Annotated in this window: 46 protein-coding genes; 6 read left to right on the forward strand and 40 right to left on the reverse strand. The window is 66.7% G+C overall.

The annotated features are described in order from the left end of the window. Positions 1-80 precede the first annotated feature (80 nt). From CVA01_RS13420 to CVA01_RS13450, 7 genes are all read right to left on the reverse strand, one after another. Positions 81-425 (reverse strand): hypothetical protein, encoded by a 345-nt coding sequence (locus tag CVA01_RS13420; protein ID WP_014011249.1) that lies wholly within the window; start codon positions 423-425, stop codon positions 81-83. Between the two features lie 122 nt (positions 426-547). Continuing rightward, positions 548-1,297: a succinate dehydrogenase/fumarate reductase iron-sulfur subunit gene (locus CVA01_RS13425; RefSeq protein WP_141331419.1), complete on the reverse strand. Its 750-nt coding sequence runs from the start codon at positions 1,295-1,297 to the stop codon at positions 548-550. Next, complete coding sequence (locus tag CVA01_RS13430; protein ID WP_141331421.1) at positions 1,297-3,330, reverse strand: fumarate reductase/succinate dehydrogenase flavoprotein subunit; 2,034 nt, start codon at positions 3,328-3,330, stop codon at positions 1,297-1,299. Before CVA01_RS13430 ends, CVA01_RS13425 begins: the two co-directional genes overlap by 1 nt. 28 nt (positions 3,331-3,358) lie before the next feature. Continuing rightward, on the reverse strand, positions 3,359-4,099 hold the full coding sequence (locus CVA01_RS13435) for a succinate dehydrogenase cytochrome b subunit (protein ID WP_141331423.1): 741 nt from the start codon (positions 4,097-4,099) through the stop codon (positions 3,359-3,361). Between the two features lie 228 nt (positions 4,100-4,327). Then, entirely contained in the window at positions 4,328-7,042 is a 2,715-nt protein-coding gene (locus CVA01_RS13440) for a glycoside hydrolase family 65 protein (protein ID WP_141331424.1), read from the reverse strand. A 51-nt stretch (positions 7,043-7,093) separates the two neighbouring features. After that, complete coding sequence (locus tag CVA01_RS13445; RefSeq protein WP_141331426.1) at positions 7,094-7,897, reverse strand: HAD family hydrolase; 804 nt, start codon at positions 7,895-7,897, stop codon at positions 7,094-7,096. 238 nt (positions 7,898-8,135) lie between these two features. Then, positions 8,136-10,340, reverse strand: a complete 2,205-nt coding sequence (locus CVA01_RS13450) for a malate synthase G (RefSeq protein ID WP_141331428.1) — start codon at positions 10,338-10,340, stop codon at positions 8,136-8,138. Positions 10,341-10,775: 435 nt separating this feature from the next. Here CVA01_RS13450 and aceA point away from each other — a divergent pair, with 435 nt between their 5' ends. Then, the gene (gene aceA, locus CVA01_RS13455; protein WP_141331430.1) at positions 10,776-12,065 is read left to right on the forward strand and encodes an isocitrate lyase; all 1,290 of its coding nucleotides are present in this window, start codon (positions 10,776-10,778) and stop codon (positions 12,063-12,065) included. Positions 12,066-12,186: 121 nt separating this feature from the next. Here aceA and CVA01_RS13460 read toward each other — a convergent pair whose 3' ends face one another. Together CVA01_RS13460 and lpdA are read right to left on the reverse strand one after the other, a co-directional pair. Then, on the reverse strand, positions 12,187-13,362 hold the full coding sequence (locus CVA01_RS13460; protein ID WP_141331432.1) for a hypothetical protein: 1,176 nt from the start codon (positions 13,360-13,362) through the stop codon (positions 12,187-12,189). A 125-nt stretch (positions 13,363-13,487) separates the two neighbouring features. After that, positions 13,488-14,912: a dihydrolipoyl dehydrogenase gene (lpdA, locus tag CVA01_RS13465; RefSeq protein WP_141331434.1), complete on the reverse strand. Its 1,425-nt coding sequence runs from the start codon at positions 14,910-14,912 to the stop codon at positions 13,488-13,490. Positions 14,913-15,288: 376 nt separating this feature from the next. Between lpdA and CVA01_RS13470 the strand changes: the two genes are divergently transcribed. The 3 genes from CVA01_RS13470 to CVA01_RS13480 all read left to right on the forward strand — a co-directional run bounded on the left by CVA01_RS13470 (position 15,289) and on the right by CVA01_RS13480 (position 19,396). Further along, complete coding sequence (locus CVA01_RS13470; RefSeq protein WP_141331436.1) at positions 15,289-16,668, forward strand: alpha/beta hydrolase; 1,380 nt, start codon at positions 15,289-15,291, stop codon at positions 16,666-16,668. Between the two features lie 307 nt (positions 16,669-16,975). Next, positions 16,976-18,070: an alpha/beta hydrolase gene (locus CVA01_RS13475; protein ID WP_141331438.1), complete on the forward strand. Its 1,095-nt coding sequence runs from the start codon at positions 16,976-16,978 to the stop codon at positions 18,068-18,070. 24 nt (positions 18,071-18,094) lie between these two features. Next, positions 18,095-19,396, forward strand: a complete 1,302-nt coding sequence (locus CVA01_RS13480) for a polysaccharide biosynthesis protein (RefSeq protein WP_141331440.1) — start codon at positions 18,095-18,097, stop codon at positions 19,394-19,396. Here CVA01_RS13480 and CVA01_RS13485 read toward each other — a convergent pair. Continuing rightward, positions 19,332-20,612, reverse strand: coding sequence for an MFS transporter (locus CVA01_RS13485; protein WP_141331442.1), 1,281 nt, complete (start codon positions 20,610-20,612; stop codon positions 19,332-19,334). The two genes, CVA01_RS13480 and CVA01_RS13485, sit on opposite strands and share 65 nt — an antisense overlap. An 86-nt stretch (positions 20,613-20,698) precedes the next feature. Between CVA01_RS13485 and CVA01_RS13490 the strand changes: the two genes are divergently transcribed. Beyond that, a complete protein-coding gene (locus CVA01_RS13490; protein WP_244938315.1) occupies positions 20,699-22,810 on the forward strand; it encodes an acyl-CoA dehydrogenase family protein in 2,112 nt (703 codons plus the stop codon). Positions 22,811-22,823: 13 nt separating this feature from the next. Continuing rightward, positions 22,824-23,240: a YccF domain-containing protein gene (locus CVA01_RS13495; protein WP_014011264.1), complete on the forward strand. Its 417-nt coding sequence runs from the start codon at positions 22,824-22,826 to the stop codon at positions 23,238-23,240. 5 nt (positions 23,241-23,245) lie between these two features. Here the strand turns inward: CVA01_RS13495 and CVA01_RS13500 are convergent, their stop codons facing one another. The 30 genes from CVA01_RS13500 to CVA01_RS13645 all read right to left on the reverse strand — a co-directional run bounded on the left by CVA01_RS13500 (position 23,246) and on the right by CVA01_RS13645 (position 49,159). After that, positions 23,246-23,467: a hypothetical protein gene (locus CVA01_RS13500; RefSeq protein WP_014011265.1), complete on the reverse strand. Its 222-nt coding sequence runs from the start codon at positions 23,465-23,467 to the stop codon at positions 23,246-23,248. Between the two features lie 340 nt (positions 23,468-23,807). Next, positions 23,808-24,383 carry a TIGR03086 family metal-binding protein gene (locus CVA01_RS13505; protein WP_141331446.1) on the reverse strand — a complete coding sequence of 192 codons (576 nt, stop codon included), beginning with the start codon at positions 24,381-24,383 and terminating at the stop codon, positions 23,808-23,810. Between the two features lie 96 nt (positions 24,384-24,479). Beyond that, positions 24,480-24,731 (reverse strand): hypothetical protein, encoded by a 252-nt coding sequence (locus CVA01_RS13510; RefSeq protein ID WP_014011268.1) that lies wholly within the window; start codon positions 24,729-24,731, stop codon positions 24,480-24,482. Between the two features lie 475 nt (positions 24,732-25,206). Continuing rightward, entirely contained in the window at positions 25,207-25,521 is a 315-nt protein-coding gene (locus tag CVA01_RS13515) for a hypothetical protein (RefSeq protein ID WP_141331448.1), read from the reverse strand. Beyond that, complete coding sequence (locus tag CVA01_RS13520; protein WP_141331450.1) at positions 25,514-25,966, reverse strand: hypothetical protein; 453 nt, start codon at positions 25,964-25,966, stop codon at positions 25,514-25,516. The genes CVA01_RS13515 and CVA01_RS13520 overlap by 8 nt, the downstream gene beginning before the upstream one ends. 2 nt (positions 25,967-25,968) lie before the next feature. Continuing rightward, complete coding sequence (locus CVA01_RS13525) at positions 25,969-26,391, reverse strand: hypothetical protein (RefSeq protein WP_141331452.1); 423 nt, start codon at positions 26,389-26,391, stop codon at positions 25,969-25,971. 1 nt (position 26,392) lies between these two features. Further along, positions 26,393-27,721, reverse strand: a complete 1,329-nt coding sequence (locus CVA01_RS13530; protein WP_141331454.1) for a peptidoglycan DD-metalloendopeptidase family protein — start codon at positions 27,719-27,721, stop codon at positions 26,393-26,395. Positions 27,722-27,997: 276 nt separating this feature from the next. Beyond that, complete coding sequence (locus CVA01_RS15655; protein ID WP_444979569.1) at positions 27,998-28,603, reverse strand: glycine-rich domain-containing protein; 606 nt, start codon at positions 28,601-28,603, stop codon at positions 27,998-28,000. Between the two features lies 1 nt (position 28,604). Next, positions 28,605-30,014, reverse strand: coding sequence for a hypothetical protein (locus tag CVA01_RS14990; protein ID WP_170209802.1), 1,410 nt, complete (start codon positions 30,012-30,014; stop codon positions 28,605-28,607). A 10-nt stretch (positions 30,015-30,024) separates the two neighbouring features. Next, the gene (locus CVA01_RS13540; protein WP_141331458.1) at positions 30,025-30,747 is read right to left on the reverse strand and encodes a hypothetical protein; all 723 of its coding nucleotides are present in this window, start codon (positions 30,745-30,747) and stop codon (positions 30,025-30,027) included. Then, a complete protein-coding gene (locus CVA01_RS13545) occupies positions 30,744-31,091 on the reverse strand; it encodes a phage gene 29 protein family protein (RefSeq protein ID WP_141331460.1) in 348 nt (115 codons plus the stop codon). Before CVA01_RS13545 ends, CVA01_RS13540 begins: the two co-directional genes overlap by 4 nt. Continuing rightward, on the reverse strand, positions 31,088-32,755 hold the full coding sequence (locus CVA01_RS13550) for a Gp37-like protein (protein ID WP_141331462.1): 1,668 nt from the start codon (positions 32,753-32,755) through the stop codon (positions 31,088-31,090). The genes CVA01_RS13545 and CVA01_RS13550 overlap by 4 nt, the downstream gene beginning before the upstream one ends. Then, positions 32,752-33,573, reverse strand: a complete 822-nt coding sequence (locus CVA01_RS13555) for a hypothetical protein (protein ID WP_141331464.1) — start codon at positions 33,571-33,573, stop codon at positions 32,752-32,754. Before CVA01_RS13555 ends, CVA01_RS13550 begins: the two co-directional genes overlap by 4 nt. Before the next feature lie 23 nt (positions 33,574-33,596). Beyond that, entirely contained in the window at positions 33,597-38,408 is a 4,812-nt protein-coding gene (locus tag CVA01_RS15130; RefSeq protein WP_218024591.1) for an aggregation-promoting factor C-terminal-like domain-containing protein, read from the reverse strand. A 25-nt stretch (positions 38,409-38,433) separates the two neighbouring features. Continuing rightward, entirely contained in the window at positions 38,434-38,913 is a 480-nt protein-coding gene (locus CVA01_RS13570) for a hypothetical protein (RefSeq protein ID WP_141331466.1), read from the reverse strand. Next, complete coding sequence (locus CVA01_RS13575; protein ID WP_141331468.1) at positions 38,859-39,128, reverse strand: hypothetical protein; 270 nt, start codon at positions 39,126-39,128, stop codon at positions 38,859-38,861. Before CVA01_RS13575 ends, CVA01_RS13570 begins: the two co-directional genes overlap by 55 nt. Positions 39,129-39,240: 112 nt before the next feature. After that, positions 39,241-39,672, reverse strand: a complete 432-nt coding sequence (locus CVA01_RS14995; protein WP_170209801.1) for a hypothetical protein — start codon at positions 39,670-39,672, stop codon at positions 39,241-39,243. Positions 39,673-39,754: 82 nt separating this feature from the next. Further along, complete coding sequence (locus tag CVA01_RS13585; protein WP_141331470.1) at positions 39,755-40,408, reverse strand: phage tail tube protein; 654 nt, start codon at positions 40,406-40,408, stop codon at positions 39,755-39,757. A 59-nt stretch (positions 40,409-40,467) separates the two neighbouring features. Beyond that, positions 40,468-40,827, reverse strand: coding sequence for a hypothetical protein (locus CVA01_RS13590; protein WP_141331481.1), 360 nt, complete (start codon positions 40,825-40,827; stop codon positions 40,468-40,470). 32 nt (positions 40,828-40,859) lie between these two features. Next, complete coding sequence (locus tag CVA01_RS13595; protein ID WP_141331483.1) at positions 40,860-41,108, reverse strand: hypothetical protein; 249 nt, start codon at positions 41,106-41,108, stop codon at positions 40,860-40,862. A gap of 12 nt (positions 41,109-41,120) precedes the next feature. Beyond that, positions 41,121-41,309: a hypothetical protein gene (locus CVA01_RS13600; RefSeq protein ID WP_141331485.1), complete on the reverse strand. Its 189-nt coding sequence runs from the start codon at positions 41,307-41,309 to the stop codon at positions 41,121-41,123. Further along, positions 41,309-41,653: a hypothetical protein gene (locus CVA01_RS13605; protein WP_141331487.1), complete on the reverse strand. Its 345-nt coding sequence runs from the start codon at positions 41,651-41,653 to the stop codon at positions 41,309-41,311. The genes CVA01_RS13600 and CVA01_RS13605 overlap by 1 nt, the downstream gene beginning before the upstream one ends. Further along, entirely contained in the window at positions 41,653-42,114 is a 462-nt protein-coding gene (locus CVA01_RS13610) for a hypothetical protein (RefSeq protein ID WP_141331489.1), read from the reverse strand. The genes CVA01_RS13605 and CVA01_RS13610 overlap by 1 nt, the downstream gene beginning before the upstream one ends. Before the next feature lie 74 nt (positions 42,115-42,188). After that, positions 42,189-43,151: a phage major capsid protein gene (locus CVA01_RS13615; RefSeq protein WP_141331491.1), complete on the reverse strand. Its 963-nt coding sequence runs from the start codon at positions 43,149-43,151 to the stop codon at positions 42,189-42,191. A 38-nt stretch (positions 43,152-43,189) separates the two neighbouring features. Further along, a complete protein-coding gene (locus CVA01_RS13620) occupies positions 43,190-43,759 on the reverse strand; it encodes a DUF4355 domain-containing protein (RefSeq protein ID WP_141331493.1) in 570 nt (189 codons plus the stop codon). A 176-nt stretch (positions 43,760-43,935) separates the two neighbouring features. Further along, positions 43,936-44,730: a VG15 protein gene (locus CVA01_RS13625; protein WP_141331495.1), complete on the reverse strand. Its 795-nt coding sequence runs from the start codon at positions 44,728-44,730 to the stop codon at positions 43,936-43,938. A 152-nt stretch (positions 44,731-44,882) separates the two neighbouring features. Continuing rightward, positions 44,883-46,382, reverse strand: a complete 1,500-nt coding sequence (locus CVA01_RS13630; protein WP_141331498.1) for a phage portal protein — start codon at positions 46,380-46,382, stop codon at positions 44,883-44,885. After that, the gene (locus CVA01_RS13635; RefSeq protein ID WP_141331500.1) at positions 46,382-48,139 is read right to left on the reverse strand and encodes a terminase large subunit domain-containing protein; all 1,758 of its coding nucleotides are present in this window, start codon (positions 48,137-48,139) and stop codon (positions 46,382-46,384) included. Before CVA01_RS13635 ends, CVA01_RS13630 begins: the two co-directional genes overlap by 1 nt. Next, entirely contained in the window at positions 48,136-48,561 is a 426-nt protein-coding gene (locus CVA01_RS13640; protein WP_141331502.1) for a phage terminase small subunit, read from the reverse strand. The genes CVA01_RS13635 and CVA01_RS13640 overlap by 4 nt, the downstream gene beginning before the upstream one ends. A 19-nt stretch (positions 48,562-48,580) precedes the next feature. Next, complete coding sequence (locus CVA01_RS13645; protein WP_141331506.1) at positions 48,581-49,159, reverse strand: DNA primase; 579 nt, start codon at positions 49,157-49,159, stop codon at positions 48,581-48,583. Positions 49,160-49,566 lie beyond the last annotated feature (407 nt).

Genomic DNA, 49,566 nt, shown 5'->3' on the forward strand with positions numbered 1-49,566 from the left:
CCCGCACCACCCGAAAGGGTGGTGCGGGCCTCTGGACAGGAGGTGCCTGACCCCCTGGAGGAGGGTCGGGCTGCCCGGGGTTACTGGACCCGGCCGCTGGCCTTCTTGTAGGCGCGGTAGTTCTTACGGCCGGCATGCACGAGGAAGAAACCGGCGAACAGGAGGCCGAGGCCGGCGATCAGGCCGATGATGCCGATCATGGAGCCGTCGTCCGCCATCGGGGAGGTCGTGTCGGAGTTGACGCCGAAACCGTAGACGAAGGTACCGAAACCGGCCAGGGAGACCAGGATTAGGCCCATGCCGATCCAGGTGGCGCTGCGGTGCAGCGACGAGTGGGGAGCATCGAACGTCGACGGCACGAACCCGTCGAGGTAGGCGAGCTCATTCGTGGGCGTCCGGGTCTCCAGCGCGGTGTTGGCAGACATTCTTTCCTCTTTCATCGGTGTGGATGCCGGTAATTCTAGATCACCGGGTGCCGCACCACCGAAGCAACGGGAGCACGCCGCGGCGTCCTTCCCCCTTCACGGGTGTGGCAGTGCCGTCAGAACTAGTCGTCCTTGCCCTTGAAGGCGGCGCGGGCGCGCTCCTTGGTGATCGCGGCGACCGCGGTCAGCGGGATGCCGGCCGGGCAGACGTCGGCGCACTCGCCGTAGAGGGAGCAGGGACCGAAGGTGCCCTCGACCTCGTCGACCATGGCCTTGGCACGACGGCCACGCTCCATGCGGCCCAGCGGGGACAGCGTGAGGTGGACCAGCTTCGCGCCAGTGAACAGGTGCGCGGCACCGTTCGGGCAGGCGGCCACACAGGCACCGCAGCCGATGCAGGCGGCGTGGTCGAGCGCGAGCTCGGCGTCGTGGTGGTTCACCAGGAGGTGGTCGGCGTCCGGAGCGGTACCGGCGACGATCGAGACGAAGCCGCCCTTCTCCATGACACGGTCCAGCGCGGACCGGTCGACGACCATGTCCTTGATGACCGGGTAGGCGGCGGAGCGCATCGGCTCGATCTTCAGGGCGTCGCCGTCAGAGTAGCTGAACAGGCGCTGCTGGCAGGCAGGCTTGTTCTGGTCCGGGCCGTGCGGGCGACCGTTGACCAGGAGGCCACAGGTACCGCAGATACCCTCGCGGCAGTCGGAGGCGAAGGCGAAGGGTTCCTTGCCCGCCTCGACGTAGCTGGAGTTCACGTGGTCGAGAAGCTCCAGGATGGACATGGACTCGACGGCGTCGGGCACGTCCACGGACTCGAAGTGTCCCTGGGCATTGCGGTCCGCCTGCCGCCAGATTTCAAGATGCAGTTTCATTACTTGTAGTTCCTTGTCATCAGCGGGATGCGGTCGAAGTACAGCGGCTCAGAGTGCCGGATGAACTTCTCGTCGCCCGCGGGCTCCCAGGCGGAGACGAAGCACCAGTTGTCGTCGTCGCGCTTCGCCTCGCCTTCCTCGTCAAGGTGGTCCTCACGGTAGTGGGCGCCACAGGACTCGTCACGGTCCAGGGCGTCGACACACATGAGCTCACCGAGGTCCAGGTAGTCGGCCACGCGGATCGCGTACTCGAGCTGCTGGTTCATCTCGGCGGTGCCGCCGGGGACGAAGACGTTCTCCCAGAAGTCCTTGCGGACCGCGCGGATCTCGTCGATGCCCTCCTGCATGTCTTTGACGTTGCGGGCCACACCACAGCAGCGGTAGAGGATCTCACCGAGCTGGCGGTGGTAGTACTCCGCACCGTGCGGGTTCGGGCCACGGATGTTGAGGATGTTGTTGAGACGGTCCTCGGTGCGCTTGAGCGCTGCCTTCGCGGCGGCGGAGTCCTCGTCCGGGATGTCCGTACCCAGCAGCGGAGCCAGGTAGTTCGGGATGGTGAAGGGCAGGGTGAACCAGCCTTCGACCGAGGAGGACAGCAGGGAGTTCGCACCCAGTCGGTTCGCACCGTGGTACATCCAGGAAGACTCACCGGAGCAGAACAGACCCGGGATCGAGGTCATCTCGTGGAAGTCGGTCCACAGACCACCCATGGTGTAGTGGCAGGTCGGGGCGATGCGCATCGGGGTCTTGTAGGCGTCGTCTCCGATGGCCTCCTCGTACATCTGGATGAGGTTGGAGTACCGCTCGCGGATGACGTCCTCGCCGAGGTTCTTGATGGCGTGGGTCAGGTCGAGGTAGACCGAGTTCTTCTTCGGGCCCACACCGTAGCCGGCGTTGATCTGCTGCGCGTTCGCACGGGAGGCGATGTCACGCGGGACCAGGTTGCCGAAGGCCGGGTAGCGACGCTCGAGGAAGTAGTCGCGCTCGTCCTCGGGGATCGTCATCGGATCCCGCTGGTCGTCCTTCTTCTTCGGGGTCCAGATGCGGCCGTCGTTACGCAGAGACTCGGACATCAGGATCGTCTTGGACTGCCAGTCCGAGTTGACCGGGAGACCGGTCGGGTGGAACTGCACGAAGGACGGGGACGCCATGTAGGCACCCTGCTCGTAGGCACGCATGATCGCGCTGGCGTTGGAGTTCTTGGCCAGCGTGGACATGTGGTACACGTTGCCGTAACCGCCGGTGGCGAAGACGGTGACGTGACCGGTGTGGATGCTGAGCTCACCGGTGATGATGTTGCGGGTGACGATGCCCTTGCAGACGCCGTCCTCCACGATGACGTCCTGGACGTCGGAGTGGGTGAAGATCTCCACGTTGCCGGCACCGATCTGGCGGTACAGGGCAGAGGTGGTGGCCAGCTGCAGCTGCTGACCGGTCTGACCACGGGTGTAGAAGGTGCGGGACACCTGCACACCACCGAAGGAACGGTTGGCCAGGGTTCCGCCGTACTCACGGGAGAACGGGGCGCCGATGGCGTTCATGTGGTCGATGACGCGACCGGACTCCATGGCGAGACGCCAGCAGTCATTCTCCCGGCACCGGTAGTCGCCGCCCTTGACGGTGTCCTTGGTGTGGTTGTAGGTCGAGTCGTTGTCCAGGCGCTTGGCGCGCGAGGAGTTGACGCCACCCTGCGCGGCGATGGAGTGCGCGCGGCGGGGGCTGTCGTGGTAAGTGAAGACCTTCACGTTGTAGCCGAGCTCACCGAGGGCGGCTGCGGCTGCGCCACCGGCGAGGCCGGTGCCGACGATGAGGACCTTGAACTTCGCACGGTTCAGCGGGGAGACCAGCTTGAAGTGCTCCTTGTCGAACTGCCACTGCTGCTGCTGTGACACCTCGTGCGGGGCGTTGTCACCGATGACCTTGCCGACGGTCACGCCGTCGACCTGGGACTCCGGGGCCTGGAATGCTGCCAGTGCCTCGTCGTAGTTGAAGTCAGCGGTCTGGTTGTGCGGGTGGGGCTTGCTCATACCCATTGTTGTCTCTTCTCCTTTTCCAGATCCGCTAGCTACCGAAGCCGCACAGGACGGCCACCGGGATCGAGATGTTGCCGATCATGACGATGGCCGGGAGCAGGTACGCGATCCACAGGATGACCTGGCGGGTGCGGTGACCCGTGATTCCGAGGTCGGAGGACGCCAGCCAGATTCCGTGCGAGGCGTGCAGGAAGAGCACGACCATGCAGAGGATGTAGATGATGGCGACCCAGGGGCGGTTGAAGGACTCGACCAGGTTGCCGTAGGCCTCACCGTGCTCGAAGGCGTCGGTGGCGACGCCCTTGCCGATGGTCAGGTCGAGGATGTGGAAGATGATGAAGAGCAGCAGCACCGCACCGGTGCCCAGCATGGAGCTGGCGGTGAAGGTGTTGAAGTTCTTCACCTTGCCGAAGCGCTTCTCGGAACCACGGGACTGCTTCGACCGAGCCTCCAGAGCGAAGGCGCAGTACACGTGCAGCACGAGGCAGATAATGAGGACGACGCGCAGGATCCACAGCACCGTCTCATGGGGGAAGACAGGCTCACCCATGCGACGCAGGAAATCTGCGTAGTCGTTGAAGTGTCCCTCACCGGTGTAAACCTTCAGGTTTCCCACCATGTGGAACAGGACGAAAAGAACGAAGATGATGCCAGTCACGGCCATCGTCAGCTTCATCGCCCAGGACGGGAAATCGGGCCTTTCCCGCAGCGGTTTAATGTTCAGTTTCCCGTGCTCCAGTGCGACGGGATCATCGTATTTAACAGTCATGGCACCTCCAGTGTCAGTGACACTGTACGACTGCCAGAGTGGCAAACACTAACTGACCCCCCTCACCGTGAAAAAGATCACAGCGCTGCAGTACGCCCGTAATGTGAACACCTCGTTATGCAGGTCAAACACAGATTCTGCGCGTTTTATAAGTGAGGTTCGCCTGTCCTGACCCGCCTCGCAGAATCTGCGCAGTCGCTCACGACGCGCAATATCGTTATATCCGAATCATTTTTCAACGAAGACGACATCGGCGGACGGTACAGACTCCGACAGGCCGTCCTCCTCGGACACCAGCGTGGTCGTCCCCTCGACCCGCACCGGGGCCGAACCGATGACCACGTCCTGTCCGAGAACGGTCACCGGACCGACGAGACCCTCGCCGCCGTCGACGATCTGGAGCTCCACGGCGTCCTTCTCCACGGACACCCGGATCTGGTAGCCCTGCAGGGTCACGTTGTACTCGAGCTCGTCCCAGCCCTCCGGCAGACGCGGGTCGATGCTGAACCGGCCGTAGTCGTCACGGAAGCCGCCGAACCCGAAGACCAGCGCACTCCACACACCACCGCAGGACGCGATGTGCGCGCCGTCGGCACTGTTGCCGTGCAGGTTCTCCAGGTCGAGGAAGAGACCGCGCAGGAAGAATCTCATCGCGGTGTCCCGGAAGCCGAGCTCCGCGGCCATGATGGACTGCACCACCGCCGAGAGGGAGGAGTCGCCCGTCGTCAGCCGGTCGTAGTAGGCGTAGTCGCGCTTCTTCACCTCGGTCGGCATGTCGCGTCCCTGGAGGAACAGGGCGAGCACCACGTCGGCCTGCTTGAGTACCTGGTACCGGTAGATCGTCAGCGGGTGGTAGTGCAGCAGCAGCGGACGCTTCGCCCCCACCGCCGGGTCGTCGAGGTTCCACAGCTGCCGGTTGAGGAACTGGTCGTCCTGCGGGTGGATCTGCATCCGCTCGTCGAAGGGGATGTACATCGCCTCGGCGGCGCGGTCCCAGAGGTCCAGTTCGTCCTCGGACAGGCCGGTGCGGTCGGCGAGGTTCTGGAAGGCCTCCGGACGCTCACTGCGCATCTGCCGGGCGACATCGGCGGCGACCCGGAGGTTGTACTGCGCCATGACGTTTGTGTACAGGTTGTTGTTCACCACTGTGGTGTACTCGTCGGGGCCGGTCACCGAGTGGATCTGGAACTTCTCCCCCGTCGTTTCGAAGAACCCCAGGGACATGAAGAACCGTGCCGTGCCGACGAGGATGTCGATGCCCTCGTCCAGCAGGAATTCCGCGTCCCCGGTGGCGTAGACGTACTTCATCAGGGCGTAGGTGATGTCCGCGTCGATGTGGTACTGCGCCGTGCCGGCCGCGTAGTAGGCACTGGACTCATGCCCGTTGATCGTGCGCCACGGGAACAGGACACCGTCATGGGAGAGCTCTCGGGCACGCTCCTTCGCCTGCGGCAGCATGAGGTAGCGGAACCGCAGGGCGTTCCGGGAGAACTGCGGGTTCGTGTAGGTGAGGAACGGCAGGGCGTAGACCTCGGTATCCCAGAAGTAGTGGCCACCGTAGCCCGACCCGGTCAGCCCTTTGGCCGGCACACCCTGGGTCTCCGCACGGGCGGACGCCTGGATCAGCTGGAAGAGATTCCACCGCACCGCCTGCTGCAGTTCGGGGTGGCCCGGGATCCGGACGTCGGACCGCCGCCAGAACTTCCCCAGCCACTCCGCCTGGTTGGCCTGCAGGGTGCGGTAGCCGACCTGACGGGCGCGGTTGATCGTCCGGGCGCAGCGGAAGGCCAGTTCCTCGGCGGAGACGTGGCGCGAGGAGTGGTAGGAGACGAACTTCTCGAGCCGCAGTCGCAACCCGCGGGTGCCGTCGACGTGGTAGACCACGCGGGCCACATCGTCGCGCATCTCGGTGTGCATCTCCACACCGCCGACCGCGTCAGAGGATGCCGGAGCACCCGAGCCGCCGGTCCCCTGTGCCTGGGTCACGTCGAGGACATGGTCCATGCTCACCGCGACCGTCATGCCGGAGTTCGTCACCCGGTAGCCGAGCGTCACCCGCTGGTCCTCGGAACTGGCGCGGTAGGTCGGCTGGAACACCCGGCCGGCGATCTTCTCTGCCTTGCGGGGGTCGCCACCGCCGTTGACGTCCGCGGCGTGGGCGTAGGCGCGGTCCGCTGCCCCGGAGGACGCCGCGTAGGTGTCGAGGATCGAGGAGAACTCGTCCTCCCCGTCCTGGCGGTTGAGTATCTGCGAGGAGATGACGACCGCGGCGTCCGAGTCGAGGAGCTCGACCTCGAGGCTCATCAGCGCGAGATGCCGCTCCTGGAAGGAGACCATCCGGTCGGTGACGACGCGGACGCGCTTGCCGGACTGGGTACGCCAGATGAAACTCCGGCGCTCCACCCCCTCACGGAAGTCGAGGGTGCGGCCGTAGTCCTCGACCTCCGCGACACCGAGGCGCAGCGGTTCATCGTCGATGTACAGCCGGATCGGCTTGGCGTCCGGTACCTGGACGATGGTCTGGCCCTCGCGGGCGAAACCGTAGGCGTCCTCGGCATGCTCGATGTTCCACGTCTCATGGACACCGTTGATGAAGGTGCCGTGCTCGTGGGAGTCGCGACCCTCCGGCGGGTTACCGCGCAGACCCATGTATCCGTTGGAGAGGGCGAAGACGGTCTCCGACAGGCCGAGTTCGGCGTCCGACCGGACGGGACGGCGCTCATGCCAGCCCCACTCGTCGACCGGGTGGTTGGTCCGGTCCACCAGTTCCAGCGGGTCGACGTCGTCGAGGTGCACGTCGGTGCGGTAGCCCGGGGGAAAGTAGTCGGTGGGATCGGCCGGTCCGCCACCGTCACCGACGGGGCGGTTCACGACGGACGCCACCCGGCGACGCTGCGCCAGGAACTCCTCGAGGTGGTCGGTCCGGTCGTTAGAGTCGGTCACGGAATGTCCCTTCGGTCGGCTTCAGTGTTGTCTTCAGGATTGATCAGTGGTTCAGCGTACGGCAGAGGAGCCGTCGGAGGTGCCGAGCCGGTCGACGAGGTCGGCGAGGTCGGCGACGACGACGTCCGCCCCGGCGTCCTTCAGTGCCTGTGCCCCGGCACCGCGGTCGACGCCCAGGACCAGTCCGAAGTCGCCGGCGGCACCCGCGGCGACGCCGGAGGTGGCGTCCTCCACGACAACCGCCCCGGTCGACGGAACACCGAGCAGTTCCGCACCGTAGCTGTAGGTGTCCGGGGCCGGCTTGCCGGGCAGCCCCTCGGCGGCGGCGACATTGCCGTCGATGATGACCTCGAAGCGGTCGATGAGACCGGCGGCGGTGAGGACCGGGCGGGCGTTCTTCGACGAGCTCACCACGGCGACCCGCGTGGTGGTGCCCGGGGCGGTGAGCGCGTCGAGCAGGGCGACGGACCCGGGATAGGCCGTGATGCCCCGGTCGAGCAGGGCCAGGAAATCGGAGTTCTTCAGCAGGCCGAGACCGAGGACGGTCTCGTCGGTGGGGGCGTCCTCCCCCTTCTCCCCCTCCCACGCCGGATCGGACCGGTCGGCGGGCAGCGTGATCCCGCGGGACGCCAGCACCGCGGCCACCCCCTCACTGCGCGGACGTCCGTCGATGTGGTCGAAGTAGTCCTGCTCGGTGTACGGGGCGACACCACGTTCGACGAAGTACCTGGTGAACACCACGGACCAGGCCTGTCGGTGGAGATCGGCGGTCGGGGTGATGACGCCGTCGAGGTCGAAGAGCACGGCGTCGAAGGCGGCGAGGTCAGGCAGGGCGTCAGGCAGGTCTGCTGTCATTCCACCATCGTAGGTGGCCCGCGGACGCCGCGCGCGGTGTAGCAGCATCATGAAAACCGCCCGGGTGTCATGAGAAACTCGCGCATAAGGCCGTTGAACCGGGATTTTCGCATGACGGCGGGGCAGAACTCATGGCGGTCACCCGGGACAGGGCCGCGGAAAGCCGGAAACGGCCCGCCCCGGGGAGGGACGGGCCGTCACGGTGATGAAAGGTGCGCGGCGGTGTCAGGCGATCGCCTTAGGCGATACCGTGCAGCTCCTTGAACTCCAGGCGGCGGGCGTGGAGGATCGGCTCGGTGTAGCCGGAGGGCTGGGTGGTACCGAGCAGGACGAGGTCACGGGCGGCCTTCCAGGCGACCGAGTTCTCGAAGTCGGGGGCCATGTCGCGGTAGGTGTCGTCGCCGGCGTTCTGACGGTCGACCACGGCGGCCATGCGCTGCAGGGCCTCGATGACCTGCTCCTCGGTGACGACACCGTGCTTGAGCCAGTTGGCCAGCAGCTGGGAGTTGATGCGGCAGGTGGCCCGGTCCTCCATGAGGTCGATGTCGTGGATGTCCGGCACCTTGGAGCAACCGACACCCTGCTCGACCCAGCGGACCACGTAGCCCAGGATGGACTGGCAGTTGTCGTCCAGCTCCTCCTGGATCTCCTCGGCGGTCCAGGTGGCGTCGCTCTCGCCGACCTTGGCGGCGGCGACCGGGACGGTGAGGATACCCGGGATGGAGTCGCGGCGACCGTCGGTGATCAGCTTCTCCTGGACGGCGTAGACGTCGACCATGTGGTAATGGGTGGCGTGCAGGGTCGCACCGGTCGGGGACGGGACCCACGCGGTGGAGGCGCCCTGACGCAGCTGGCCGATCTTCTGCTCCACCATCTCGGCGAGAAGGTCGGTCTTGGCCCACATGCCCTTACCGATCTGGGCCTTGCCCGAGAGACCGTGGGCCAGGCCGGCGTCGACGTTGTTGTTCTCGTAGGACTCCATGAACAGGGAGGCCTTGAGCTTCGGCTTACGGAACATCGGGCCGGCCAGCAGCGAGGTGTGGATCTCGTCGCCGGTACGGTCCATGAAGCCGGTGTTGATGAAGGCCACGCGGTCGGCGATGGCCTCGATGCAGGCGTCCAGGTTGACGGAGGTGCGGCGCTCTTCGTCCATCAGGCCGACCTTGAGTGTGAAGCGCGGGAGGTTGAGGAGGTCCTCGACGTCGGCGAACAGGTCGTTGGTGAAGGCGGACTCCTCCGGACCGTGCTGCTTCGGCTTGACGATGTAGATCGAGCCCTCGCGGGAGTTGCGGCGGGCGTTGTCCAGGTCCGTGCCGGGGATGGCGCAGGCGGCGGTGATGACGGCGTCCATGATGCCCTCGAAGACCTCGTTGCCCTCGGCGTCGAGGATGGCGGGGTTGGTCATCAGGTGACCGACGTTGCGGCACAGCATGGTGGAGCGGCCGTGCAGGCGGAGCTCGGAGCCGTCACGTGCGGTGAAGTAGCGGTCGTCGTTCTGCTCACGGGTGAAGGTCTTTCCGCCCTTGGAGACCTCCTCGGCCAGCGTGCCCTGGTTCAGGCCGAGCCAGTTGTGGTAGCCGAGGACCTTGTCGGTGGCGTCCACCGCGGCGATGGAATCCTCGAAGTCCATGATGGCGGTCACGGCGGCCTCCAGGACGATGTCCTTGACACCGGCCTTGTCGGTGCTGCCGATCGGGGACTCCGCGTCGATCTGGATGTCGATGTGCAGACCGTTGTGCTTCAGCACGATGTCGGTCGGGGCGTCCTTCTCACCGGCGTAGCCGACGAAGACCTCGGGCTGCTGCAGGTGGACCTCGTTGCCGTCGATGACGGCGGCGAGCTGGCCGGAGGTGATGTCGTACTTCTCGACGTCGGCGTGGGAGCCGGACTCCAGCGGCACAGCCTCGTCAAGGAAGTCACGGCCCCAGGCGATGACCTTGTCGCCGCGGACCTTGTTGTAGCCCTTGCCCTTCTCGGCGCCGTTCTCCTCGGAGATGACGTCGGTGCCGTACAGGGCGTCGTAGAGGGAACCCCAGCGGGCGTTCGCGGCGTTGATCGCGAAGCGGGCGTTGAGGATCGGCACGACCAGCTGCGGGCCGGCGGTGGTGGCGAACTCGGCGTCCACGTTCTCGGTGCGGATCTCGAAGTCCTCGGGCTGGTCGACGAGGTAGCCGATCTCCTTGAGGAAGGCGGTGTACTTCTCGGCGTCCTGCGTGCCCGGGTTCTGCGTGTACCACTCGTCCAGCTTCGCCTGCAGGTCATCCCGCTTGGCGAGCAGCTCACGGTTGCGCGGGGTGTGCTTGGCGACGATGGCTCCGAAGCCCTCCCAGAACTTCTCCTGGTCCACCCCGGTGCCGGGCAGGACCTCGCCGTTGACGAAATCGTAGAGGGTCTTGGCGACCTCGAGACCACCGGCGGTGATGCGCTGCGTCTGCTGTGTCATGGAAACTCCTTCAGTTCACATATCGACTTGTCCGCAATACGGACACCAGACTAGGTGAGCCATGTCACCGAGGGGAGTCATCCGTGCTCCAGGGAACGACCCACCACCCCCGGCACCACCCCGTTCCAGACTGGCGAACCCGGGTTCACTTGTGTACTGGAGCGTGCCCTTACGTGATGCACGTCGCACGTCACCGCTGGACCACGCGTTTTTTGACCATTAGGTGAGATGAACAATGTCAGTATCTGAGACCCAAGAAAACGGTACGATCGTACTACCCCCGCCGTGGGCTGGATCACGTATTTGCTTTGACGTGCCGTTTTCCCCCTGTATTCTCGAGCCCAGCAGATCCGGCCGGGGAGCAGCCGCCCCCGGGGTAGCCGGAATCAGCGTTGTAACCGCCATCTCCACCACTTAAGGGAGTGTGTTTAACACATGTCGAACGTCGGACAGCCGCGTACCGCCGCCGAAATCCAGAAGGACTGGGACGAGAACCCCCGTTGGGCCAACGTCACCCGCGACTACACCGCCGAGCAGGTTGCCGAGCTCCAGGGCAACGTCGTCGAGGAGCACACCCTCGCCACCCGCGGTGCCGAGATCCTCTGGGACGCCGTGAACGAGCCGGGCGACGGCTACATCAACGCCCTCGGTGCCCTGACCGGTAACCAGGCCGTCCAGCAGGTCCGCGCCGGCCTGAAGGCCGTCTACCTCTCCGGTTGGCAGGTCGCCGGTGACGCCAACCTCTCCGGCCACACCTACCCGGACCAGTCCCTGTACCCGGCGAACTCCGTTCCGTCCGTGGTCCAGCGCATCAACAACGCCCTCTCCCGCGCCGACGAGATCGCCCGCGTCGAGGGCGACACCTCCATCGACAACTGGCTCGTCCCGATCGTCGCCGACGGTGAGGCCGGCTTCGGTGGCGCCCTGAACGTCTACGAGCTGCAGAAGGCCATGATCAAGGCCGGCGCCTCCGGAACCCACTGGGAGGACCAGCTGGCCTCCGAGAAGAAGTGCGGCCACCTGGGCGGCAAGGTCCTCATCCCGACCAAGCAGCACGTCCGTACCCTGAACTCCGCCCGCCTCGCCGCCGACGTCGCCAACACCCCGACCGTCGTCATCGCCCGCACCGACGCCGAGGCCGCCACGCTGCTGACCTCCGACGTCGACGAGCGCGACCACGAGTTCCTCACCGGTGAGCGTTCCGCCGAGGGCTACTACTACGTCAAGAACGGCATCGAGCCCTGCATCTCCCGTGCGAAGTCCTTCGCTCCGTACGCCGACATGATCTGGATGGAGACCGGTACCCCGGATCTCGAGCTCGCCAAGAAGTTCGCCGAGGGCGTCCGCTCCGAATTCCCGGACCAGCTCCTGTCCTACAACTGCTCCCCGTCCTTCAAGTGGTCCGCCCACCTGGACGACGACGAGATCGCCAAGTTCCAGAACGAGCTGGGCGCCATGGGCTTCAAGTTCCAGTTCATCACCCTGGCCGGCTTCCACGCCCTCAACTACTCCATGTTCGATCTGGCCCACGGCTACGCCCGCAACCAGATGTCCGCCTTCGTGGACCTGCAGAACCGCGAGTTCGAGGCCGAGTCCCGCGGCTTCACCGCTGTCAAGCACCAGCGCGAGGTCGGCGCCGGTTACTTCGACCGCATCGCCACCACCGTGGACCCGAACTCCTCCACCACCGCCCTCAAGGGCTCCACCGAGGAGGCCCAGTTCTAGGAACCTCCGGGCCTGCGCCTGACGTTCTGAACTGACTGACCACCGCCCGTCCTGCTTCGTGCAGGACGGGCGGTGGTTTTCTGTGTGGCAGGCGGCACTCCCCCGTGCCCCGTCACCCCCTCTACCGCGGACGCTGCTGAGGACGCAGCCGTGACGGTGGCTTGTCCTCGTAGAGTCCCGTGATCTGACGACGCAGGTGCTCACGCCGGTTGTACGTGGCCTCGCGGATGGCGTCATCGCTGTCGAAACTGGAGCCGATCGCCCCCGCCATCGTGCCCAGCGACGCCGTCATCCAGGCGAGCTTCGCGTAGCCCCACGGGAAGGGGTCGTCATGGACCTGGGACCGGAAGTAGTTCGTGTCCACGATCACCACCGAGAGGACGAGCAGCGACAGGAAGACGGTCGAGTAGATCATCACCGCGGCGATGGCCACCGTGCCGAGTGTGGCGCGGTTGTCCATCCTGGCACGCCAGGTCGCCACCGAGTCGCTCTCCCGGTCAGGCCACCGATTCCACAGTCCGTTGTGGTAGATCAACCAGAAGGACAGCGCCCCCACCGCGAACAGGCTGATCACCGCCATACGCGGTACAGACACCGTGTGCGACATCTGCCACATCGAGCCGTAGAAGATGCCGTAGGCGCCGGTCGCCACCGCGATGGCCAGGCAGCCGGTGAGGACCTTGAACAGCTGCTCAGGCTGGTTGCCGGCGATCATCCCGAGCAGCAGTCGGATGCCGCGTCCCCGTCCCTCGATGACGCGGGTGACGTCCGCATCGGCGTCACCACCCTCGATGTCCTCACTTTCGGTGAACTTTTCGCGGATACCCGCCCCGGCGGGTTTGCCGCGCAGCAGACGACTGAGTTCCTGACGCAGCGCCTCACTGGCCCGCAGCAGACCGAACGCGGGCAGACACAGCATGGTCACCGTGCCTCGGTGCACCGTCTGGCTGATGACCGGCCGGCGCGTCGTCAACGGCAGGTCGGTCACGTAGATCATCCGGTCCCAGCCGTAGGACCTCATGATGTCCGGGGTGGTGTCCGCCAGGCGCACACTGCCGTCGAGGCGCATGGGCAGGGACGCGGTGCGGACCTGCACCCGCGGATGACCGCTGAAGCGCAGGCTCTCGTCGGTGATGTCCGAGTCGTCGGGACGGATTCCCAGCTTCGCCAGGGCATTGATGACGCGCTTCTCGGGCAGCCCGCGGTCGACCATCACGCCGACGACGGTGACATGCTCCTCTGCATACTCGTCGGCATGATCCTCAGCGGGGACCCCGTTCTCCGGCACCTCTGACATGGCCAGAATCGTACCCTCACCACGGCGAAGGACGCATCAACGCCGCGCACGGCAGAACACATATCCGGGCACATAACAGAGCCCCGGACACAGGGACTGTGACCGGGGCGGTGGTGCAGGGGAACCTACAGGTTGATCATGTGACCCGCGATGCCCTCGGCCGCTTCCTTAATGGCCTCCGACAGGGTCGGGTGGGTGTGGACGTTGCGTCCGATCTCCTCGGTGGTGAGGTCGAAACGCTGCGCCAGAGTGAGCTCCGGCAGCAGCTCGGAGACATCCGGGCCGACCATGTGGGCACCGATAAGCTCGCCGTACTCGGCGTCCGCGATGATCTTCACGAAACCGACGCCCTCGTTGAGGCCCTGGGCCTTACCGTTGGCGGAGTAGGGGAAGGTCGCGACCTTGATATCGCGGCCGGACTCCTCAGCACGCTTGCGGGCGGCGTCCTCGGTGTAACCGAAGGACGCGACCTGCGGGGTACAGAAGGTGGCCCGCGGCATGTTCATGTAGTCGCCGAGCTCCTGGGTCTCGACGCCGGCGATGGTCTCCGCGGCGACGACACCCTGCGCCTCGGCGACGTGCGCGAGCTGGAGCTTCGCGGTGACGTCACCAATGGAGTAGATGTGCGGCACGTTGGTGCGCATGCGGTCGTCGATGTCGATGGCACCACGCTCGGTGAGCTTGACGCCGGTGTTCTCCAGGCCGAAGCCCTCGACACGCGGTGCGAAACCGATGGAGACCATGACGCGGTCGGCCTTGATGGTCTCGGCCTTGGAACCGTCGGCGGCCTCGATGTCGACCTCGACACCGGCGGCGCCGCCGAGGTCGCGGACGGCGGTGGTCTTGTGACCGGTCTTCAGCGTGACGCCGAGCTTCTTGTACTGCTTGGCGATCTCCTTGGAGACGTCCTTGTCCTCGTTCGGCAGGACGCGGTCCATGAACTCGACGATGGTGATGTCCACGCCGAAGTTCGCCAGCACGTAGGCGAACTCCATGCCGATGGCGCCGGCGCCGATGATGACCATGGACTTCGGGGCGTCCTCGTCGAGGATCTGCTCCTCGTAGGAGACGATGTTGCCGCCGATGTGCACACCCGGCAGGGACTTCACGACGGAACCGGTCGCGATGATCGCGTTGTCGAAGGTGACGGTCTTGCCCGCGTCCTTCCCCTCCGAGATCTCGACCGTGTTCGCGTCGGTGAAGGTACCGAGACCGTCGATCTCGGTGATCCCGTTCTTCTTCATCAGGAAGTGGACACCCTTGACGATGCCCGCAGAGACCTTGCGGGAGCGCTTGTGTGCGACCCCGTAGTCCATGCTGATGTTGTCACCGCTGATGCCGAAGGTCTTGGCATCGTGGGTGAGGATGTGAGCGATGTCCGCGTTACGGATCAGCGCCTTGGACGGGATGCAGCCCACGTTGAGGCAGACACCGCCCCAGTACTGCTTCTCGACAACGGCGGTCTTCAGACCCAGCTGGGCCGCCCGGATGGCAGCGACGTACCCGCCGGGACCCGCGCCGATAATAACTACGTCATAATGTTCAGCCACGGAACCAATGGTACGCGCCCGGAGCCGAAACGTCGCGTCGGGGGTCCAGAACCCCTGGGGACGCTCCGCTCCCGTTCGACGACAAGGCCCTCTAGACGAAGAACTTGGTGATGAACGCCAGTGCGTTGTTGAGCGCACCGCCGATGATCTCGTTGGCGTTGACGAGGATCTGGTCGAAGAAGCTGAGGTTCACGGAATACTCCTGGAATCGAGGCGGTGTGGGAAACAATCGGCATAATCGTACAGGGCACCGGCATGTTACTGTGTGCAACGTTGCATCTCGCCGCGTGACGGTGTTAACACCACTCCCCCTCCGGACGATCACCCTGGCGAGATCTCTCCACTACCAGTGACGTCGAAGAATCACGAGGCCTGAATGTCCACGCACGCCGCCCGCCGTGTCGCCCCCCGCTCCGTCCGTGTCGCCGCAGCCGCCCTGGTTGCCGCGCTGCCGCTGACCGCCGTGGCGGTGAACTACGGCGGGACGACGCCGGTTGCGTCCGCCGACGAGGCCGCCGTGGCCCCTGCAGAAGTGAACCCTGCGTTCGCCACCCGGGCAGACGCCGAAGCCAACACCTACGTTCCCGAGGACGAGGCCGGCTGGCGTCAGTGGGTCTACCGTCAGGCGGACGAGACGAATGAGGACGGCACCCCCAAGCCCGACGGAGGCAAGGCGGGCGAACGCTACGGACGTATGGAGGAGTTGGCCGTTACCTCCCCCTCGATGGGCGACCGACAGATCCCGGTCGTCACCATCAGGGCGAAGGAAAACCCGGACAACGCGCCGACGGTGTACCTGCTCAACGGCGCCGACGGTGGCACCGGTCGAGCCAACTGGCTGCAGCAGACCAGTGCCATCGAGTTCTACGGCAACGAGATCGGCAACGTGAACGTCGTCATCCCGATGGCCGGCGCCTTCTCCTACTACACCGACTGGGAGCAGTCCCACCCCACGCTGGACAAGGACGGCAACGATGTCGGCGGCAAGCAGATGTGGGAGACCTTCCTCACCAAGGAGCTTCCCCAGGCTATGGAGGGCTCCAACGGCCACTTCGGGTCCTCCAGTGACAAGCGCGCCATCATCGGAATGTCGATGTCCGCCTCCTCCGTACTGGTCTACGGCGAGCAGAACCCGGGCTTCTACAACGCCATCGCGTCCTACTCCGGCTGCCCCGCCACCACCGGCGTCGCCGAGATCGGTGTCGACCAGGTCGTCCAGCGCGGCAACGCCACCTACGAGCAGATGTGGGGCGCCCGCGGCGGTGCGACCGCCCTGCGCAACGATGCCCAGGTCAACGTCGGCAAGCTGAAGGACCAGCAGAACATCTACATCTCCGCCGGTACCGGTCTGATGGGTGAGCACGACGTTCCCTCCGGTGACCGTCTGCGCGGCAACCCGGTCGGCTCGATCACCCCAGCGGTCGAAGGTGGCGTCATCGAGGGTGCGACCAACGTCTGCACCCACACCTTCAAGGCCGCCGCCGAGAAGGCCGGCGTGAACCACATCGAGTACAACTTCCGGAACACCGGCACCCACCAGTGGGGTTACTGGCAGGACGACATGTTCGGCTCCTGGCCGACCATCGCCCGTGGCCTCGGCTTCGATGAGACCCAGGCCGTCGCCACCCGCGACAAGGCTGCCGCCACCTACCTGGACAACAACCAGGGCATCGGCAACGCCGGTTCCCTGCCGCTGCTGACCGACGCTTTCCAGCAGGCCCAGGAAGAGCAGGCCGCAGCGAACGGCGAGCAGTAGCGTCTCCCCCGACTGAGCCTCAAGGCCCGCCGCGCACCGACGATCGGTGCGCGGCGGGCCTTATTCTCTACCTGCGGGATGGTCGGCCTGCCACACAGGATGCCGGAGTGGCAGACAAGAATGCCGCGATCGTCCGGCAGGGGCGACATTCTTGTCTGACACCGTGCGCTCTCGTCTGCCAGGATCGTTCCCTTTGACCCACTGTCGTCACACATCCACCGATAACACCCAAACTGAGTGGTCCGCCCACGTAAAGTCACAGTCGTCACGTCGTTATACGACGATCACCATTGACGACAGGAACCCCATGCTTCTTTCCCCGGTCACCCGGCGCACCGCCTCGCTGCTCAGCTCGCTGAGCGTCCTGCTGGCCGGCGGCATCCTGACCACCGCCCCTGCCACGGCTGAACCTGTCGCCACCGCCACCGTCCACCGGGACGCCACCACTCCCGGCCTCACCGAGGACGAATCCACCTGGCGCGAGGTCCTCGACGACCACCCCGACATCGAGGAGGTGTGGACGCACTCCCCCTCAATGAACCGCGACATCCCGCTGCTCGTGCGCCCCGCCTCCGAGCCCGGCGCGCCGACGCTCTACCTGCTCAACGGTGTCGACGGCGGACGCGAAGACCACCAGTGGTTCGGACAGGGCCTCGCCACCGAGTTCTTCGCCGACAAGAACGTCAACGTCGTCGTCCCGGTGGACGGGAAGAACTCCTACTACTCCGACTGGCTGTCGACCTCGTCGCTGGACCGGGCGGACCGCGGCGGGCAGCGTCAGCAGTGGGGCACGTACCTGGCGGAGGAGCTGCCCGGGCCACTGGAGGCGTCCCTGCACGCCAACGGCACCCGCGCGGTGGCCGGGGTCTCCATGGCGGCGACTTCGGCGGTGCAGCTCGTCCAGGACAATCCCGGCCTCTACTCCGCCGCCGCGGGCCTCTCCGGCTGCTACGACACCACGTCCCCGCAGGGTCGCGGCATGGTGGACGCTGTCGTCTCCAACGACGATTCCGGAGCCACCACCGACCAGTTGTGGGGCCCGGTCACCGGCGACGTCGCCCGGGCCCACGACCCGGCGGCCAACGTCGGGAAACTGCGTCCCGAGGTGCAGGGGTCCCGGCTGCCGCTGTACCTCTCCGCGGCGCGCGGCAATCCCTCCGGGGCGGAAGCCCGGGGTCTTCGCGAGATGCCCGACATCGCCGAACGGGCGGGGAATCTCGCCGCGGGAACCGGACTGGAGGCCGGTGCCTTCTACTGCACCATGAACTTCGAGCGGCAGCTCGCCGACGCCGGTGTCCCGGCCACCGTCCACTACGCGCCCGCCGGCCTGCACAGCTGGCACTACTTCTCGTTGGCCCTGCAGGACGCCTGGCCCACCCTGTCCCGCGGTCTCGGTGTATGAGCCCCGGCGTATAGCCTGTAGCCCGTGAGGCGAGCCGGACGTTCCCTGACCGTGGCGACACTTGTCGTCGCGGTCTCCGGCTATGCCGTCACGGTGCTCGCCGGTCACGCCCTGACACCGGCGGACTATGAACGTTTCACCGTCTACTGGGGACTGTTCTTCGCCTGTACCGGCGTACTCGACGGACTACTGCAGGAGACGACACGGGCGGTGTCGACGCAGCGCCACCGCGGGCATGCGGACGAGGACGCAGACCCGGGTCACGGCAGCACCGCGGCCGCACCCCACGCCCGCCCACTCACTGTCGCCGCCGGTGTCAGTCTGGGTACCGGAGGGCTGGTCGTCGCGTCCTCCCCGCTGTGGGCCGACGGGCTGCTGCCGGACACCGGCGGGGTCACGTTGCTGGCTGCCGGCCTGGCCTGTTACGCCGTACAGGCCACGGTGTGCGGGATGCTGTCGGCCGCCGGACGGTGGCGGACCTATGCCTGGCTGATCAGCGTGGACAGTGCGGTCCGGGTACTGCTCGCCGCGGTGGCCTGGGCGGCCGGTTGGCACCTGACCGCGTTCCTTCTCGTCACCGTGCTCGGCGCGGCGACATGGACCGGTCTGGCACTGCTGTCGCTGCGTCCTTCTGCCGGACCGGTACGTGGCGTCCTGCGGGCCGTCGCCGATGTGCCGACCGGGGAGTTCCTGCGCCGCTGTGGTGCGGCGATGGTGGCGTCCGGCGCGAATGCCCTGCTCATCACCGGCTTCCCGGTGCTGATCACGGTCACCTCGACCGACGCCGCCCCCGGTGCGCTGGCCGCGGTGATCACCGCCGTCACGTTGACCCGTGCTCCGCTGCTCGTGCCGCTGCAGCGTTTCCTCCCCGCCCTCATCGTCCATCTCACCGGACACCGCGCTGCCCCGCTCCCCACGGTGCTGCGGCTGCTCGGGTGGTGCGTCGCGGCGTCACTGGCCGGAGGTGCGCTGGCGTGGTTGTTCGCCGTGCCTGTGGCGTCCCTCTTCTTCCCCACGGAACTGGTGGCGGACGCCGCGACGTTCGCCGTGCTCACCGTGGCGTCCGGCGCCCTGGCGGTACTCATGGTCACCGGGGCGGCGGTGCTGGCCGCCGAGCGGCACGCGGTCTACGTCGCCGGGTGGCTCGTGGCGACCGTCATGGCGGTCGCCCTGCTGTTGACCGGAGTCGACCCGGCCGTGCGCGCCGCCCTCGCTGTCGGCGTGGCCCCCCTGGTCGGCGCGGCGGTGCACCTGGTGGCGGTCAGGCCTTCGAGAGTGTCGCGGCCGGCTTCTCGACCGGCAGGTTCTTCGTCGAGAAGGCCGTGACGACGGCCAGGCAGAGGACCGCCATGACGATGCCGAAGCCCAGCATCTCGGTGTAGTCGAAGGTGTCGGACAGTTCGGTGAGGATCATCGGGAAGAAGAAGCCGATGTAGGTCAGGGCGTAGTAGACGGCGGTGAGGCCGCCGAGGTCGTCCGGGCCGGCGATGCGCTGCACCTCGGTGAGGCCGGAGACCATGCACAGGCCGTAACCGGCACCGAGGACGACCGCGACGATGATCGTGTTCCAGATGGCGATCTCGCCGGCGGAGACTGTGGCGATGAACATGCCCACGAGCACCAGGCACAGGCCGAGGATCGGACCACGGGCGTTGTGGGTGGTGTTGATCCGCGAGCCGAACTGCTGGATGGTGAAGCCGCAGCCCAGGCAGACCACGGTGAGCAGTGCCGAGAAGGCGATCGGGGTGGAGACCTGGTCCTGGACCAGCCGCGGCATGATCGCGTAGGAGACACCGGCCGCACCGAAGACCCAGGGGGCCATCGGGGCGACGACCGTGAGGAAGCGACGGTCCTTGACCGAGGGGATCTTCAGGTCGCTCCACAGCGAACCGTGGACCTTGAGGTGCGCGGACTGGCGGGTCTCCGGGATGGAGAGGATGCCGGCCAGGGCGATGGCCGAGAGGATCGCATGGACGATGTACGGCAGCTGCCCGGGGATCGGCCCCCACTCGGCGAGCACACCGGCGACGCCTGCACCGAGACCGAAGCCGGCGGTGTTCGACATCGCGGCACGCTGGGCGCCGGTGCCGGGCCGGGAGTGCGGGTCGAAGGGTGCGACGGAGAGTTCCTTGATCCAGGAACCGCCGGCGGACATGACGATGCCGACACCGACACCGGCGAGGACGCGACCGACGAGGATCGCCCACTCGGTGGTCTCACCGGCGGCGATGAAGATGCTGCCGAGCAGGGCGATCAGCGGGGCCGGGAGCATGATGAGTTTGCGTCCGTAGCGGTCGGACAGCGGGCCGGCGAGGAGCAGTGCGGCGACGATGCCGACAGCGTAGGAGACCAGGAGGGAGTCGATGAAGACGTCGCTGAAGACCGCTTCCTCGCGGTAGAAGACGAGCATCGGGGTGGCTTCGTTGCCGCCCCAGGCGACGGTGAAGACGGCGAAAGCGACGATGAGCCACGCGCGGCCGCCCCTGGCGCGTGTGGTTCCCCTGTGTTGTGCCGGATTGTCCGGCTGCTCCTGTTCAGTCATGAGTTACATCGTAGACCCCCTCCCCACCTGTGATGCAATGTGGTCCTACCTTTAAGGCTCGGCCGGCTTACGTATCATCAGGGGGTATGACCAACACCGACACCACCGGACTCACCCGCCGGGACGGCGACACCCCTGAAAAGCTCCGCGCCCTCGCCGATGACGCCCAGCGCGCCGCTGTCGCCGCCGAGCTCAAGGCGGCACTCGACGGTCCGTACGCCGAGGCCCGCGACGCCGCCCGGGCCCTCATCGACGCCAAGGGACTGCGCGCCGACGACACCCTCCCGCTCGACGAGGCCCGCGAGCGCACCATGTCCCAGCTCTTCGACGTCCTGTCGACCGGCTCACCCCGCGGTTCCTTCCGTAAGGACCACGGCGGCACAGAGGACATCGGCGCCACCCTGGCCTCCCTGGAGACCGTCGGCGGCGCCGACCTCTCCCTGATGGTCAAGGCCGGCGTCCAGTGGGGCCTGTGGGGAGGTGCCGTGGAGAACCTCGGCACCGACCGCCACATCCCGCTGATCAAGGACATCATGGAGCTGCGCGTCCCCGGCTCCTTCGGCATGACCGAGCGCGGCCACGGCTCCGACGTCCAGTCCCTTGAGACCACCGCCGTCTACGACCGCGCCACCGGCGAATTCGTCATCCACACCCCGACCCCCATGGCCGAGAAGTGGTACATCGGCAATGCCGCGAAGGACGCCACCAAGGCGGCCGTGTTCTGCCAGCTCTACACCCCCGCCGGCGACTACGAGGAGCCGGCCGACGCGTCCGTGCCCGGGTCCTGGGGCGAGACCCATGGCGTCCACTGCCTCGTCGTCGATCTGCGGGACGCCGAGGGCAGGGTCCTGCCCGACGTCCATATCGGCGACCACATGTACAAGGGCGGACTGAAGGGTGTGGACAACGGCACCCTGCGCTTCGACCATGTCCGCGTCCCGCGCGAGAACCTGCTCAACCGCTTCGCCGACGTCTCCGAGGCCGGCGAGTACTCCTCCCCCATCGAGTCCGACGGTGCCCGCTTCTTCACCATGCTGGGTGCGCTGATCCGCGGCCGCATCACCGTCGGCGCGTCCGCCGGTTCCGCCGCCCGGACCTCTCTGGCCATCGCCACGAAGTACGCGAACAAGCGTCGGCAGTTCGCCGCGGACGATTCCCTGCCGGAGTCGAAGCTCATCGAGCACCGGAAGCACCGGCTGCGTCTCATCCCGCTCATCGCGAAGTCCTATGCGCTGCAGACCGCATCCAACAAGCTGATCAGCCGGCTCAACGAGCTGGAGACCAGCATCCCGGACCGCACGAACATGACCAAGGAGCAGTCCGCCGACCAGCGTGAGCTCGAGGCGCACGCCGCCGCACTCAAGGCGGCGAACACCACCCACGCCAGCCGGACCATCCAGGAATGCCGCGAGGCCTGCGGCGGTGCCGGATACATGGCCGAGAACCTGCTCACCACCTTCAAGGACGACTCCGACGTCTTCACCACCTTCGAGGGCGACAACGTCGTGATGATCCAGCTCGCCGCCAAGGAGCTGCTCACCGGCTTCTCCCGCGAGATGGGCAATCTCGGTCCACTGGAGATCGTCCGCTTCGGTCTGGACAACTTCGGCACGCTGCTCAAGCGCCGGACCGCTGCCGAGAAGATCATCCAGAACCTCGTCGACTCGGTCACCGACCGGGAGACCACCTCCCTGTTCGACCCTGCCTACCAGGTCGAACTGCTCACCGAGCGCGAGGACCGACTGTTGATGAGCCTCATCCGCCGCATCCGACCCGCCCAGAAGATGTCCACCGAGGACGCGGCCGCGCTCGTCGACAGCTGCCAGGACCACATGCTCTCCTGCGCGTGGGCCCACGTCGACCGCATCGTGCTGGAGACGCTGCTGGAGACCGAGTCCGCCCTGCCGGACTCCCAGGCGAAGAAGATCATGGAACAGATCCGTGACGTCTACGTCCTCGACATCATCAACGGGAACTCCGGCTGGTACCAGGAGCAGAACCTGCTCAACGGGGCCCGCACCAAGGCCGCCCGCGCCGCGCTCAACGACCTCGTCGACTCCCTCGGCCCCTGGTCCGAGACCCTGGTGGACGCCTTCGCGGTGCCTGCCTCCGTGCTCGACGTCCCGCTGCTGGAGGATGTCAGCGACCCGACGGCACTGACCTTCCGCTCCGTGACGAACCCCGCCGCGGGAATGTGACGGGACGCCACCGATGAGACTGCTGCTCAATATCATCTGGCTGGTGCTGTCCGGGTTCTGGCTGTTCTGCGGCTACGTGCTCGCCGGCATCATCGCCTGCATCTTCATCGTCACGATTCCGTTCGGGGTGGCGTCCTTCCGGGTCGCCGGCTACGTGCTCTGGCCGTTCGGCCGGGAGGTCGTGGCCGCCCCGGGCGCCGGTGTGGGTTCCGGCATCGGCAACGTGATCTGGTTCCTGGTCGCCGGCCTGTGGCTGGCGCTGGGACATATCGCCACGGCGTTCCTGCTGGCGATCACCGTCATCGGACTGCCGCTGGCCTGGGCGAACCTCAAGCTCATCCCGGTGACCTGCTTCCCCTTCGGCAAGCGGGTCGTGACTTCCCGCGACCTGGCGCATGCGCCGGTGCACTACCCGGGGTACGCGCAGTAGGCCCCTCAGCCGGTGATGTCCCACCAGTACCGGCCCTTGACGTCGCGGGTGACGTGCACCGGGACCGGGTCGGGCAGGTTCATGCGGTACCCGCCCCGGTACATCGCCCGGCGCGCCGCCTTCCGCTCCTGACGCGTCGGCAGATCGAAGTCTGAGATGGCGCCGTCACCGGACCGGAGCGGGCCCGCCTGCCAGAGGTAGATACCCTCGAACGACTGCGCCGCCACCCGGTCAGGCAGCCCCTCCGGCTCCCCCCCGTCCAGATCACCACCTCCCTCGGTGCCACGTGGTTCGCCGCGGCACCGGACGCCGCCCGGCCCTCAGTCTGCTGCCGGAACGCCTGCGCCTGCGCCGGACGCACCACCACCCGGGCTTTCTGCCCGCTGGAGTACTCGCTCTTGATGTGCCGCGCGGTGAGGACCACCGCGACGATCCACCCGTCCCATTCCTCGGCCGTCGGCGTCGTGTCGCGCTGACGCCGACGCACCCGTCGGGTCACCTCGTTGATCACCGCGACGAGGACGCAGATGACCACGACGGCCACTATGAAGCCGACGGGGGCACGGGTCAGCCCAGGCCGAAGAGCGGATCGCGGCCGACGTAGGCCATCAGCCGGATGGTCGGGGTCGCGTCCGCCGGGGCCTCGACCGGGGCACCGAAAGAGCCGCCGACGCGCAGCTTGTCGCCGAGCGACATGAAGCCGGCGAGGTTCTTCTCCGCGAAGTCCGTGTCCAGTTCCACGTCACGGCCCTGCGACCTCGCCAGATCCCAGGTGTGCATGAAGATGTCAGGGATGAGGAAGCCGGAGATGTTGCGGCTCAGCGACTGGCCTGGGATGGGGCCACGGGTGACCGGGGTGTCTGCGATCGCGGGGTCTTCGAGAGCGGCCTGCGTGACCGTGACAAACTGCCGCCACGCCTCGGCCGGGTCGGAGTTCTTGTCCTCGGTGAACGTGACGTCCACCCCGGCGTCCTCCAGCGCCGGTCCCGCCCAGCTGACGATGTGCCCGACGAGGTCGCGGGCCTTCCACTCCGTGCAGGGTGTCTGCGCGTCCCAGCTGTCGGCGGCCACCGCCTCAACCTGTGCGGTGAAACCGGCGGCGACCTCGCGGAACCGGTCGGCGGTGGTGCTGGGCAGTGCCATGTGGGCCTCCTGGGCAGGGGTGTCTGATCCCCTCCGAGGGTACCCCTGCACCGTGGCCGTGTCCGGTGCCCCGTCCGGTGGCCCGCCCGCCGGGTTCTACTCGGCGGCGGGCTCCGGGGCGAGGTCGACGATGGTGAACTCGTCGTCCTCACGCTGTGCGGACAGGTGCTCGATGGAGAGCTCGGCGGTGCGCTTCTGCTGGTGGGCACCGCTGAACTTCCAGGCGTCCTCCGCGTCCCCGCGGTACAGGACAGCGAACTTGTCGTGGTGCTGTTCTTCGCCGGCGACGATGACCTTGTCCCCCGTCATGGGATCGGTGTAGCTGTACTGGTTTCCGTTGTCGGACATACCGTGGCTCCTGTTTCTCTGTGGTGAATGGCGGTTACATGCCGTCCGACACGAGGGTACCGAGAAACGGTGACCGAAACGGCCGGTTCCGCCGGTTCTGCCGGGAAGCGTCTGGCGGCTCCCCCTGCAGCGTGGCATCTGTCCGTCTCGCCTGAGCCCGCCAAGGCGACATGACCAGACGCCGCTGCGCACTTACCGCTTCCGGATGACGGAGGTACGCGCGAGATACACGAAGCCCCAGGCGAACCGGGGTTCTACCTGGGGCTTCGGATGGAGCCGCTTGCGAGAATCGAACTCGCGACCTTTTCATTACGAGTGAAAGGGGAATACGCTTTGACCTGCGCTTATTCTCTCCGTGTTCGGGATCTGTTCGAACTTGACACGCGAAGAAGCCCCCACCGACGTGTGCCGGTGGGGGCTGGGGAGCACCAGGGTCAGGGGTGGGGGACGCCCCGCGCTCGACCCGAGGACGGGCCTACAGGTCCGCCTCGATCTCGGTGGGGATGTCTTCCCGGTGCTGGGGGTGAGCACCGAGGAGGTGTCGGATGAACGCCAATGCTGAGCGGTACTTTCTCTCGAGGGCGTCGAGGCGGTTTTCGAGGGTTCGGACCTCCTCCCGAACCTCCCGCATCTCCCCCTTCAACCCCTCGAGCTCCGATGCCTGCCGGTCCGCATATGCTTGCCAGTCGGGGCTCCTCGCCGTCTCCTTGTCACCGGACAGCTTCACCCGTGCCACGAGGATCAGGGCGAGAGCAGAGATGACACCGGTGATGATCGTCGTGTCAGTCACGGGGCGGCTCCTCGGTGACCCGTACTTCATCTCGGGACCCTCGCCATACAGCCCAGGATATGAGGGCGACGATCATCAGGTAGCTGATAGCCGAGACCCATCCGCGGGGCATGTCGCCGTGGACTGTGGCCCACAGGAATGACAACCCCCACAGGAGGTGGAGGGCGACACCGGCGGCGACCGCGAGAGCGGCCGACACTGACTGGTGCCACGGGCTGACCCCGATGCACAGGACGCCGAGGGCGATCCAGATGCTGGACCACACGCCGATGGGAAACCACGCTTCCGCGGGGTGCGATGGGACGGTGGAAAGGCCACTGTAGGAGATGCCGCGGGCGATGCACCCCAGGCCGAGGATGAGTAGGACAGTAGCATCGGTCAGCAGGAATCGGCGGGCACGCCGTGCCGGCCGCTGCATCCATGAGGGAAGACGATCGATCGGCATGACTACCTGCCGTACACGAAATCGGGTGCAGGTGTGGAGGTGGTGGTGTCGTGCTCGCCCTTCTCCTCTGCACGGATCGCGGAGACGACGGCCTGCCCGATCCGTGAGGGGTCCAGGCTGGTGACACTGGACAGCGCATCCCGCACCGCGTCCTGCACGCGGTTGGTCACGTCAGCGGCAACCACCCCCGCCACGTCCTGGTCGGTGGCAGTCGAGTCACTTCCCTCATGGGTCTTCGTCGCGGCGAGGGCGGGGGCGAGGACACCCAGCAGGATCGGGAGCCACTGGTCTACCTGGTCGAGGACATGGTCGGCCTTGATGTCGGACAGGACACCGACCCAGCCGAGGACACCGACAATCACGGCGGCGAGGCCGTACGCGATCTTCCGGACCTGCCAGGCGGCGGGCTTCTTCTTGATGCTCATGTCAGTTCTCCTTGGTGTCGGTGGTGCCGGGGACGCCGAGCTTCGCAGCGATCGCGGCGAGAGTGTCGGTGCGGGTGCGGCCGCCTGTCTGCGGCCACCCGCCGTAGGGGCCGGTGATGTTGGCGTCGCCCATGTCCTGGGCGCACAGGGTCTGCAGCATCGCACGGCAATCCAGCAGTGCGGCGCGGTCAGAATCAGTGAACATGTCATCCTCCTCGGATGTCGTGGCGGACTCGCCGCCGGTGAATAGGGCGCGCAGACTTTCCACGCTGCCCCGGTATGCGTTGGCATCCACTCCGGATGTCCAGCCGGGCACGGTCGCCCGGTCGGTCCACTGCCAGAGGTCCGGCTTCCGGTCCCCAAGCGGGTACGACCACTGAGACGCCGTGTCGCCCGGGTAGATCGACCGGATCGGGCCGTACGGCTGCTGGCCGTAGTGCGACACCCAGATAGCGCCACCACCTTCGGCAGCAGTCGGCTCACCGCCGGGCAGTGACTCCCAGAAGTTCGCCCGGGAGTACGCGCCGATGACCGTCACGCCGCGGGATCGCAGAGCGTCGCGGAATGCGACGACCTGAGCCCGGGTGATGCCGGGCTCTTCCACATCAATCCACACGCCGCCGCCGCGCCCGCAGGCGTCCCACTGACGCTTCACCAGATCCGCCTGCGCCGCGATAGCGTCCCACGGCGTCAGATAGTGGTAGTACGAGACCGGCTTCCCGGTCGTCTTCCAGTCCTTCGCATGAGACGCCGCGCACCGGTCAGCCTTCGACGCGCCGAAGGCGAGCCGGATCACGCAAAAGTCCACGCCGGTACCGGCGAGGTACAGGCCGTCTTGCCATTCGGAAACGTCGATGCCATAGAGCGTGCTCACGGTTGCTCCTGTCTTAGTGGTGGTGCCGCCCGGTGCGGTGGCGCCGGTGAAGTACGGTGCGGGGTCCTGGTGTCTTCCGCCGGTGCGGCCGGGTGATCCCCACACTTCGGCGTGGACGTGGGGGCCGGTGGTTTTCCCCTCGTTACCGGACACGCCGATCTGCTGGCCTGCCTTCACCCGGTCTCCTGCCTTGACGAGGATGCCGGGGTGGTGGACGTGTCCGAAGATGAAGTCCTTGCCGACGGATGCCTGGCAGTCGAGCCAGATCCACGAGCCGAAGCCCGACACGCTGCCTTGTGCGCGGTCCTTGCCCTGGACCACGACGCCGTCGGCGGGAGCGTAGATCGGGGTGCCGACCGGGCAGGCGAAGTCGAGGCCTGCGTGGAATGCACCCCACCGGCTGCCATAGCCGGAGCTCACCGTGTAGGTGCCTGGCTTCATAGGGTGAGTGACCATGTGTGCCTCCTTTGGGTATGGGAAACCCCCGTCACCGGTGTGGTGCGGGGGGATGATGTCCTAGTGGTCAGTAGGAGCGGAAGCGGTACCAGACCTGACCGCGACCACCGCAGCCCCCCCGGACTCGTGCCAGAGCTGTGAGCACCAGTGTGCTGCACGGAGTGGTGTCGTGATCCCTGCCGCGACCATCGCCGCATTAAACGCGGGAATCAACGCCTCATGCCGTGCGAGGCTTAGTGCCCCGCCCATTGTTTTAGATAGTGTCGCTGCGTCCATCTATGCCGACCCGTAAACAATCTTATTGCCACTATAAACAGCGGTGACTTCCTTACTTCCAACATATACGGCTTGGACTTTTTTGCCCCCGACGTATAGGTTCTGAATCTTCGGATTAGTCCACCAGCGGTACCAGACCCTGCCCCGAGCACCAGCCTTAGCCGCGCTGCCAGGACCACCACCGCCACCAGGAACAATACCAGCAGTATTGTATGAAGTAGCACCACCGCCAGTAAACGTCTCCCCGAATGCCGTATAAGTGCCAGCTGCACTATTGGCTTGAGTAGTAGCGCCATTCACATTACTACCCGCACGACCACCAAGGGCAGTCACACTACCAGCAGACGAAGTGCCACCAGGTAGAGGAATAGGCCTATCATCCACCCCACCCGGCGTGCCACCATCGCCAACAGTTATACTCAGCGACGAAGAAGTTTCAATGGTTCCACTAGCCCACGAACCGCCTATTCCGAAATAGTTGTATCCGCCACCGCCACCGCCACCTAGGACAACAACGTCGCACGAAACCGCGTTGTCGGGAGGATTCACCGTCACCGCCGATGTGGATGTGATTACGTTCCAACCCATGTCAACTAGGCTCGCCATGTCATGCCCCCGTCACGAGGTAGATGGTGCCCGGGTCTATGGTCTCCACGTCGTCCATCGATTCGACCACCACGGCATGGGGAGTACGGTCGGTCACGGCGGCATCCACATACGCAGTGGTCGCTTTCCCCGACACCGCCTGTGAGACCGAGGAGTCCACGTATCCCTTGTTGGCTATGTTCGTCGATCCGGTGGGCGTGGCGATGGACGCTGTACCGTCCTCCCCGCGCCGGATCAGCTGGCCCGCCGCTGCCTGATAAGTCGCGGCGTTGACGTCATCCACGACCGGCTGCAGGCCGGTGATGTGCCCGATGGAGTGCGTATGTGACAGAGGTGCCCGCTGCGCGAGGCCCGGCACCATCGGGGCGTCCGCGCTGCCCGCGAGGTCCCCCGCGAGTTTCATCTTGCCCTTGATCGTCGGTGTCGCGTCCGGCACGCCGGAGGACACGACCTCCGCCGCCGATTCAGCTGACAGACGGGCCTGCTCGGCAGAGTCCGCGGACTGTCCGGCAGAGGTAGAAGCCGCCGACGCAGCGGACTGTGTATCCGACTTAATACCCTCCAGCTCCTGACGCACATCCGAGGCGGCGTTCGTCGCCGCATCCTGCGCCTGAGAACAACTATCCGCAGCGGAACCCGCGTGCTCCTCGGCCTTAGCCTGGGCAGTCTCGGCCGCGGCCTGAGCTGCCAGCGCCTCTTTCTTCGCCGCGATTGCGTCCGATCTCGCGGTCCACGCTGTATCGTTGTACGACCTGCTGGTTTTAGTGCACTTCTCCGAGTACGCCGCCGAGACTTCCGATGCCGACGCTGACGCGGCAGACTCCTCGGCAGCCTCCTTCGACTCCGCCTCAGACACCCCGGCGGCATCACGGGCATCCCGGGCCTCAGCGAGGAGCCCCCGGGTCGTGTTCTCATGCTCCCCCGCAGTCGCCGCCGATGACGAGGACTCCGACGCCGAGTCTGCGGACGCCGATGCCGACGTAGCGGCAGCCGACGCGGACGCAGCGGATGCCACCTCAGCATCAAGAACGCGCTGAGCCGACCCGACAATGGCGGCTGCAGCCTCGGCCCGATTCGCCTCCTGCGTCGCCCGGGTCGCCGCTGCCTGCGCGGCGAGGATGACCGGCTCCGGGTAGTCGATCGAGTCCTGCATCAGGGACGTGACCTCGACCGGCCCCTCGTCTGGGACAACGATGTCCCACTCAGCGAATACGCTGCCGGCTTCGACTCGGAGCCGGGCAGGTCCGGGAATGGCCTCAGCACTGAACGCCGAGTCCTCGAGCGGTGTGTCCGCCCAGTCCGCGAGGACCAGAACGTTATCGACAGGCCGGTGATACGCGGCAGCGATCCAGACCGTGCCGTCGAGCTTCGCGCCGAGCTGGTTGCTGATTTCACCGTTGATGACGGTCATCTCAGTCCTCCTATTGCGTCTCGTCCGGGACAGTATCCTGTCCCTTGTTGGTCAGCCGGTTGTCCTGCTTCACGACGGCCATCCAGGCATTCCTGGCACCGCCGTCCCACCACCGCCACTTGCCCGACCACGCTCGCACCCGGATCCAGCACCCGGCCTCAGGTATGACGACGGGAAACGTGCCGCCGAGAGACGTGTGATCTGCTCCACCCGGGGTGTCAAAGACGACGTCGCGGATAACGTTGCCGGTGGGTCCGAGGATGGTCACATAGATCGCGGACAAGTTTCCGCCCGTGTAGCCCGTGGACCGTGCATGAGCCTGCACAAACACAAGCCACAAACCCTCTTCGTCAAAGACGATGTTCCTGCCCGTCTCGACGTGCGCCCCCTTCGTCGGGCCGAGCGCACTCTCGTAAGGTAGGTACCGGTCATTAGAGGACAGGACATTCCACTCGCTGTTGATGTTGAGGCTCTGGTAGGCAGCACAGTATCCGCGGACGCCGTCGAGGAGGTCATAGCGATCGGCCAGGGCGAGCTGCCCGTCACTGATCTCACCGAGCGCTCCGTCCTGGCCCTTGAAAAGGCCGGCGACGGCGTCCGCGATGCCGCGGAAGATGTTCTGCGCGATGGTGCTGACGTTGGAGAGCATGATGTTGGCCAGCCCGCTGATGGTCGGCTTGATGTCCTCGAGACGGCCCGGCTGGTTCGGCTGGTACAGGTCAGGGCTGGTCATTCTGATTCTCCTGTCTTCGGCGGGATGATGCCGGCGAAGATGTCGTCTATGACGTCCGTGGACTGTCGAGCGAGATTCTCCATTGTGAGGTCCCGCCACTTGCCGGGATTGAGGTAATGCTCCTGCCCGGTTGCCGGAGGCTCCCACATCCGGGATGGCTCAGCGACGATGCCGACCCCGCAGTACGCCAGGTGAGTGGCGATCGCGTCAGCGAGTTCAGTCGGCACCGGATACGCGCGGGCATCATCGAGGTCCGCCGAGGCCGGGATGTCCTTGAGGAAGTCGCGGAGCTGCCCGGCGCGGTCTTGAGGGTTGGCGGTGGTGTCTTGGTTTGGGGTGGTCATGCTTCTACCTCCAGTGCTTGCAGGATTTTGCCGACTGATTCGAAGGAGCGGAGCAGGCGGGCTTCGGGAAGTTCGCGGGCGGGGTCCGCGCCGAGGGAGATGTCGACTTCGACATCAGTGGTGCGGGACCAGGAGTGCTTCACGGCGTGAATGCGGTTGATCCAGTAGCGGGTGCCGAACTGGAACGCGCCACGGCTGCCGAGGGTGAAGTCCCTTCCGTAGCGGTAGGGCTGTCCGTCGACGATGGGGACGGAGTGTGCGGCGCTGGCCGCGGTCTCGAGCATGCCGGTGCGCCGGGCCTGCAGCGCGGACAGGGAGAAGCCGTTGGAGCCGGAGGTGACCCAGTGCTCGGGGCGTCCGAAGCGGCCCATCTTGGCGCGTCGGCGTGGGCTGGTCTGCGAGGAGAAGGCGAGGGCGACGTCGGTGATCTGTGATTCGAAGACGCCGATGCCGAGTCCGGGGTTGCCGATCAGGGCGCCGAGCCAGCCGAGAGCGGCGTTCGCGGCGAGCTTCGCTGCGCTGTTCATCCAGTCCGGGGACTTGCCACCCTGTGCGAGGGCCCAAGCGGTGGGGCGGGTGAAGTTGATCTCTGAGCCAGGCATGAGGTCCAGGCGCTCGGCAGGGGCGCCGGTGTTGGTCGCGGGGATCGGTGAGTGCCAGATCGGGATGTCCTCGGTGACCCTGTCGACGAGGTCGTCGCCGGGGCGCCCGGGGTCGAGGACGGACCAGATGTCGTCGAGTCCGTCGTTGGTGACCTCCTTGACCCGCTTGAGCAGGCCGTCGAGCATGGTGCCGGTGACGTTGACCGCACCGGACTGCTCGACGACGTCGACGAGGACGGTGGGCCGGTAGAGGTGCATGTGGTCAGGGGCCGGCTGGGGGTCGCCAGGCATCCACCGCCACACTTTCAGCTTGAGCTGCCCGTCTGCGAGCGTCGGGCCGATCAGGTCTGAGGCGAGGGCGAAGCGGGAGGCGAGGCAGCACCACGGAGTGGTGTCGTGCAGCAGGTCCGCCCCGGGCAGGACGATCACCGGCCACTTGTCGATGTTCGACCGGATGAGGAAACGGGAGGCCCACTGGTCCGGGTCGAAGATGTTGTCCGGCAGCGTCCACAGTCCGTCGAACAGGCGTCGGAAGTTCGCCAGGAGGTAGTTCTTGATCACCCAGGCAGACGGTCCGGCGAGGATCATGGACTTCGGCCACTGCAGGGAGGCAGGTGCGATGGGGTTGGACCAGCAGACCAGGGACTTGATGAAGATCCAGTCGTGGACGAGCTCCCAGGTGACCTGGATGTCGCCGTCGTCGGAGACGGAGACCTTGACGTTGTCGACGATGCCGGACCAGCGGGTCTCGTCAGCGGGGACGTGGCCGCCGGCGTCCGGGTAGTCGATGATGACGGAGAAGACCTGCTCGACGTCGAGGTCGAAGACGGACCAGCCTGCAAGGTGATGGTCGACCGGTAGGACGATGGTGGCGTCGCCGGCGTCGTTGAGGAGCAGCTCGGCGGAGCCGGAGTCCTCCCCCTCTAGGATGTCGCGGACCTCGCCCTCCGGGTCGAGGACGGTGATGACGGGGCGGTCTAGGGAGGATCGTGCGGCATTGGCCAGGACGGTCTGTGCGTGGTCGTAGACGCCGGTCAGGGGGTTGTGTTCGAGGGTTCTCACCATCCGCGCTTCCACCTTCTCTCAGTGATGATTTGCAGGGCACCGGTGCCAGTGACGGTGACCTTGGTCGGTGGGGTGTGCGGCGGCAGGGGCTGAGTGAAACGCTGTCCGGCGAGTAGCGGGTAGCCCGGTGTGCCGTCGGCGTAGGTGACCTTCTCCACACCGGGCAAGGTGCGGACGACGATGGGCTGGGTGGCCTGCTTGAGCGCGACAGTGTCTCCGCTAACGCCGTCCGGGAAGGTCCACTGCCCCGCCTCGGCGACGAAGGTGGGCCACGCCGGAAGGTCAGTGGGGTTCGACAGGACCACGGTGGTCTCCTCCGCGCACTGCCAGTCGGTGGTGTCGGTGTGGCCGTGGGCATCGACGTCACACGCCACGAGGGTCATCTCCATGGTGACGACGCCACGGCGCCGGGGATCCACGGCGAGGTCGACTTCGATGTCCTCCCGGGGGCGGACATCGAACCAGCGGGCGGAGTCGTCGGTGATGACCCACAGTCGGCCGTCCTGCTCCATCGACCAGGACCGGTCCCAACGTCGCTCTACGACCGGCAGCGGATCGTCCGCGGTGGCGGTGAGGTGGACAGTGAGGTCGATGACCCGCTCGTCGACCTTCACTGTGCCCGGGGTAGAGCCCCGCTGACGGGCCGAGGACCGGGTCCGCAACGTCGACGGCGGATCGAGAATGCCCTTGACCGTCTCGATCCACGCGCCCTCCTGCCGCGCCCCGGCGCCGTGAAGCACCCAACGCGACCCGTCGACGCCGATCCAGATGATCCTCAGATCGGAGCGGCGGCGGGCGATGAACAGGTCATTCACTGCTGTCTCCCTTTCAGTTGATGTCACAGGCCCCGGCGCGCGCGTCCGCGAGAGCGGTCACGGCGGGCCATCTTCCGGTCGATCTCGGCAGCAACCTTCTCGTTGCCGGTGTCGACGTAGATGGTGGTGTGGTCGCCACCGGCCCCGTCCGCGGTGAGGCGGGCGAGATCGGGCAGCTGGGTGTAGACGAGGTCGTCGAAGGCGTCCGTCTGGCGGGGACTGAGGACGCGTTCGGGTCGGATCGTCTTCTTGGCCATCAGGCCGACGCCTGGCGCGATGCCGCCGCGGTCGTACCATCCGTTGGCCTCCCAGAACTGGCGGGCGACGGAGGGGTTGGCCTGGTAGCGGTCGGTGATGTAGCGGGCGCCGGCCTTGCCCTGGACGGCGGGGTCGGTGGAGCGGTCGGGCAGGTATTCCTGCAGGGTGCCGCTGGACGGGTTGAACTGGAACAGGCCGAACGCGCCACTGCTGGGGTTGGTGGCGTCGATCTTCCAGGAGGATTCCTTGTTGATGATCCAGTCGGCGTCGGTCCACTTCTGCCCGGTCCAGCCCTTGTCGGCGAAGATCGCCTGGACGGTTCCCTTGACTGTGCCGTCGCCGCCGGTGGCGGTGGCGGTGTCATCGAGGTCGGGCATTGGGTCGAGCTGGATGGTCACCGGTTTGAGTTCGGTGCCCGTGGAGGTGTCGGTCATGGCGACGGCCTCGGTGGTGTCGACGCTGGCGGCTGCGGTGGTGTCCGCGGCGACAGCGGAGACAGTGTCGGAGGTTGCCTGGGTGTCGGTCTTCTTCACGCGGCCCTGTTCGTCGACCAGGGTCGGGTCCTTGAGGTTGGTGCCCTTGAGGCCGAAGAGTCCGAGGAACTCCTTGGCGATGGAGTTGCCGGCGGTTCCGGCGATCTGAGCGCCGACGAGGTCCCAGCGGGTTGGTTCGATGTCCTTCTCGCGCCATTCGGGGTCCACCTCGTCGGAGGATGAGAGGCCGATGGTGCGGGCGAAGCCCTGGATGAGGGACACGTCGTCGTCGGACAGGGTGGTGGCCTTGCGGCCGTGGACTACGGCGTCGGAGACGGATCCGACGAGGTCGGTGACCTTGCGGAGCTGCTCCCAGTTGAGGATCGCTTCGGGGCCGCCGGTGTGGTTGGTGACCAGGGACGTGCCCTGTGGGAGCCAGCCGCCACGGTCGCGGAAGATTCCGGTGATCGTGGATACTGCGCCGCCGACGAAGTCCTTGGCCTTGTTGTACGCGCCGCCGAGGAGTCCGCCGAGGTCCTCGATCTTGTCGAAGATCCAGTCGATGATCTTGTCCTTGGACGAGCTCATCGCCTTCGGCGGGATGTTGAACCACTCTGGCGGCGGGGTGCCGACGTGGGCGGCGAACATGTCCTTGATCGGATCCAGGAGTTTGTCGAAGATCTCCTTGACCTTGTCGCGCAGGATGGACTTCTTCTGCTCCGGGGACGGCCCGCCGGCGGACTCGAACGCCCCGTCCGCGCCGATGGCCAAGTGGTAGTTACCACTGCGCCACTGGCCGTCGTCGGCGCCGGCGGCAGGGCCGCCGTAGGCGACGTTGCCGTGGGAGCCACCGGATTCGACGTTGACTGCGCCGAAGGAGCCGACGGGTCCGAGGGTGCCGGCGGTGTGTCCCATCTGGCCGCCGGACTGCGGGCCACCGGTCATGCCGATGGACATGCCTGGGCCGAGTCCGCCCTCCCACCGCTGGTTGCCGGCGGAGACGGAGCTGGACTGGGATGCCGGGAATGCCGGGGTTGCCCAGTGGCCGGCGTTCGGCTCAGCGCCGACGATGACCGAGGCGATCGCGGACATGTAGCCGGAGCAGTCGCCGCCGTTGGGCCATTGCGAGCCGGTCAGGTAGGGGCGGCCGTTCATGGACGCGGCCCACCGGTGGCCACGCTCGAGCTGAGACTCCCACTCGGGGCGGACTTCGCCGCCGTCGGCGTGAGCCTGCAGGCCGTCCTTGAACTGCTGCAGCGGGCGGTTGTCCCGGCGGTTGGGGCGGCGGTCTTCGGAGAAGACCTTGCCGGAGTCCCAGGTGAAGGACTGGCCGGAGTCCAGGAGGTGGCGCATCGCGTAGATCGCCGAGTGGCCACCGGCGCGGGCGACCTCGCGGGCGGTCATCATGTGCTCGCCGTTGGAGCCCCACATCAGGACATCGTCGGAGGTGCCGCTGCCTGGTCCGGAGATCCGGCCACCGGTGGCGTGCTCCGGGATGGTGGAGAGTTCACTGGCCTCGTCGAGGCCCGGGATGAACTTCGCTACCGTGTTCCAGGCCTTGAGGATGCCGCCGTTGTAGACCGTCGTGATCATGAAGTTGATCGGCTTGGCGAGGTAGCCGCGCAGCTTCTCCCACACTCCCTTGATGCCGTCGACGATGGTGGAGAAGAAGTCCTTCACCGACGACAGGGCGTTCTTGAGCGTGTCGAAGGCGGGCTTGATGACGTTGTCGATCACCCAGCGGATTCCGTCGCCGAGGGCGTCCCACACCGGCTTGATGACCGAGTCCCAGATCATGCGGAAGAAGTCACCGACCGCCTGGAGCGCGGCCTTGAGCGCATTCCACGTCGGCTGGATGACGTTGGTCCACACGAACTGGATTCCCGTGCCGAGAGCGTTCCACGCCGGCTGGATTACGGAGGCCCAGATGGTCTGGAAGACCGCGCCGACAAAGTTCCACGCGGCGGTGATCGCGTTCCACACGGGCTGCAGCACGTTGGTCCACATCCACTGGGCGGCGATGCACAGGGCATCCCACACCGGCTTGATGATGGAGTTCCACACAAAGCTGATGACCGTGGACAGGTTGTTCCACGCCATGGGGATGAACTGGGTGAAGATCGGCATGAGGATCGTTTCCCACATCCACGTCGCGGCAGCAGACAGGGCGTCCCAGGCGGGCTTGATCAGCCCGTTCCACGCGGCGCTGATGCCCGCCGACAAGAGGTTCCAGGCGATCAGCAGCGGTGCGAGGATCAGCGTGCCGATGACACCGAGGGTCGTGGACACGACGGTCCACAGCACGTCGAGGACCGGCTTGAGCACGGAGGTCCACACGGTCTGGATGCCCCGGAAGCAGGCCCCGACAGCGTCACCGAGGGCGGAGACGACCGTCTTGAGGCCGTCCCAGATCGGGGCGAAGACGTCCTTGAGCCAGGACCAGACGTTCTTGAGGACGTCCATGAAGGACGCCCAGATCCGCTTACCGGTCTCGGTCTTCGTGAAGAACAGGACCAGGGCGGTGACCACGGCTACGACAGCGGTGATGATCGCACCTATCGGATTAGCCGCGATGGCCAGCCCCAGCATCTTGAACCCCGTGGCGGCGAGCTTGAGGACGGAGAACAGGCCCTTGAAGATCCCGCCGAGGCTCAGAACCCCCTTGCCCAGCCCAGCGACGCCCGGCGCGGTCTTGGCTGCGATTCCACCAAAGCCCTTGACGGCGGACATGATGCCGCCGCCGGAGGTGATCATCGCGCGGGCGCCCTTGAAGGCGGAGCCGAGCCCACTGACTTCCTTGGCGACCTTGCCGATGGGTCCGGTGACGGTGTTGAGGGTCTTCATGCCGACGAAGGCGAGGACGAGTTTCTCGACGATGCCCTGGTTCTCGCTCATCCACTGGGCGAGGTCCTGGAGGATCGGGACGAGGATGTCGGCGATGATGGGGGCGAGTGTGGCCATGGCTCCGGTGATGGAGACGATGGCGGCTTTCATGCCTGCTTCGCCGAGGGAGGCGGTGATCTGGCCGAGGGCGGGCATGACGTCGGCGATGGCCTGGCCGATGGTGCCGAAGGAGGCTCCGAGTCGGCCCATGACGCCGTCGATGTCGCCGCCGTTGAGGGCTGTTGTGAACTTCTCGACCTCTTCGCGGAGGTCGAAGAAGAAGTCGATGATCTTGGAGTCTTCTTCGATGCCCAGTGGGCCCCAGGTTTTCGGGTCGAAGTCTCCGGTCTGGAAGATCTCGATCGCACCCTTGGTGACGTTGGTGAGGGTGTCGATCTTGTCGGTGATGCCGCCGATGATGCCGGGGGCGGCGGTGAAGGCTGGTTTGAGGATCGCTTCGCCGAGGCGTCCGAGAGCTGCGCCGGCGTTGTCCATGGCTCCGGAGAAAGTGTCGCCGGCCTTGAGGGCGGCTCCGCCCATTCCGGCTTCCATGGCGTTCTGGAAGGTTGCGAAGTCGATCTCGCCGGAGGAGGCGAGGTTGGTGACCTCTTCGGCGGTCTTTCCCATCTCCTCGGCGAGGAGCTGGACGATGGGGATGCCCTGGTCACTGAGTTGGGCGATGACGTCGCCCTGGATCTTGTTGCTGGTGGCGACCTTGTTGAAGATGGAGCCCATCGAGGACATGTCGGTGCCTGCGATGGAGGCCGCGTCACCAACGAGCTTGAGTGTGCGTTGCAGGTCCTGGCCAGGCTTGACCCCGGCTGCGACGGTGGCAGCCGCGACGGTGGCGGCGTCGCCGAGGCCGTAGGCTGTCCCCTTGACCGAGGCCATGGCGTCGTCCATGATCGCCGAGACATCCTCGGCGGAGTTGCCGAGGCCGGAGAGCTTGGCGGTGGCCTGGTCGATGGCGTTGAGTCGGTCGAAGCCCTTCTTGAGTGCGGTGCCGAGGGTGCCGGCGACCGCGCCGCCGACGCCGATGGCCGCGCCCTTCATGGCCTTGCCGACTCCGGACATGAGCTTGGAGCCCATCCCCGTACCGGTCTTGGTCATGGAGGACTCGACCCCGGCGAACGCCTTGTTGACTCCCGGCGCGATTTTGGAGGTCTCCGGGATGATGGAGATGTAGCCGACGGCGAGTTCGTTGCCGGTCTTCGCTGCCATGGTTGTCCTCCTGCGGGGGTCGGGGTTAGGCGGGGATGAGGTTTGCGTCCCATCCGAGCCAGTCGGCGATGTCGGCGATGGGGGCGGCTTCGCCTACGTAGCGGCCGGACTGTCCGATGTCTGGGTTGATGGTTTCCGGTTCGGCGTCGCGGGCCGTGGGGCGTGGGTAGGGGTCGGGTTTCTCTGCGGTTTTGTCCATGGCGCGCTGCCAGTTGGCTCCGGCGAGGACGTCGAAGATGTCGGCGAGGAGGCCGGTGTTTCGGGTCCAGCCGGCGAAGTCAGGTTCGGTGGCGCGGATGAGTGCGGAGTCGATGTCGGACTCCGTGATGATGACGTAGAGGTCCCTCCAGTTGAGTCGGTCTGTTCCGTCGCACAGCCAGCGCAGGCGGAGATTCAGGCCGATCAGGTCTCGCTCGATGGCCCGGCAGGTGTCCGGGTCATCGAGGAGGTCTAGGAGGCCGAGGATTCCCCCACGGAGGTGTCGCCCTCCGGGCCGGTCTGCCAAGCGAGCATGAAGTCCTGGAACTCACCCATGGGCAGGTTGTCGATCTGCTCAAGGGTGGTTTCGTCGGCGACCTTCTCGAGCATCTCCCAGCCGAGCTCTTCCTGAGACTTGTCGCGGTTGCGGCGGAGCCAGCCGGCGGTGAGTGCGTCGCGGATCCAGGGAATGGTGATGTCGGCGTTGGTGGCCGCGGAGTGGTAGTGGAACTTCTCGAGCATGACGGGGTCCTTTCCGGGACGGGGTCTTGGGTGAAAGAAGGGGGGACGGGGTCGGTGTCGAAACTGGGTTGGGCCCGGGGTGACCCCGTCGAGAGTCCCCGGGCCCGGGCGGCTACTCCCCGGAGGGAGTTTCGAGCGCATCGATGCGAGCGATGGCGGCAGCGAAGTCTGCGGTGGAGACTTTGCCGTCGAGAGCGTCCTGCAGGCCGGTGACGTCGGCCACGGTGTGGGTGTGGTCGCCGGCGGCTGCGGTGGCGGAGGTGGTGCCGAGGGCGAGATTGCTGGTTCCTGCTCCGATAGCGGAGCGGGCGGCGGACTCGGTGGCGGCCTTGACGACGGCCCTGCCAACCGTGGTGGCACCGGAGAGGGTGTCAGCGGTCGGGGCGGTGGGGATGTCGTCGGGGTCAGCCTTTCCGTCGGCGGTGGACTGCGCGGCGACGGCAGCATCGTGAGCGGCCTTAATGCCCTGCTCGATCTTGTTGAGGTTCGCGGCCTCCAGGTCGGGCTCGGCGTCGTCGACCCAGTCAGTCGGTTCGTATGCCATGGTGTGTCCTCCTCAGAGGCTCAGGGGGTGGTGGACGGGTGAAGCCCCGGAGACGGGTGCAGCCCCTTGCGGGGCCGCAGGCCTACGGGGTCGGGGTTTCCCCCGAGTCATCACCGCCGTCGCCGGTGCCGCCGTCTGCGGGCGCGTCGGCGTCGGCGCGGTAGATGTACTGGTAGATCTTGTTCGTGTCGTCGTCCGGGAAGCACTCGAAGGTGACCTCGTACTGGATGACGCCGGAGCGGACGAAGTTGACGTCGCCGACCTCGGTGGCCTGGGCGTCCGGGGCGAACAGGCGGATGCGGGACTCGGCGGCGCCCTTGATCTCGGCGTCGAGAGCGCGGTGCGGAAGCTCGTCGGCGTTGTCGACGACGGTGATGTTCTTGCCGTCTTCGGAGATGGTGACGTTGTTGTCACCGGCGATGATCTTGAGAACCTCGGCGTTGGCCGACTCCATGAAGGTCAGCTTGAGGGTGACGGAGTGGTCGGACTGCACGATAACGACGGTGTCGCCGTTCCAGTCCTTGATCTTCTCGGTGGATCGGTCGACGGTCTTTGAGATGCCGTCCTCGGTGATGAACCCGCCGGGCTTGAGGCCCAGTCGCTCCTGGAGCTCGGCGATGGGCTCCTCGGCGTCCTTCGGGTAGTTGGCGATGGCCGGTGCGGAGGGGCCGATCAGCATTCCGCCGGCGGCCTTGACGTCGGGTGCGCCGACGAGGACATTTGCACGGTTGCGCATGGTGTTCTCCCTTTCGTGGAGACGGTGAGTATGAGAAAAAAACCCGTTCTGACCGGGGGTCAGAGCAGGGCCTGGGTGAGCGTCCCGATGAACTGCCATCGGGTCACGTCGGGTATGTCGGGGTCGGGAAAGTCCACGGGGCCGGAGTCCTCAGACCAGCCGAGGACCCGGTCATCGAGGACGTCAAGGTCGAAACAGCGTTCGCGGATGACGTCGATGAGGTCGACGGCGTCGTCGAGGGTCGGCCCGTAGACCTGGATGAAGACGGTGGTCATGTCGGTGACCGGGGTGGTGCGCCGCGGTGCGGCCTGGTCCACGCGGACGAAGAGGTCCGGTCGTGGCCGGGGCACCTTGTGCACCACCGGGACGGTCACGTTGTCCCGCAGGACGGCCATGACGATCTGCTGGGCTGTGGTCACAGTCCCTCCCCTCCCCCGGCGTGCAGTCCTGCTCAGCCCAGCTTGTGGGCAGACAGGACCTTGACCAGGGTGTTGTTCTTCTGGTTGTCGCGGTACGCCTTGTACGTGTCCGGGATGACGATCGTTCGGTAGCGGGTCTTGCCCTGTACCGAGCTGGTCGCGTACCCGGATCCGCACTCGATGGCGATGGAGTCGGCCTCGGCGTCGACGGCGGACATGACGCCGGGTGACCGGCGGATCGCCTCGAACGCCTTGGTGTTCCACTGGAGTTCCGGAGGCATGGTCAGTCCCCGTCAGCTCCGGTCCTTGACGATCTCGAACTCCGCCCACGCCCCCGGCGCGTATCCGGCGAGCGTGCTGGTTGCCTGAGCGTCGGCGAAGATGACGAGGCAGCCATCGACGATCTCGCAGGCGTTGGTGGGGTGTTCGGTGATGACGGCTTCGCCGGTGTCGTCGAGGACGCCGTGGGTGATGCGGATCATCAGCCCTCCGTTCTGGTTGCGGTGACGACGACGAGGCCCGGGTCGAAGAACGGGTTGTTCGCGAAGTCCTGGTCGTTGCCCTTCACCTTCCACGGTGTCGGGTCCCCCGGTGTCCTGATTTCGCCGCCCGGGCCGGGGTCGTCGCCGGGAGCGCAGTAGACGGTGAGCGTGTCGATCGTCCGCAGGAGGGAGTCGCCCACGACTTCCTGGGTCGGGGAGACTGCCCACCCGAACACGACGACCTCCTGCCACGGGCCGAAGCCCATGACGGGGTCACCGTTGCGGTCGTAGCCGGTTCGGGTCCAGGAGCGGACCTCGACCGGGATGGTGCGCGAGTAGGCCATCAGACCCCCTCCCCTGGCGCGGTGCCGGGCGGGCCGTTGACCCAGGCGTGGTCCAGCGGGTGGACGGCGCGGTTGGGCTTGGCTGTCATGTCGAAGCCGGTGTGCTTCTTCGCGCCACCGGAGAGCATCGCCCGGTGGGCCGGGGTCAGTTCCATGGACTGCGCGAGAGTCTCGGTGCCGTAGGTCGTGGACTCGGTGAAGACGCCGGCGGTTCGACTGGCCTGCCGGACTGCTTCCGGGTTCCGCAGAGCCGTGCTGACGAGCTGCACCTCGACGTAGACGACCCTGGTGTGCCAGGTGCCGTCCGGGTCGTCGGTGAGCTGATCAGTGAGCTTCGGATACTCAGCGAGGATCAGTGTCTCTGCATCGTCCAGCCAGAGCTGGATGACGTCGTCTGCGGGCAGTGCGGAGGTGGACAGCCAGCGGTCGCGGACGTCCGCTGGTGTTGCGTAGGTGGTCACAGAGTCACCTCCCTACGTGGTTGTTCGCGGATGCAGCCCCGTAGCCGGGTGCAGCCCCTTGCGGGGCCGCAGTGCTACGGGGTCGGGGTTTCCCCCGAACCACCAGCCGGGAGAAGGAGTCCGGCCGGGTAGACGCGGTCCTTCTTCCGGCCGACGCGGGTGACCGGCGCAGCGCACTGCCAGCCGACCCGCATGACCACGCGCAGGGCCTTGGAGTCCTGCTGCATGAGGTTGAGGACGACCTTGCCGTCGGCGTCGGAGATGACGCCCTCGGAGAAGAGGTCGTAGGTGATGTCCTGGCGGACGCCGACGACGAACTTGGACCAGTCGAGGGCCATGAGCTTCGCCTTCTCGCCGTCGAAGCCACCGGTGGCGTCCTCGTTGATCGGCTTGCCGTACAGGGTGTCCGGCTGGCCGATGGCGTGGGACGGGCCGTAGATCGCGCTGCCGTTGGCGGAGCGCTGTCCGATCAGTTCCCAGCCGAGGCCCGGCTCGGAGACGAAGCCGTTGATGTTGTAGCCCTGCTTGGAGACCAGGCCCGCGAGGTTGGCGACGTCGACGCCGAGGTCGGCGCCGGTGCCGGCGGTGACGGTGTTACCTGCGGCGGTGGCGGCGGTGAAGACGTCGTCGGGCCAGGAGTCCGGCTTGTCGACGCCGAAGAGGGTGGCCTCGTCGATCTTCTGGCCGAAGGCCTCGGCGACAAGCGGCTTGATCTCATCCCAGAGGGGCACCTGGGCGTCGGCGATGAGGGCGTCCGGGATCGGGACGATGACTGCGAGCTCCTCGGCGGTCATGGTGATCCCGTTCCAGTTCGCGCTGGAGGTCTGCTTGAGACCGGTGTCGCCGTTGACCCAGTAGGCGTCCGGGAGGGAGGCGAGGACGGGCTGCTTGGACTTGGCGGAGCTCATCGGCACCCGGCGGGCGTTGGTGAGCATGATGGAGTCCTTCGGAGCCTCGGCGAGGATCTCCTTGGACACCTGGTCAGGCAGGTGGGCGTCGGAGACGTCGGCCCGTCCGATGATGTTGTTGAACGGCATGATCGGTTCCTTTCAGTGGTTATGCCGGTGGCGGCTGGTCAGTGCCCGGACAGGGCGTTGCGGATCCAGTCGCCGGAATCAGAGGTGGACCCGGTGCCGCGTCCCGCGTTGGGCACCCGGGCACCGGTGGGAGTGGGGGCAGCGTCGGCAGTCGCCTTCTTGATTGCCTCGGCCAGTTTCTCGGCGTGCGCGGTGAGCTCGTCCTCGGTGGAGCCTGCGAGCAGGTCCGGGTCGAGTCCGTTCTCGGCGGCGATGCGGACGCGGGCGCCGGCGAGCTTCTGGGCGGTGAGTTCGGACTCGAGTCGGGCGATGCGCTCGGCGGAGCGCTGCTCGTCGGTCTTCTTCGCGTCCTCGAGCTCGTCGAACTTCGCGGCCTTGGCCTTGAGGTCTTCGTACCCGGTGTACTTCGCCCGCTCCCGGGCGATGCGCGCCTCGATGATGCGGTCCAGGTCCTCCTGGGATTCCGGCGGGGTGAAGCCTTTACCGGTGTCCTTGGCGTCCTGGTCGCTCTGGCCGTCCTTGGTCGCGGCGCCGGACTGCGCGGCGGCCGTGTTCGGCGTCGCCTTGGAGTCCTCGGAGCCGGTCACGTCGGCGGTCGTGTCTGTCATGGTGCTACTCCCCTTCCCCGCGTGCAGCGGGTAGTGATCGGTGATTCCGCCCGGCGCGACACCGTTGGTGTCGTGGGGCGTGCGGTGGTCCACCCCGGGTCGTGCTGGGGTGTGGTTCTCCTGCCGGGAGTCGGACCCGGAGCAGCGCGGGGCTGCGGCCTGTTCGGGAGAGGGGGTCAGTGGAAGGCTTCGCCGGCTTCGTCGCGCTTGGTTTTCCAGTGCTGGTCCCATGCGTGTTTCTGGTTGGGGCGCATGTGGCCGGAGGCGTCGTAGGTGACCTCGTACCACTCGTCCTGGAGGTCGTTGATGATCTTGGGGACGTCGGAGTCGCGGAGGACTTCGCGCGCGGTGCATGAGCAGTTGTCGTGGTACTTGTACCCGTCTGCCATCGGGCCGGAGGAGTAGGTGTGTCCGCCGGTGGCGTTGGGGTTGCGGGTGTGGGTCTCTCGTCGGGTGCGACTGTTGCCGGCGCTGACGGTCAGGACGGTGTCCTTGGTGTAGACGGCTCCTCGGCTGGCGAGCATGAGGCAGAAGGAGCAAGCGCCGGGGCCGGGGACTCTGGCGTAGCGGGTGCCGGCGGCGGCAGTGGAGTTCCAGACGGTGTCGCGGGCGGGTTGTCGGATGAAGCGTCCGAGGGGTCCTGCCATGACGCGGGCGGCGGCGACTGTGCTGCCGTCGGCCTTGTTGAGCGCCCAGGAGGCGGAGTTGGTGACCTGTGCGACGTTGACCGCCTCGGCGGGGACCGGGGCGGGGAGGTCGGTGAGGTCCGCCAGGGCGCGACCGGTGTCCAGGGCCCAGAGGGCGGAGGACATGGCCACGGTGCCGTAGCGCTGAGTGATCGCAGCGACGAGTGCCTGGAATTCCTCGGGTGCCATGGTCGGGTTGGCGTCGACGGCCTTGAAGAGCGCCTGGGTGGCTAGGACCGCAGTGGAGTCCAGGTGCCTGGCGTGGGTGAGCCACGGGTCAGCCATGGTCGCTCACCTCCCCACTTAGGACTCGTCGAACTTGAGGGTGATCGGTCGGCCGCCGATGAACTTCACACCGTCGATGCCTGCGATGCGGGCGGCGGCATCTGGGTCGATGCCGGAGCGGATCAGAGCACCCATGGCGTCCGCCCGCTTCTTCAACTCGTCGGGGGTTGCCCCCCTGCCGGGGCTTCGGCGGGTGCCGAGGGCGAGGGGACGGTCGGTGGGGTGGTCTGCTGCGCTCCCTCGTCGGCGACGGCGGCGCGGGCCTCCGGGGTGGCCTGCGCGGTTCCGGAGAGAAGCTGGTCGAGCATGTCCTGCCCCTGCTGCCGGGCGACGTCGGCCTTGAGGCGGCTGATCGTGACCGGGTCCAGTCCGAGCATCTCCCAGGTGACCTCGGAGGCCGCGGGTAACGCCCCGACCGAGACCAGCGACATGACGGCTTGCGCGGACGCTGCCTTTGTCGGGGTGGACGGGTCACGCCACTTCGCGCGGAGCTGGTCCAGGCGCTCGTCCGGGGTGCCGTCGCGGGTCTGCTGCGCCAGGCGCATGATCTCGCACCAGCCGGAGCCGTAGACGAGCTGGGCGCGCTCGGCTACCTTGACGAGCTCTGCCTCGGCCGCGCGGATCGCGTCAGCAGAGGACGGGTTGTCCTGGATGATGCCGAGGCTGTTCGGCGGGATGGCGGTCTCGCCGGAGACCATCATCGCCAGAGCTCGGAGCTGGTCGATGTGCGGCTGGGGGCTGGCTGCGGAGAAGGTGCCGAGGGAGGGCTGGTTGCCGTCCTCGTCGGAGCCGAGGGTCAGCAGCCGGTTCAGGTAGGTGGTGAAGGCATCCTGGTCGAAGTCGTCCTCGTCGACGCCGGTGATCCAGCGCTGCGGGAAGGAGAAGAACTCGGCGGTGCCCTCCATGCGGATGACGGTGCGGGCCGCAGCGTCCGTGAAGTCCATCAGCGGACGGGTGATCCGCGACATGCCGTAGCGCTTTCCGAGCCGGGGCCGGTGAGCCAGCATGACCATCGGCACGCGACCGAGAGTGTGCGGAGTCCGCTGGACCGCGTAGTCGTTGCCCTCACACCAGATGGAAACCGTGCGGTCGTCCATCCAGAGGGTCAGCTGCGGGGACTCGAGACCGTCGATGCCCTCGTCGACCGTAAGGCCGGCCACGAGGCGTCGGGCCCGGGCGGACCAGATCGCGGACGCCGCGGTCGCGCTGTAGGTGCTGATGACCACGGGCGGGTCGCCTGCTGCCTCGTCGCCCTGCACGACGGTGGCGAAGGCGACACCGTGGATCATGCTGGCGATGTGAGCCTGCGAGGACTCGACGAAGAGCTGGTTGTCCTCGACGATCTCAGCGAGACCATCGTCGGACTCCGCCTGCCCGGCCATGACGAAGCCCTGGAGGTCTAGCCGGTTGTCCAGGACCTCGACGGACTTGGCGGGCCAGCCGATCACCGACTCGAGCTTCCCCAGCGATGGGGGCATGGCCATCCCCAGCTTCCCGGCGCGGCGCAGGCTCCGCTCGCCGTCGTAGTAGAGGGTGCGGAGGTAGTTTCGGGAGCGGTTGGCGTCGTAGCGGCGGATGAGCTGGATGAGGAGGCGGGACTCTTCGGGGCGGAGGCCGGGGGCGTTGGTGAGGGTGGTGATGTCGGCGGTCATTACAGTCGGACCCTCCTTGCACCGCGGTTGCGGCTCGTCTTGACCTTGGGGTTGAGCAGGGCGAGTTGACGGCCCATGCGGGCGCCGACCATGGTGACGGCGTAGTCGACGAGGTCGTTGGAGCTGCGGTTGATCTTGCCGAGGCCGATGCCCCACTGGTTGGGACGGCGGCGGGCGTTGTGGACGTGGTTGCGGAGCATGGGGGCTCCGTCGTGGGTCAGGGTGTGCTCTTCCTCGATGTCGAGGACGGTCTGCATGGCGGCTTCGGTGAACAGCTTGTTGCGCTTCACCGCGCCGCTCGTGGAGAGCCGCATGTCGAAGAGGACGGAGTGCCCGCCGGCGCCAGGGGTGGCCCAGACCTTGAGGTGCTTCTGGAAGTCGCGGTGCCACCGGTCGATCATCGGCTTCCAGTAGAGGGCCTCGGTATCGTCGTCGGTGGCCGGGCTGGGGTCCACGCCGAACCAGACGACGTCGTAGAAGTCGAAGGCCTCCCGGACTACGGCGTCGACGACCTCGCGGGGTGCGAGCCAGCCCTTGCCGCGTTCGCCGTGAGGCTTGCGCCAGCCGCCGAGGCTGAGAACGTGGCCGTCGGAGAGCCTGCAGGCCGACAGCGTCGTGGCGTCACCGGACTTCGAGCAGTCTAGGAACATGGCGATCTTCTCCCCCTCCTCGACGGTGATATCGGGTTGTGCGCAGTCGTCGAAGGCGCGTGGGTCGACCCAGGCGTCCTCGGCGGCGGCGAGGCCGTTGAGATAGAACCGGATCGTCTCTGCGGGGCTGGTGCGAGAGTCCAAGGCCTCGGAGAGCAGACGGTCAATGTCGGCCCAGGGAGCGTCCATGTAGGCCTGCTCAATGCCGTGGCGCATCGAGACGGGGTCGCCGGGGTTGGTGGTCGGGTCGGCCTCGGTCGAGTCGTAGAGCATGTCCCGCAGGGGCTCGGGGCGCATCTGCTGGATCTGCCACTCATCGAAGGACTTCTCGGCGACAGAGTCCATGCCGGGGCTGTGGGCGTTGGTGAGTTCCAGGACGCGGGCCTGGATACTGGCCGGTGACTTGCCGGCGTTGCGCCGGGCCGTGTCTGCGGTCTTCTCTCCGCCGGAGGCCGCGGTCATGTGGTGGGACTCGTTGAGGAACACCGCGGTGGGCGGGTCGCCCTCCATGGACTTCTCGGAGGCGGTGAGCAGTTCGATGCGGCAGCCGCCGGGCATGACTGTGCGGGTCTGGCCGACGTCGATGTTGAGCGAGTGGACCAGGTCCGCGCTGAACATGCTGTTGACCATGCGCATCAGCTTCGATGCCTGGTTCAGTGAGTTCGCGGCGAGTTGGACCAGTGACATGCGCCGCCGGCGTCCGAGGACCATCCCGTCGACGACCCGGTCGAACTGCACCGGGCCGCAGAACTCGATGATCGCCAGTGCTGCGGCGAACGGGTCCTTGCCGGTTCCCTTCGCGCCGCGCTTCACCCCGGTTCGGTACAGCCATCGGCCCGTATCGGGGTCGAGTGCGTACCAGAGGTGGACGAAGCGGGCCTGCCCCGGTGTGAACCGCCACGGTTTGCCCGAGTTCGGCTCGACGAGGTTGCGGTGCGCCCACACGATGATGTGCGGCCCCAGCGACGGCGGCAGCTCTTCGAGCCGAGACGGGTCACTGTAGGGCAGGGACGGGTCACCGGGCCATGGCAGCGTGGTCCAGGCCCCGGTGTCCGGGTCCACTCGGTAACCGGGCATGAGCAGTGCTGGTGCGGCAGGTGCAGTCATCCGTACAGCCCCCTCATCGCCTCAATGTCGGTAACAGTCGCCTCCGTCCCATCGTCAGCGCCCTCGGCCGCATGCTGCAGCTCAATGCGGGCACGCCGCCGGTCCGGCTCGGTGAACATCAGCTTCGACATCATCTTGTCGATCTCCGCCAACTGCCCGGCGCGCAGTGGAGCGTCGTCTGCGTGGTTGAGCATCTTGGAGAGCTGGTCCATGGTCAGGCGGGCGTACTCCCAGTCGGACTGCTGCCAGAAGGCGGTCTGGCCGGAATCCTTGAGGGAGCGGTAGAGCCGCTTGGCCGTGATGTGCCAGGTCCGGTCCTCGGCGGGGCGCTTGGCGGGTATCGCGGCGCCGATCTTCGTGATGATGTCGGGCTTGTTTCGGCGGACGCGGTCTGCGTCTCGCTTCGGCATGGGGCCGGGCACGGCGGGCCTCCTTCCGGGGTCAGGGCAGGGTGTCGATCGCCTCCTGGAGGTCGGCGAGGATGACGGGGCAGTTGGGGACGGGGTTGCCGGTGACGGTGATGAAGCGACCGTCGGCGTAGACCTCGACGCGGTGGCCGTGGAAGCGGCGGATGCAGGCTCCGGTGTGCTGTGCGCGGCCCCAGAGGTGGAGGCCGTTTCCGGAGGGGCTGACCTCAGCCCAGGTGTCCGGGAAGTGCCGCAGGAGGGCGCGGGCCCAGGGCTGCGGTCGCCCGGCGCGGTCTAGGCAGTGGTCGATGTCGATGCAGACGATGCCGTCGCCGTTGAGGACGAAGCCGCGGAGGTCGGCGTCTTGGACGTCTTCGACGGGTCGCCAGTTGGTCGGGCGGTGGGCGTTGATGGCGTGGCCGCGCGGGTTGACGGGCACCTTGTTGCCGTCGCGGTCGGCCCAGCGGATCCAGCGGGGTGTGCGGTCGAGGGCGTCGGGGAGCTGCTTGCGGTGCCGGCATGCGGCGGTGCGGCAGCGGCCGGAGCAGTAGCGGGCGGTTCGTCCGCGACTGCCGGCACTTTGCAGGGGGCTGTCACACCAGGCGCATTTCATGGTTCGAGTCTACCCCGGATGTAACGTATTACCTAGTCTGAACTGCCATAACGTGTGTTCTATTGGATGGATCATCGGAGAGCGCCTGTGCCGAGCAGGGCACCAAAAACGGTCCCGTACAGGGCGAAAGTCGCCCAGATGGACGATGAGGGCGATACATGGTCTGACCTGGTAAAAACCCTGGAACCCGTACACAGTTGGAGGCCCTATGCCGTCCGTGGCTCGGATCGAGGGGGGAGGGGGGATTCCCCACCCCGTGGGTCTGAGGAAGAATCGGACTCCTGTGATCGCCTGTGTAACTCAGGGCATATTTCCCCGGGGCGGTCACCCGCGGCCCATGGCCCGGCCCCAGGCGGCCCAGTCCACCGGGCCGTCGGCGCCGGAGGTCGGGTGGGCCATCGGCGTCC

Origin of the sequence: Corynebacterium variabile, assembly GCF_006539825.1 — a bacterium.
GTDB classification, from domain to species: Bacteria; Actinomycetota; Actinomycetes; order Mycobacteriales; family Mycobacteriaceae; genus Corynebacterium; species Corynebacterium variabile.

Excerpts from the sequence above, each read along its gene's own strand:
- CVA01_RS13420 (WP_014011249.1), bottom strand. The coding sequence starts at position 425 with ATGTCTGCCAACACCGCGCTGGAGACCCGGACGCCCACGAATGAGCTC.
- CVA01_RS13425 (WP_141331419.1), bottom strand. The coding sequence starts at position 1,297 with ATGAAACTGCATCTTGAAATCTGGCGGCAGGCGGACCGCAATGCCCAG.
- CVA01_RS13430 (WP_141331421.1), bottom strand. The coding sequence starts at position 3,330 with ATGGGTATGAGCAAGCCCCACCCGCACAACCAGACCGCTGACTTCAAC.
- CVA01_RS13435 (WP_141331423.1), bottom strand. The coding sequence starts at position 4,099 with ATGACTGTTAAATACGATGATCCCGTCGCACTGGAGCACGGGAAACTG.
- CVA01_RS13445 (WP_141331426.1), bottom strand. The coding sequence starts at position 7,897 with ATGACAGCAGACCTGCCTGACGCCCTGCCTGACCTCGCCGCCTTCGAC.
- CVA01_RS13450 (WP_141331428.1), bottom strand. The coding sequence starts at position 10,340 with ATGACACAGCAGACGCAGCGCATCACCGCCGGTGGTCTCGAGGTCGCC.
- aceA (WP_141331430.1), top strand. The coding sequence starts at position 10,776 with ATGTCGAACGTCGGACAGCCGCGTACCGCCGCCGAAATCCAGAAGGAC.
- CVA01_RS13460 (WP_141331432.1), bottom strand. The coding sequence starts at position 13,362 with ATGTCAGAGGTGCCGGAGAACGGGGTCCCCGCTGAGGATCATGCCGAC.
- CVA01_RS13470 (WP_141331436.1), top strand. The coding sequence starts at position 15,289 with ATGTCCACGCACGCCGCCCGCCGTGTCGCCCCCCGCTCCGTCCGTGTC.
- CVA01_RS13475 (WP_141331438.1), top strand. The coding sequence starts at position 16,976 with ATGCTTCTTTCCCCGGTCACCCGGCGCACCGCCTCGCTGCTCAGCTCG.
- CVA01_RS13485 (WP_141331442.1), bottom strand. The coding sequence starts at position 20,612 with ATGACTGAACAGGAGCAGCCGGACAATCCGGCACAACACAGGGGAACC.
- CVA01_RS13490 (WP_244938315.1), top strand. The coding sequence starts at position 20,699 with ATGACCAACACCGACACCACCGGACTCACCCGCCGGGACGGCGACACC.
- CVA01_RS13495 (WP_014011264.1), top strand. The coding sequence starts at position 22,824 with ATGAGACTGCTGCTCAATATCATCTGGCTGGTGCTGTCCGGGTTCTGG.
- CVA01_RS13505 (WP_141331446.1), bottom strand. The coding sequence starts at position 24,383 with ATGGCACTGCCCAGCACCACCGCCGACCGGTTCCGCGAGGTCGCCGCC.
- CVA01_RS13510 (WP_014011268.1), bottom strand. The coding sequence starts at position 24,731 with ATGTCCGACAACGGAAACCAGTACAGCTACACCGATCCCATGACGGGG.
- CVA01_RS13520 (WP_141331450.1), bottom strand. The coding sequence starts at position 25,966 with ATGCCGATCGATCGTCTTCCCTCATGGATGCAGCGGCCGGCACGGCGT.
- CVA01_RS13525 (WP_141331452.1), bottom strand. The coding sequence starts at position 26,391 with ATGAGCATCAAGAAGAAGCCCGCCGCCTGGCAGGTCCGGAAGATCGCG.
- CVA01_RS13530 (WP_141331454.1), bottom strand. The coding sequence starts at position 27,721 with ATGGTCACTCACCCTATGAAGCCAGGCACCTACACGGTGAGCTCCGGC.
- CVA01_RS15655 (WP_444979569.1), bottom strand. The coding sequence starts at position 28,603 with ATGGCGAGCCTAGTTGACATGGGTTGGAACGTAATCACATCCACATCG.
- CVA01_RS14990 (WP_170209802.1), bottom strand. The coding sequence starts at position 30,014 with ATGACCGTCATCAACGGTGAAATCAGCAACCAGCTCGGCGCGAAGCTC.
- CVA01_RS13540 (WP_141331458.1), bottom strand. The coding sequence starts at position 30,747 with ATGACCAGCCCTGACCTGTACCAGCCGAACCAGCCGGGCCGTCTCGAG.
- CVA01_RS13545 (WP_141331460.1), bottom strand. The coding sequence starts at position 31,091 with ATGACCACCCCAAACCAAGACACCACCGCCAACCCTCAAGACCGCGCC.
- CVA01_RS15130 (WP_218024591.1), bottom strand. The coding sequence starts at position 38,408 with ATGGCAGCGAAGACCGGCAACGAACTCGCCGTCGGCTACATCTCCATC.
- CVA01_RS13575 (WP_141331468.1), bottom strand. The coding sequence starts at position 39,128 with ATGCTCGAGAAGTTCCACTACCACTCCGCGGCCACCAACGCCGACATC.
- CVA01_RS14995 (WP_170209801.1), bottom strand. The coding sequence starts at position 39,672 with ATGGCATACGAACCGACTGACTGGGTCGACGACGCCGAGCCCGACCTG.
- CVA01_RS13585 (WP_141331470.1), bottom strand. The coding sequence starts at position 40,408 with ATGCGCAACCGTGCAAATGTCCTCGTCGGCGCACCCGACGTCAAGGCC.
- CVA01_RS13595 (WP_141331483.1), bottom strand. The coding sequence starts at position 41,108 with ATGCCTCCGGAACTCCAGTGGAACACCAAGGCGTTCGAGGCGATCCGC.
- CVA01_RS13600 (WP_141331485.1), bottom strand. The coding sequence starts at position 41,309 with ATGATCCGCATCACCCACGGCGTCCTCGACGACACCGGCGAAGCCGTC.
- CVA01_RS13605 (WP_141331487.1), bottom strand. The coding sequence starts at position 41,653 with ATGGCCTACTCGCGCACCATCCCGGTCGAGGTCCGCTCCTGGACCCGA.
- CVA01_RS13615 (WP_141331491.1), bottom strand. The coding sequence starts at position 43,151 with ATGCCGTTCAACAACATCATCGGACGGGCCGACGTCTCCGACGCCCAC.
- CVA01_RS13620 (WP_141331493.1), bottom strand. The coding sequence starts at position 43,759 with ATGACAGACACGACCGCCGACGTGACCGGCTCCGAGGACTCCAAGGCG.
- CVA01_RS13625 (WP_141331495.1), bottom strand. The coding sequence starts at position 44,730 with ATGGCTGACCCGTGGCTCACCCACGCCAGGCACCTGGACTCCACTGCG.
- CVA01_RS13630 (WP_141331498.1), bottom strand. The coding sequence starts at position 46,382 with ATGACCGCCGACATCACCACCCTCACCAACGCCCCCGGCCTCCGCCCC.
- CVA01_RS13635 (WP_141331500.1), bottom strand. The coding sequence starts at position 48,139 with ATGACTGCACCTGCCGCACCAGCACTGCTCATGCCCGGTTACCGAGTG.
- CVA01_RS13645 (WP_141331506.1), bottom strand. The coding sequence starts at position 49,159 with ATGAAATGCGCCTGGTGTGACAGCCCCCTGCAAAGTGCCGGCAGTCGC.